Genomic DNA, 57,671 nt, shown 5'->3' on the forward strand with positions numbered 1-57,671 from the left:
GGTTTACCCGCGAATACGGTAGCGGCGGCAACGGTGAACGGCGGGGGTAATTGGCCAGCAGGGCCGGCCCTTTCGCGGGTAAACCCGCTCCTACGAAGACCGGCAGATACAAAAAAGCCCGCAGCGAATGCGGGCTTTGTCGTATCTGGCCGTTTGATCAGAACCGATAAACTTCCATATCGGTGCGAATCGGCGAGGCCATCGGGATTTTGGGCTTCTCCGGCCCCTTCTTCACCTGCGTCGGTGCAGCGGGCTTTTTCGGTGCCTCTTCGGCAATCGCCGGCTGGTTGGCCAGCGGCTTCACCGCCGTGCTCAGCTGTTCGGCCAGCTTCTGCAGCAGTTGGCCCTGAGCCTGCACCTGCGACGACTCACTGCCCTCGTGCTGCTGCTCGAGGTGGATGATACGGTTGTCACGCACATGGCCACGGCGGTCAAGCAGACGCCACTGGGCATCCAGGATGGCCGGCTGGTTCTTGCCAGAATCCAGGCGTGTGATCGACAACAGCACTTGTACGTCCGGGCTGAAGCCTGCGGTCGCCGGGGCCAGTACTACGCGTTGGCTGTCCAGGCGCCAGGCCAGTTGACGCACCAGCAGCTGGTCGATATCCGATGAAAGGCTGCCAGCCCAACGACCGTCGGTCGCCGCGCTCAGGCTGCCATCAGGTTGACGCTGCAGGAATGTCTCACGCTGAAGGTAATCGGCCACCGATACCGGGCCGAGTACCACGGCCATGCCCGCACTCTGCGACGGCTGGCCAGGATCACCACTGTCGAGCTGATACAGGGCAACCGGCTGATGCATGGTGCACCCGCCAAGGCCCAGCAGGCCAGTCATCAACAGCGCAAATGGAAGGCGCAGAAATTTCATCATCCCATCCAGGCGGCTGCCACAAGGCACACCGCAGTGATACATGTAGATTCAAACGGGCACACGGCCACGCCGGCACCGCAAGGGGCATATCATCCGCGAAATAACCGTCCGACTCCAGCATTTCTGCCCGAAACGGCGTTGAAATTGCCGTTCCAGACATTACAACCGGTTATGTCGGCACTTCCACCTGCAACCCATCGACACGCTGGAACCCGCGTGGCAGCTTGCTGCCGCGCCGACCGCGCTCGCCCTTGTAGTGCTCCAGGTCGTCCGCCTTCAAAGACAGGGTACGCTTGCCGGCCTGCAATACAAGGGTCGCGCCTTCGGGAATCACGGCCAGATCGGTAACAAATTCTTCACGGCTGGCCACCCGGTCACCCGGCACGCCAATGATCTTGTTGCCCTTGCCTTTACCCAGCTGTGGCAAGTCGCTGACCTTGAACACCAGCAGGCGGCCTTCGGTGGTCACTGCCGCCAACCAGTCCTGCTCGCGATCGGCCACCGGGCGCGGGGTCATGACCTTGGCCCCGTTGGGCAAGCTGAGCAGGCCTTTGCCGGCCTTGTTCTTGGCCTGCAGGTCTTCACCCTTGACCACGAAGCCGTAACCGGCATCCGAAGCCACCACGTACAGCGCATCGTCGTCAGGCAACAACACACATTCGAAAGTCGCCCCCGGTGGCGGCGTCAGACGGCCAGTCAGCGGCTCGCCCTGGCCACGCGCCGATGGCAGGCTGTGGGCGGCCAGCGAGTAGCTGCGACCGGTGGAATCGATAAGCACGGCAAACTGGTTGGAACGCCCGGCCGCAGCAGCCTTGAAGCCGTCGCCGGCCTTGTAGGAAAGGCCAGTGGCGTCGATATCGTGGCCCTTGGCGCAGCGCACCCAGCCCTTCTCCGACAGCACCACGGTGACGGGCTCGGTCGGCATCAGCTCGTTTTCCGACAGTGCCTTGGCTTCGGCACGCGCTACGATCGGCGAACGACGATCATCGCCATAGGTTTCGGCATCCTTGATCAGCTCGCTGCGCACCAGCTTGCGCAGTTTGGCCTCGCTCCCCAGCAAGGCCTGCAGCTTGGCTTGCTCCTTCAGCAACTCATCCTGCTCACCGCGGATCTTCATCTCTTCCAGGCGCGCCAACTGCCGCAGGCGGGTCTCGAGGATGTAGTCGGCCTGTATCTCGGTCAGCTCGAAACGTTCGATCAGGGCCTGCTTGGGGTATTCCTCGGTACGGATGATGTGGATCACTTCATCCAGGTTGAGGAATGCAGTGAGCAAACCGTCCAACAGGTGCAGACGCTTCTCGACCTTATCCAGACGATGCTGCAGGCGGCGACGAACGGTATTGGTGCGGAATTCCAGCCACTCCACCAATAGGGTTCGCAGGTTTTTCAACTGCGGCCGGCCGTCCAGGCCGATGATATTCACGTTGACCCGGTAGGTGCTTTCCAGGTCGGTGGTAGCGAACAGGTGCTGCATCAGCTCGTCGACATCGACGCGGTTGGAACGCGGGATGATGACGATACGGCACGGGTTCTCGTGGTCCGACTCGTCGCGCAGGTCGGCGACCATCGGCAGCTTCTTGGCCTGCATCTGCGCGGCAATCTGCTCCAGCACTTTGGCCCCGGAGACCTGGTGCGGCAGCGCAGTGACGACGATGTCGCCATCCTCGACGCGGTACACGGCGCGCATGCGGATCGAGCCGCGGCCGCTTTCGTACATCTTGAGAATTTCAGCCCGCGGCGTGACGATCTCTGCCTCGGTCGGGTAATCCGGCCCCTGGATGTGCTCGCACAACTGCTCGATGGTTGCCTTGGGCTCATCGAGCAGTCGCACACAGGCACTGGCCACCTCTCGCAGGTTGTGCGGCGGCACGTCGGTGGCCATGCCCACGGCGATACCGGTGGTACCGTTGAGCAGGATGTTGGGCAGGCGCGCAGGCAGCACGGCCGGTTCCTGCAACGTGCCATCGAAGTTCGGCACCCAGTCCACGGTGCCCTGGCCGACTTCGCTGAGCAGCACTTCAGCGTAGCGCGACAGCCGCGCCTCGGTGTAGCGCATGGCGGCGAACGACTTAGGATCATCCGGCGCACCCCAGTTGCCCTGGCCATCGACCAGGGTATAGCGGTAGCTGAACGGCTGCGCCATCAGCACCATGGCCTCGTAGCAGGCCGAATCGCCATGGGGATGGAACTTGCCGAGCACGTCACCGACGGTACGTGCCGACTTCTTGTGCTTGGCATCGGCATCGAGCCCCAACTCGCTCATGGCGTAGACGATGCGTCGCTGCACCGGCTTCAGGCCGTCGCCGATATGCGGCAAGGCACGGTCCATGATCACGTACATGGAGTAGTTGAGGTAGGCCTGTTCGGTGAAGTCAGCCAGCGAGCGGCGTTCGACGCCGTCCAGGCTGAGTTCCAGTGAGTCGCTCATGCGGGCCTCGTCATTATTTCAGGTTCTGGCGCAGCAGCATGGTGCCACCGCGCTGGGTAAATTCAAGTTGTTGCAGGGCACTCATGCCCAGCAGTACGGTGGACCCATCAAGGCCCGGCACCACGATGGCGCGTACGTTCTGCAGGCGGATATCGCCCAGTTGCAGGCTGGTCAGGCGCGTGCGGTAGCCTTCGGTGCGGCCGTTGGCGGTGCTCAGTAGCACCGGGCTACCGCGCTCCAGGCTCAGTTCATGAGCCAACGCCTCCGGGATCGCCACGTCGGTGGCGCCGGTGTCGAGCATGAAATGCACCACCTGGCCGTTGATGGCACCATCCACCACGAAGTGGCCCTGGCCATTACTCAGCAGGCGAACTTCGATAAAGCCTTGACCATGCTCGGATTGCACCTGGCGGTTGGGGTTACGCTGGCTGTCTTCCCACTGGCCGAAAAAGCGCGTGGCAAGAAACAGCGCCGCCGCCCAGGCGACGATCATCAGTAACTTGCCCGCGCGCTTGCCCGGCGCCTGGCTCATGGTTTGGCGCTCCAGCCGCCTTCCGGTGCGTCGAAGCGCCAGACGAGCGGCCGGGTTTCACCATCGGCACGGGCGCCGTTGTTGTTGTCCAGGCCAATCCAGGCGCCCTTGGCATCGATCACCAGTGCTTCGGCCAGACCAAACGGCTGCGCGTAGCGCCGTGACTCGACCAGCGCATCAGCAGCGAACGACCAGCAACGCTCGACCTTGCCACTGTCGACATCACGTCGGCACACCCGGTAAGCGTTACGTTCGAGGGTAAACAGCTTGCCCTCGAACCAGGCCAGGTCAGCGAAGTCGCGCGACAGGGCCCTGGCATTGGGCATCTGCGCGGGTTGCATTTCGACCCCCGCCTCGCTCAGCAGCACGCAACCACGCCCGCAGGTCCAGACCGACTGCTGGCGCTCGATAGCCAGCAGGCCACGGCGCTCACGCTCGGCAGCCAGCCACAGGCGGTCACCCGCCGGGTTGATCGCCAGGCCTTCGAACAGGGCATTGAAGTTCAGCAGCATGCCGCTTGCCCGGGCCTGGCGCACCATGGCCGAGTCGATCCTCAACCAGTCCGGCTCGCCTTCCAGCGGCAATTGCAGCACCGCGGCATGCGCCTCGCTGACCAGATAGAGGTTACCCGCCTGATCACAGGTGATACCTTCGAAATCCAGCTCGCCACCGCGAATGTACGATGCCGCCCAGTTGCGCGACTTCAACCCCCATGGCAGGCCGCTTTCCGGGACAGCCGGCGGGGTGAAGGTAAGCGGCTGCGCGCGCCAGGTCGGGTTCTGCTGATCGAAGCGGTAGATACGGTCGTCGTCACGATCGGACACGCCCCACAACCCACCCCGGCATTCCACCAGCCCCGACAGGTTGCCACCGCGCATACCGTCGATCGGGTGCTCGGCTGTCATCTTCAGCTCTGGCCAGTTGCCCGCCAGACAAGGCAGGGCAACCAGCGCCAGGCAAACGGCAAGTACTTGCCGAATCAAACCATGACCTCGGCCAGGTTGCCCTTGGTTTCCAGCCAACTCTTGCGGTCACCGGCGCGCTTTTTGGCCAGCAGCTTGTCCATCAGCTCGCAGGTTGCTTCTACGTCGTCCAGGGTCAGCTGCACCAGGCGCCGGGTGTTCGGGTCCATGGTGGTTTCGCGCAACTGCGGCGGGTTCATCTCGCCCAGGCCCTTGAAGCGTGTTACCTGCGGCTTGCCGCGCTTCTTCTCGGCCACCAGGCGGTCGAGGATGCCGTCACGCTCGGCTTCGTCGAGGGCGTAGTAGATTTCCTTGCCCAGGTCGATGCGGTACAGGGGCGGCATGGCCACGTAAACATGCCCAGCCTCGACCAGTGTCCGGAAGTGTTGAACGAACAGCGCACACAGCAATGTGGCGATGTGCAGACCATCGGAGTCAGCGTCGGCGAGGATGCAGATCTTGCCATAGCGCAGCTGCGCAAGGTCGGTTGCACCCGGATCGACGCCAATGGCCACGGCAATGTTGTGCACTTCCTGGCTGGCCAGGACTTCGCCCCCGTCCACTTCCCAGGTGTTGAGGATCTTGCCGCGCAGCGGCAGGATGGCCTGGAATTCCTTGTCCCGCGCCTGCTTGGCCGAACCACCGGCCGAGTCACCCTCGACGAGGAACAACTCGGCACGCATCGGGTCCTGGCCTGCACAATCGGCCAGCTTGCCGGGCAATGCCGGGCCCTGGGTGATGCGCTTGCGCTCGACCTTCTTGCTGGCCTTGAGGCGGCGCCCGGCGTTGCTGATGGCCAGTTCTGCCAGTTGCATGCCCAGCTCGGGGTGGGCGTTGAGCCACAGGCTGAAAGCATCCTTGACCACACCGGAGACGAACGCGGCCGCCTCGCGTGATGACAGGCGCTCTTTGGTCTGCCCGGAGAACTGCGGGTCCTGCATCTTCATCGACAGTACGAAGGTGATGCGCTCCCAAACGTCTTCCGGCGCCAGTTTTACCCCGCGTGGCAGCAAGTTGCGGAACTCGCAGAACTCACGCATGGCATCCAGCAGGCCCTGGCGCAGGCCGTTGACGTGGGTGCCGCCCTGGGCGGTGGGAATCAGGTTGACGTAGCTTTCCTGAATGCTGTCACCGCCTTCGGGCAGCCACAGCAAAGCCCAGTCAACCGCTTCCTTGTTACCCGCCAGGCTGCCACAGAACGGCTCGTCGGGCAGGCGCTGGAATTCGTTGACCGAGTCGACCAGGTAGGAGCGCAGGCCATCCTCGTAGTGCCATTCCACCTTTTCGCCGCTGGCCTTGTCCTCGAAGCTGACCAGCAGCCCCGGGCACAGTACCGCCTTGGCCTTGAGCACGTGCTTGAGGCGGCTGATGGAGAACTTGGGCGAGTCGAAGTACTTCGGGTCGGGGCTGAAGTACACACTGGTGCCGGTGTTGCGCTTGCCGACCGAGCCGACCACTTCCAGCTCGCTGGCCTTGAAGCCATCGGCAAAGGTCATCTGGTATTCGTTACCGTCACGTTTGACGCGCACGCGCACCTGCGTCGACAGGGCGTTGACCACCGAGATACCCACCCCGTGCAGGCCGCCGGAAAACTGATAGTTCTTGTTGGAGAACTTGCCGCCGGCGTGCAGCTTGGTGAGGATCAGCTCGACCCCGGACACGCCCTCTTCCGGATGGATGTCCACCGGCATGCCGCGGCCGTCGTCGCTGACTTCCAGCGAATGGTCGGCATGCAGGATGACCTGCACCGAACGCGCGTGGCCGGCCAGTGCTTCGTCGACACTGTTGTCGATGACTTCCTGGGCCAGGTGGTTGGGGCGGCTGGTATCGGTGTACATGCCCGGCCGCTTGCGGACCGGATCAAGGCCCGAGAGGACTTCGATGGCGTCTGCGTTATAGGCGCTAGCGCTGGGATTGGCCATAGGGTCTCGTCGTCAGTCTGGTGAATGCAAAAAAGTCAAAATACAGAAAAATCGAGCGCCGCATACTGCCCACGGGCAATGCCGGCGAACGCCAGCAGTGCCGGCAGGCGCTCGGCGAAGCCCTGGAAGCTGTGGTCGCCACCGGCCTGGATACGCAGGGCACAAGCACGGTAATAGCGCTCGGCGTGTCGATAGTCCAGGGTTTCATCGGCGGTCTGCAGCCACACTTGATAGCGGTCGGCATCGGCCGGGGCCGCGACTTCCAGCTCGGCCAGGGCCTGCACGTGATCGTGGGTCAGCTCCCAGGTTTCACCGCTGTAATGATTGCGCTGGGTGCCCAGGTAACCGTCGAAATGCTTGTGCGGGGTTACCGCCGGGTTGACCAGCAGGGCCTTGAGGCCATGGCGCTCGGCCAGGTGGGTGGCATAGTAGCCGCCGAGCGAACTGCCCACCAGCAGTGGCGCCCCCAGTTCGGCGATGGCCGCTTCGAGCTGGACCATGGCTTGCCGTGGGTGGTGGTGCAGGGCCGGCACTCGCAACTGGTCGGCCAGGCCGAGCTGCTGCATGACTGCCTCCAGCTGACGCGCCTTGGTCGAAAGCGGCGAGCTGTTGAAGCCATGGATATAGAGGATGGAACCCGACATGCTGCCCCCGGAATCTGTGGCTTCGCGCCTGATAATGCGGGCGCAGGGACGCGCAGTGTAGCGCGTTCGCCGGGTTTTGACGCAGTGCCACGGATTTCGCAATACATTTCCGGCAGGCTGACGTGGCCTGCTCAATACCCTGGGCTGTCGAAGTCGAGCTGCACCTCGAAATCCAGCGCCCGCTCCACCCCGGTCTCCAGCCGCCCGTCGGCATGCAGGCGCAACCAGCGGTACCCCGGATGCTCTTCGCTCACCTGGAAGTCTTCGCTGCGCGCCGCGAACTGAATGCAGGTCGACGGCGTGGCCAGCAGGCGCCGCCCCTCTCGGACCTCATCCCATTCCTGATGCACATGCCCCCATAACAAAGCCCGTACCTGTGGATATCCTTCAACGATATCGAACAGCGCCTGGGCATTGCGCAAGCCGATCGGCGCGATCCAGGCGCAGCCGATATCCACTGGCTGATGGTGGAAGCACACCAGGCAATGCCGCTCGCCGGCCTCTTTCAAGGCGGCTTCCAGTACGGCCAGCTGGTCATCTTGCAAAAACCCGTGGGTAGCACCCTGCACGGCGGTGTTGAGCATGACCACCCGCCACGCGCCGATATCGGTCACCGCCTGCACCAGTTCCGGCGCCACCTGCGCCATCACCTGAGCCTCGTCATGGTTGCCCGGCAGCCAGCGAGTGGGTACGGCAAACGGTGCGGTCAGCTCACGAAACGCTTCATAGGATGCCACGCTGGCATCCTGGGACAGGTCGCCCGTGCACAGCAGCAAGTCGACAAGCGGCTGCTCGCGCCGTACCTGGGCCACCACGTGGCGCAGGCTGTCTCGGGTCTTGAGGCCCAGCATGCTGCCAGCCGGGTCGGCGAACAGGTGGGCATCGGTCAGTTGCACCACATGCACGGGGCGGGATTGGTCTGGCGGCGACAACGGCCATCTCCTCGAATGGATTCAGCGGGAATTATGGCTGTGCGACGGTGACGAGCAAACACCCGCAACCGACTCACGTCACAATTCAGCGAACACTTGCCAGTTCGTGGCCGCAGGCCAGGCAGTGGCTGAGCCATTCACCCAGGAACAGGTTGAGCTGGGCCTTTTCGTCCGGCTGGTGCATGGCGTCGTTCGGATACGGGTAGATGCTGCGCAGGCGCCGGGTGTGTTCGGCGCTGACCACTTCGGCCATGCGCGCATCGTGATACACCTGCACTTCCAGGTGTGGCACTGGCAACCACGGCAGGCTGTGTTCCTGGCGCACATGCAGGGTGGTGGTATACGGGCAGGCCAGCACCACGTCGAGCACCAGCACGCCAAGCATCTGGTCACCCTGGGTCATGCCGATGCGGCGCGAGCTCTGGGTGGTGCGCATGTCGGGCAACAAGCGCATCAGCCGGGCATAGTTGGCCTCGCAGGCTGCCTGCAGCCCGACCAGGTCAACTCGATAGCGCTCGCGCAGCAGGTTCACTTCCACATACCTCTTACTTCGTCACGGTTCAGCGCCAGCCATTGCAGGCCAATGATGGTGGCCGCATTGCAGATGCGCCCGTCGCGCACCGCCCGCAGGGCATCCTCGAACGCCCACACGCGTACGCGAATGTCTTCGCCCTCTTCCTCCAGGCCATGCAGCCCTCCCGCGCCCTCGCTGCTGCAACGGCCGAGGAACAGATGAACGTATTCGTCACTGCCGCCAGGCGACGGGAAGTAGCGGGTCATCGGCCACAGGGCGCTAAAGGTCAGGCCGGCTTCTTCTTCAGCCTCGCGATGGGCGACTTCCTCGGGCTGCTCGTCTTTGTCGATCAACCCGGCAACCATCTCGATCAGCCAAGGGTTGGCGACCTTGTCCAGTGCGCCCACGCGAAACTGTTCGATCAGCACCACTTCATCGCGCGCAGGGTCGTACGGCAGCACGCATACCGCATCGTGGCGCACAAACAGTTCGCGACTGATCTCGCGCCCCATGCCCCCGGCAAATAGCTCGTGGCGCAGGCGTAACTTGTCGAGCTTGTAAAAGCCCTGGAAGCAATTGGCCCGCTCGATGATTTCGAAGCCCTTGGGCACAGCGTTCAACGCGTCTGACATGGAAATCCTCATTACCTCGAATACTGCTTCGCGCCATCCTACTCCGCACGCCTGTTGGTTTCACCCCTTTCCAGCAACCGCTGGCGCACTCGGGACAGCAGCCCTTCACTCTGTTAGCTTAGTGGCGAACTGAAGGCCGCGCAGACGGTCAAAGGCCGACTTTTCCCTGTTCTGCAAGGATCATCATGACACTTGTCAAACTGACTTCCGTGGCCGTGCTGGCACTCGCTCTGGGCGCCTGCCAGAGCCTGTTCACGCCCAACTACCGGGCCCCGCTCGAGGTCAAGCGCGACGCCTGGGAGCATGTCAAACCCGGCTGCAGCGAGAGCGACTGCCCGCTGGTGAACATCGACATGATCCACTTCCCGGCCCTGCCCAAGCTCGACGGCATCGTCGAAAAACGCCTGCTGCAACTGACCGAAGACAATCAGCATGGCACCGCACCAGCCACCCTGCAGGCCTACGAACAGCAATATCTGGCCAGTGCCGACAAACGTAACAGCAGCTACTTGCAAGCCAAGGTACGCGAGCAGCATGACGGGCTGGTGATCATCGAGTTGTCCAGCTACCTGGACAGCGGTGGCGCCCACGGCATGCCCGGGCGCGGCTTCATCAACTATTCACGCAAACTGGACAAGGTGCTGACCCTGCAGGACATGCTGGTGCCCGGCCAGGAAGACACCTTCTGGAAAACCGTCGAAGAATCGCACCGTGCCTGGCTGATGAGCGTGGGTATGGACAAGGATGCCGAGTTCGTCAAGACCTGGCCATTCAAGAAATCGCCGCACGTCGCCCTGACGTACGGCGCGGTAGTGGTCAAGTACGAGGTCTATGCCATCGCGCCCTATTCCATGGGCCACGTGGAACTGAAGATCCCCTACCCGCGCCTGAATGGCGTACTCAAGCCTGAACTGTTTCCCGGCCGCGGCTGAGGCTTAGCAGCCCATGCAGCACACCTGCCAGCAGCAATGCGGGCAGGGTAGCGCCCAGTTCGGGCGCCTTGGCGGCAATCAGGTGATAGGCCACCGCCCCGGCAAACCAGGCCACCAACGCCTGCCAGTGCAAGCCATTGACCTGTGCTGGCAGACGGCGTCGACGGACCACGTAGTGGTCCATCAGCACCACGCCGAACAGCGGTGCGAACACCGAACCGATCAGCAACAGGAAGTTTTCGTACTGTGCCAGTGGCGCCAACAGGGCGATCAGGGTGCACAACACGCCGATGGCCAACGCCAGGTGCTCGACCTTCAGCGGTAGCAGCACACCGGTGGAAACCGCCGCCGAGTGGATGTCGGCGAAGGCCTTTTCCGACTCGTCCAGCAGAATAAGCAGCAGCGGAATCCCCATGCCGGCGCCCGCCAGGGCCAGCAGCAAGGCATTGACTTCGCCACTGGCGGCGAACGCCAGCGTGTACGCCACGCCCAGGCTCATCAGCCAGGTGTTGCCGATGAAGTAGCCCACTACCGTACCGCCGAACACATGCCTGCCATTGCGGGCAAAGCGCGAGTAGTCCGCGATCAGCGGCAGCCAGGACAGCGGCATGGCGATGACGATATCGAAGCCAACCGCCAGCGACATCGAACCATCCCCGGCACGGTTCCACAGCTCCGCCAGGTCGGCCTTGGCGAACAGGTTCCAGGTCAGCCACAGACAGGCGCCCAGCAACAACCAGATGCCCCAGGCGCGCAGCACCTTGCGCACGAAGGCCAGTGGCCCGCTGACAGCCAGCAGGGTGGCCAGGGCACCGAAGCACAGCGTCCAGAGCATGGGGCTGTTCCAGGCACTTTCCTCACCGAACGCTCGCGCACCCAGCAAGCTGGCAGCATCGCGCATGACGATAATCTCGAAAGCGCCCCAACCCACCAGTTGCAGCAAGTTGAGCAGCGCCGGCAAGCGCGCGCCATGGCTGCCCAGGCTGAGTTTCAGGGTGCCCATGGCGGACAGCCCGGTGTCACTGCCAATAACCCCCGCCGCCCCCAGCAACAGCACACCGACACCGGTGCCCAGAGCGATGGCCAGCACCGCGCCAGCAAGGCCCAGGCCTGGCGCCAGCATAGCGCCGACCTGCAGCACCATCAGGCCGATGCCGAGGGAAAACCACAGTGAAAACAGGTCGCGAGCACCGAAGATGCGCTGCTGGATGGGGATTGGATGGTCGGGAGAGAACTGGCTGGGTGATGTCATGGTCATGTCCGCAGGAGTGATGTTAAGTGGCATACACCACCCTGTGGGAGCGGGCTTGCCCGCGAACACCGGCAAAGCCGGTGCCATGCACCGCAGTGCTTGCTTCGCGGGCAAGCCCGCTCCCACAGGGTAAGGTGCTGCGGTTTAGACTTTGTGGTACAGCTGGCTGCCTTCCTGGCGGAACCGCTCGGCCTGCTCACGCATGCCTTGCTCGACCGTCACATCCACGGCCTCGATCTTGGCAGCGTACTCACGCACTTCCTGGGTGATCTTCATCGAGCAGAACTTCGGCCCGCACATCGAGCAGAAGTGCGCGACCTTGGCCGATTCCTTCGGCAGGGTCTCGTCGTGGAAAGCACGGGCGGTGTCCGGGTCGAGGCCCAGGTTGAACTGGTCTTCCCAACGGAACTCGAAACGCGCCTTGGACAAGGCGTTGTCGCGAATCTGTGCACCCGGGTGGCCCTTGGCAAGGTCGGCGGCATGCGCGGCGATCTTGTAGGTGATGATGCCGGTCTTGACGTCGTCCTTGTTCGGCAGGCCCAGGTGCTCCTTCGGCGTGACGTAGCAGAGCATGGCGCAACCGAACCAGCCGATCATCGCCGCACCAATGCCCGAGGTGATGTGGTCGTAACCCGGCGCGATGTCGGTAGTCAGTGGGCCGAGGGTGTAGAACGGCGCCTCGTCGCAGCACTCCAGCTGCTTGTCCATGTTCTCTTTGATCAATTGCATCGGCACGTGGCCGGGGCCTTCGATCATGCATTGCACGTCGTGCTTCCAGGCAATCTTGGTCAGCTCGCCGAGGGTTTCCAGCTCACCGAATTGCGCGGCGTCGTTGGCGTCGGCAATCGAGCCAGGGCGCAGGCCGTCGCCCAGCGAGAAGCTGACGTCGTAGGCCTTCATGATTTCGCAGATTTCGTCGAAGTGGGTGTACAGGAAGTTTTCCTTGTGGTGCGCCAGGCACCACTTGGCCATGATCGAGCCACCGCGGCTGACGATGCCGGTGACCCGCTTGGCGGTCAGGGGCACATAGCGCAGCAGCACACCGGCGTGAATGGTGAAGTAGTCCACGCCCTGTTCGGCCTGCTCGATCAGGGTGTCGCGGAACAGTTCCCAGGTCAGGTCCTCTGCCACGCCGTTGACCTTTTCCAGGGCCTGGTAGATCGGCACGGTACCGATCGGCACCGGCGAGTTGCGAATGATCCACTCGCGGGTTTCGTGGATGTGCTTGCCGGTGGACAGGTCCATGACCGTGTCCGAGCCCCAGCGGATGCCCCAGGTCAGCTTGGCCACCTCTTCCTCGATCGAGGAACCCAGGGCGCTGTTGCCGATGTTACCGTTGATCTTCACCAGGAAGTTGCGACCGATGATCATCGGCTCTACTTCCGGGTGGTTGATGTTGGCCGGAATGATCGCGCGGCCACGGGCGATTTCCTGGCGAACGAATTCAGGGGTGATTTCTTTCGGGATGTTGGCACCGAAGCTGTGGCCGGCATGTTGCTCATTCAGCAGGCCGGCGGCGCGGGCCTCCTGCAGCTTCATGTTTTCGCGGATGGCCACGTATTCCATTTCGGCGGTGATGATGCCCTGACGGGCATAGTGCATCTGCGAGACGTTGGCGCCGGCCTTGGCACGACGCGGGTTGCGCACATGGGCGAAACGCAGCTTGGCCAGCTCTGCATCGTTCAGGCGCTGCTGGCCGAAGTCGGAGCTCAGGCCTTCCAGGCGCTCGGTGTCACCGCGGGCTTCGATCCACGCCGAACGCACATCGGCCAGGCCTTTGCGCACGTCGATGATCACGTCGGGGTCGGTGTACGGGCCAGACGTGTCATACACCAGCACCGGGGCGTTGGACTCGCCGCCGAAATCGGTCGGGGTGTCATCCAGGCTGATTTCACGCATGGGGACACGGATGTCCGGGCGCGAGCCTTCGACATACACCTTGCGCGAACGCGGGAAGGGTTGCACGGACTGCTGATCGACTTGTGCCGATTCGCTGAGGTTGATCGCTTTTTCTTGTTTGGTCATCACAGGCTCTCCTGACGGCTTCCTAGCAGTGGAATGTCGGGGTGAACCTGAAACGCGCGGACGCACCCTCTTTGGGTGCAGTGCCGGACATGGGGGTGCCTGAAGCTGTATGCAGCTGTGACAATCCCGGACCTGGCACAAGAGGCTCCCCGGGAAGGCGAGCAATCTTGTTCCCTACGCAGGCGCTAACCTGATCAGGTTCAACGGGATCCGCACCTCTGCGATCTCAGCCTTTGCTTCAAGGCACCCCGACAAGAACATGCGCAGTCTAGACTGGAGTGGTCAGCAAAGCCAAGCAGGTAAATGCGCGGATGATGAAAGGCACACCGAGCGATTGTTGCCGGGTGCGCATGGCACTACACTGGCCCATCGCTCGATACTCAACAGTTCAGTAATTAAATTTCGTACAAGGATTGCCTCTATGCTGCGCAAACTCTCACTGGCGATAGCCGTGTCTTGTGCGTCCAACGGAGTGGTCTGGGCAGCGGACGTGCCCTCGACAGTCAAAACCGATCTGGTCAGCGTCTACCAGGAAGCAGTGGACAACAACGCCGACCTGGCTGCAGCCCGCGCCGATTACGGGGCGCGCCGCGAAGTGGTGCCGCAGGCCCGCGCCGGGTTGCTGCCAAACCTGTCGGCCGGTGCCGAGATGATGAACACCCGCACCAAGCTGGACGAGCCATCCATCACGTCCAATCGCAGCGGCAACGCCTGGAGCGCGACCCTGGCTCAGCCGATCTTCCGCGCTGATCGCTGGTTCCAGTTGCAAGCCGCCGAAGCAGTCAACGAACAGGCAGCCCTGGAGCTGTCGGCGACCGAGCAAAACCTGATCCTGCAAACCGCGCAAAACTACTTCGCCGTCCTCCGCGCCCAGGACAACCTGGCCGCCACCAAGGCAGAAGAAGCCGCCTTCAAGCGCCAGTTGGACCAGTCCAACGAGCGTTTCGACGTGGGCCTTTCGGACAAGACCGACGTGCTGCAATCCCAAGCCAGTTATGACACTGCACGGGCCAACCGGATCATCGCCGAACGCCAGGTGCAGGATGCCTTCGAGGCCCTGGTAACCCTGACCAACCGTGAGTACACCTCTATCCAGGGCGTGGTGCATAGCCTGCCGGTACAAGTGCCAACGCCCAACGATGCCAAAGCCTGGGTCGAAACCGCCGGGCGCCAGAACCTCAACCTGCTGGCCACCAACTACGCGGTTTCTGCCGCAGAAGAGACCCTGCGTCAGCGCAAGGCCGGGCATGCACCGACACTGGACGCCGTGGCCAAGTACCAGAAGGGTGACAACGACAGCCTTGGCTTCACCAACCCGGCGCCGCAGCAAAACGTGCGCTACGGCGGCGACGTCGAGCAGACCAGCGTTGGCCTGCAACTGAACATACCGATCTACAGTGGCGGCCTGACCAGCTCGCAGGTACGCGAGGCTTACCAGCGCCTGAGCCAGAGCGAGCAACAGCGTGAAAGCCTGCGCCGCCAGGTCGTGGAAAACACCCGCAACCTGCACCGCGCAGTGAACACCGATGTGGAACAGGTACAGGCGCGCAAGCAGTCGATCATTTCCAACCAGAGCGCGCTGGAAGCCACCGAAATCGGCTACCAGGTCGGTACCCGCAACATCGTCGACGTGCTTGATGCCCAGCGCCAGCTGTACACCTCGGTGCGCGACTACAACAATAGCCGTTACGACTACATCCTCGACAACCTGAGCCTGAAGCAGGCAGCCGGCACCCTGAGCCCGCAAGACCTGCAGGACCTGAAGCGCTACCTGAAACCTGACTACAACCCGGACAAGGACTTCCTGCCGCCGGACCTGGCGGCAGCAGCGGCCAAGAACTTCGAGCGCAGGCCTTGAGATAGGTGCTGGACTCTTCGCGGGCTTGCCCGCTCCCACACGGTGCCAGGCCTGAAGGCATGATGCACCTGTGAGAGCTGGCTTGCTGGCGATAGGCCGCCAATATCACTCCAGACATGTACGACAACGCCTAGGCGGCTACGGCAATCGTCGAGTCGATGCGTTGCGCCGACATATCACCGATAAGCACAGGCCCCGCAGGTTCAGGGGCGAACGCAGCCATTGCATCAACAAGATTCCCCAGGCTCGGTAGCGAGTGCTCGACAGCAACCAGCGATGACCCTGCTGAAATGGCGGAAATCTCTGGCACGGCAACCGCTTCAGATGTGACCATTGCCGGCTGCGCAAAGATAAAGTCCTCCGCTGTCACCTGCGCAACTTCGAGCGCATCCAGGTACAGCATCTTCACAATACCTTCCTGCCCCGGCACTGCCTGGGTATCAACGGCTACACCGTGAATCTGCGCAAAGTCATTGAGTTTGAAGCGCTGGACTTTGCTGACGTGCAGATCCTCGAAGCGACTGATGCCTACCTGGGTCAGGTCAATCTTGTCGATACCGTGTCGGAACCCCCGAAGGGTGTTCTTGTAATCGCTCACACCTTCTTGTTTTGTCACCAGAAATACGCTGGGCGCAACCGTCGGCGGGGAATATATCGTGCCTGCCAACGAAGCCACCAACTGCCCGGATGCGTCACTGGCAAGCGACACGCCACCTGCACCACCGGTAAGCAGAACATTCGCGGTGACAGGCGGGGTCGTCTGCTCTTCAGGGCTGCCCTCGAAATAACCTGGCGCAGCGGTGAAAGCGTCAAGGAAACGGAAGTTCGCTGACCGCAGTTCAGCAATCGTAGTGTCCGCAATCGTCAGCTTCTGCCCACTGCCAAGGTCGAGCACAGTCGAATTGCCGTCCTGTTGCATCTGCAAGTCAGCAAACCCTGAACCACCAAAGCCGACCAGGTCGATCACCTCACGCGAAGTCTCGAACTGCTTGAGTACATCGTTACCGCCTGCACGCCTGTGGATGACAAAGCGGTCGGTACCCTCACCCCCCTTGAGGAGATTGTACCCACGGCCACCATCCAGTAATGCCCCGGCGGGCCCGGCGATCAAGGTATCGTCGCCATCACCACTGATAAGGTTTTGCACCGAACCAGGGGCTATGGTGAGCGCCGCACCGGCAATACTGGCGCTGCCGCTGGCCAGATCCACCGAGATACTGCGACTTACTGCAGCCGCATTCAACGTATTGCGCCCGCCAGCGGTGCCGCTGATGGCATCGTCAAGCTTCGCGCGCCCTGGGTTTTCTGCCACCAGGTTCGCGTAGTCGTCGGTAAAGTAATAGACATCATCGGTGGTGCCGGGGCTGCCGACGAGGCGCAGCGTCCAGCGATCAAGCGTTAGCGGTAAGCCAGCAACAGCATTACGCACCTCAAGCTTCCACTCCCCAGCCGAGCGCTCTGCGCGATGATGGGTCGACATAAACCCATATTTGAACGCCCCTGAACGCGAATCGCCCAGATCGTCATCACCAGAGCCCGGCGCCTTGCCTGTGCGATCGAGCAGTACGCTGCGCGTGCCGCCAGGCGACACCAGCGTGAGCGTCATGTCGCCAAGGCGGCCGAGCATCGAGTGGACATCGACCTCCACATGCTCCACCAGCAAATCAGCCGGCAGGGTCAAAGACAAAGTCACAACCTGCCCCGCCGCAACCTGTTGAGCCACTGGTTCACTGCTGGCTGTCAGCAGCCGTTCATTGGCCTTGGTCGCCCGGCTCCCCCAGGACTCGGCAAGGCGCACTGCGGCGCGGGCGTCGATCATGCCAAAGCCATAGTCGTGGCTGGCGTGCATGCCACCGCCATTCCAATTGCGACCTGCGTTGTAAGCCCATTGGGTTGATGCGTCGTCCACTTTGCGCGCAGACAGTGCGAGGATCTGCTGAACATCCCGGTAACCCAACCCCGGGTTGGCCTGCAACATCAACGCCACCACGCCTGAGACGATCGGCGCGGCGAAGCTGGTGCCCTGAGTCGTGCTGTAGGCGCTGCCGACCGACGCACCGCGCTCCGCTTCAAGGCTGACGCCACTGGATAAAACATGGCTCCCCGGTGCAGCGACCAGCAAGCTGGAGCCTGGATTGGAAAAGGGTGCCGTGGCAGCTTGCAGTACCGAGAGGTCTGCCTTTGCGTTGATGGCCGCCACTTCAATGGCGTGGCGGTTGTTGTTGGTCAGCGAGCCCTGTGCATTACCGCCTTTATGGCGCTGGTTGCCACCAGAGGCGACGACGATGGTGCCTAGCCCGCCACGGCCGTTGGTGGCGGCAAGCGTAGTGCTGAATGCCAGCGCCAGAGCAGTATCGACTTTTCCTTCTGGAACATTTGTGAGTCCGAAGTCCGTTTTGAAACCCCAACTGTTGTTGGCAATGTCGTAGTTGACCATTTGCCCCAAATTGGTCAGGTCATCGCCTTTGTTGGCCAGGTAGTGCCCGCCGATCTTCGCCTCATATGCGATGCCGATCCCTCCTTGATCATTGCGCGCGCCAACCATGACCCCAGCCACTTGAGTGGCATGATTGGACGCCAGAGCGGGCAGCGTGCCATTGGTGCGTTGGGTTTGCAGCCAGATGGGATCGATATTCGGCTTGAGATCGGGGTGCCCGATGTCGAAGATTTCCGGCGCCACGGCAAACTCCCCACCCGGCTCGAACTGCCCTATCCTCACCCCCTTGCCCGTGAAGTCACGCCATACCGGCGCGACATTGATCTCGTCCAGATACCACTGCCGCCCCGACAGCGGGTCAGCGGGGGATTGTTCATGGCGCAACGTTACCGTTGCCCGCAAGGGTGCTGATGCAGCACTGCCCACCTCGGTCACACTCATGGACGCGTTGCCGGCAGCATCGACCAAGTCGTAACGGAAACTGACATCACCGTCATGGCCTGGCAACGGCGTGACCTCCACATCACCCTGCTCATTCAGCCGCACTGTTGCACCCTTGCCAGCGCTGACTGAGGCGATGCGCAATGGCCCGCTGCTGCCAAGTGGCTGATCATTGCCCAGTAGCGCCGTTGCAGGGACTATCAGCGCCGTGTCAGTGGTGGCGAATGTAGCCAGTTGCTCAGGCGAGAGCCTGTCGCCGATTGGCATGGCGCCCCCGCCAAGAAGATCGATGGCAGCAATGTCGGCGAAGCTGAGTTTCTGGATGTTGCTCAAGCTCAGACGGCCATCTCGTCCCGCCACGGTGTCGGTGATCAGGTGGCCCGATTCGGTACGTGTGATCAGGTACTCGTCGTGAGCACCATGCAAACTGACCAGGTTGGTGCCCGCGCCTCCGTCGATCGTGGCATCGCCGCGTCCGGCCTCGATCACGTCATCGGCAGCACCGCCCGTAATCTGATCAGCGCCACCACCGGCGTAAATGATACTTCCGCCCGCCGAGGCCCGGATGCGATCCCCCTTGGGGCCCGCATAGATCACCGACTTGCCGGTACCACCAATGATGTCGTTACGGCCCGTACCGCCAACCAGCACATCGTTGCCGCCACCACCGATCAGCAAGCTGTCGCCCGAGCCGCCCTTGATGAAAACTCCGCGTTGACCGCCGCTGGCGATGATGTCCTTACCCCGCCCGCCTTGCGCAATGGTCAGCCCGGCCTTGGCCATGTTCAGCCCAACGCCATGCTCCCCCACGATCAGCGCCGTGTCGCGCCCACCATTGCCCTGCATGTTCGCCCAATCGTCGCTGGCACTGATCACGAATACATCGTCGCCCGCCCCGCCGTGATAGGTGTTGCTGCCACCGCCACCAACCAGCCAACTGCCCTCTGGGGCCGCGGTCAAGACATCATCGCCCGCGCTGCCGTACAGCGTCTGTACGCCGAGCGCTGCGGCGTCCAGCGTGCTGCCTTGAGCACTCTGGCTGATGTAGGCCCTTCGGGAAGTGGGCCCGCTTGACGAAGTCAGTAGAGTGCCACCCTCCTGGGCCTCGATCCGATTACCGACGGTATCGGCGAGAAACCTCACCGCCAGTACTTCCCGGTCCTCACCATTAACAGTGAAAGCGCCTCGGGAAATGACCTCGTTACCCTGACGCACCTCTCCTACCGGCTCGACCTGGCCGAGCTTGATCTGGCTAATGCCATGCTCCTGCAATGCCCTCAGCTCACCGGCATCGGCAAGCCCGTCATGGTTGCCATCGACCCACACCTTCAATTGCGCCCAGACGGCGTCTTCAGCGTTGATGACGCCATCGGCGTTGGCGTCAACACTTGCCAGGGCGGCGAAGCCATCCTTGAACGGTGTTTCACCAGAGCTGCCGTCGCTGCCTGCCTTGCCGCCGTAGTATTCGGAGAACAGCTGGCTGACGTTGCTCACCTGGCCGGTACCGTTGTCATGCACCAGCATGCCGGTCAGCCGGTCTGCCCAGCCGGTGCGGCGCAGTGAACCACTGTTATCGATATCGAACAGTACGCCTTCCTCGATACCCGTCAGACCAACGCCCTTGCCGCTGAGGTCGAGCAAGAGCGGGTCGACAAACGTGTTCACCGTGGTCATTGCTGCCAACCCGTTGAGTACCACGGCATTGCGCAGGCTGAAATCCGGTTGTTCATTGCCATCACGATAGAACTGAGCCAGATGCTGATTGGGTCGCACGTTGGGGTCGATCTGGAGCTCGCCGGGGCGAACACCACCGGTGGCCAAACTGCCCAACTGAGCGGAGGTGAAGTCGGTGTTGTCGAGGGTGCTGTCGGTGAATGCGATACTGTGGGTCAGGCGACGATCGACGTAGCCGTTGGAGACGTCATTGCGGATATCGTCCTGGCCTTGGAGGTCACGGCGGGATTCGGTTGTGGGGGTGATTTCGATGTTCAAGGATGGATCTATAGCCCCAGGGTTCTCGGAATCTACGAGCTCGGAGATCACACTGGCCAAGCCATTTCCCGCAACTTCTCCGATTGAATAAAGAAACGATGCAATGGCGGTCGGCGAATCAATACGAGATTTCCAGTACTTGGCCATGCCACGCATATCATCCGGTGCCACTACAGTGCTATAAGCCATTCTACTATCAGTCTGAATGGACAACCAAAACTCACTACCCGGGCTTCCCGCCGCATCCAGTACCTTTTCCCAATATGACTCACGATGCTCCGGATGGGTTAACTCAAACACAGAATTCAAAGTCCAGGCATCTTTCGACCTACCCAAGTTTTTAAATACTTTACTATGGAACGCCCAAACTTCCTTATGATTTGGATCACCATCCACCTTACCACCCATCACCCTGCGTTCTTGAAGTTCCAAATAAGCTTTGCCCATTTCCAATCTTACTTCTTCAACATCTGCCTCACTCATGGGGCGCCCGGCATCTGCCTCAGTTCGTTTCATGAAATTTATAGCAGCCAACCCTGCTATGGAGTTGCCTTTAGCAACGCCATTGGCAAGCACGGCATATCGGTCCCCCTTCATAGCCATATAGTCATACATATCGCCAACACCTTTGGACTCAAAAATTTTACGCGCAACCGCTATATCTTCTTTTGTCAACCCCGACATTTGCCACCTCATCTTCTGCTATTAATTAAAAAATCGACCACTGAGCGCCTCACTTCCAACCACCGCATTAACTTATCAGGGCGCATTATCACCTCGACTAGTACGTCTCCAAACACCACAAAGGTCATTTCACACGAATAGTAATTCGGCACTTTCGGGCGCCAACTGCAATACCCCACAGCAGCCAAGTCATCGAGCTCACCCTGCCAATAGATAAGCTTCTTGTGATTTTCCAAAGTCGTGTCACGCGCCTCTACACGATAGAGGCTGCTTGACTCATCGTACTCAGCAAGCGTTATTGTTTCTGCTGGGCTTTTCCGCAAAAGAAACTCGAGTTGACGCCGTAAATCCCCCTCTCTTGCAGTTATCGGGGCCACTGCGACCAACAGCCCCTCATGCTCCAAGCCCTGCCGGAACACTAAACTGTCATCCGCCGGCTCGAGCTCTGGCCAGGTCATTGACAAAAATACAGATACCAGGTTTGCGTCACAGCCTTTTTTGTTATAAATAAAGCCAGGATCAAAAGAGCTTTTTCCCTCATATTCTGGCCAAAATGGAAAGTACAACCTAGAGAACTTGTACACTTCCCCTGAAATTCTGCCGCACACGAAAGGATCAAACGTTACCTCCCCTGGCTTCCAAGGTTCGCTTTTCCAAGCCACAACTATTATCACCAGCACGGGAGTCAACAAGAGTACAGCGGAGCAAAGCCTCAAAAAATTCCAAGCCCATGGGAAAAACAAACATGGTATTTTTCTCATGATGACTTAGCGCTCCGTCAAGCTTTCTCGGACATACAACCAAAAGGGGCAGAATCTAACTTTGATCATTTTCCTTCTCCTTGCCTTACACCTCGCCTTGCAACTCTTCAACTCCACTAACCACACACCTCAATTCACCTCGCAAAAAATCAACACTCACGAGAGCCAGCCCTCTTATCACGCTAAGCCTGACGCGCTTCTTCCACATCGGACATTTCCATCCTGATCATTTATCGACCCGGTACCTCGCAGCATTCAAGAAAAACTCACCCACTGCCAAAGCAATGTTATGCCACTCCCCAAGCCTCTCCCATAAAAACTCCACATTAACAATTGCATCTCCTCCGGGTCTCAAAAACTTCAAATAGCAACGCGAGTAATTGGCCTTGGGTTCCACCCAGTTACAATAACCGATGTATTGCATGCGTCCCTTGGCCTCCAGCCAGAAAAAGCCCTTGCGCCGATTAGGAAATTCACTATCAACACCCTCGATAAAATTCAGGCCGAGATCTTCGTTCAGCTTGCTAGCCTTAACTAGAGCCGCGGGTGTTTCACGAAGATAATGCTGGAGCTGTTTTCTCAACCCTGCTTCCCCATGCAGCCAAGGCCCAATTGCGACCGATATCCCATCAAAGCGAAAAGACGTCGCCTCACCGTAAGAGACGGGCTGCATCTCCGGCCAACTCATTGCCATATAGAGTGACGCCAAGTTTGCACCACAGCCTTTTTTGATATTTATAAATACCGGCTCCCAAGAACTCTTGCCCTCATCCTCAGGCCAATAGATCACATACTTCCTAGGGAGCTCATAAACAACACCCGAGACCTTTCCACACACCATTGAATTAGGGGTCGTCAGCTTCTTCGGCGCCCAAGTCGGGGCAACAACAATGGCGACCAACAACCACGCCACACTTAGCAACAACAACAATTTGCTAAAACCCCACAGCACCAAACCAAATCTTCTACACAGCGCAATTAGCTTTCCGAACAGCACCTTCACAAAGAGAAAGATATACCTGAAACTAATCATCACCCCTCCCTAGACCCAGTCTGCCCATATCAGCCACTAAGCAAACTTAGCTTCAGACAACGCATAAACTTTTCCAAAATTTCTTTTGCACAACACGGAAATGTTGCTCCCAGCCCCAAACGCATCTGAACCTCCGTGCCGCTGCAGGGGGTTCAAGAAGAAACTGATAACCCTGCGCCTATCCACAATCACTTCTGCACGCGCAGTCATGCTTATCGTCAGCGGTACGTCTTTATCCCCTACGCTAAAAATTTTCTTGGCCAGTTCTATTCGAGCGCTATACATCAGGCCGCGCCGCTCATCTTCAATATCGTCATCAGAAATACTCTCCACACCCCTTGGACACCCCCGTACCTGGTAAACGTTAACATCTCAACTTTAATTTCCACTTACTGCCCCTGATCAGAAGAGGTTAACTTCATCATTAAAAAACCACCCTTACATCCCATTAGATTCCAAGAAGTTCTTGACACGCGACATCATCTCACCCCACTCGCTTAATTCGCCCCATCCAAAATCAATCTTTACAACAGCTTTACTGCCCTCCAGCAAATATCTAAAATGACACCGATGGTATTTAGACCTATACTTACTCCAACTACACCTTCCAACTTGCTCCATGTACCCATTTCTTTCAGACCAGAAAATCATCCGTGGTGAATTGGGAAAAACGCTATCAACACCCTCCACTCGATTCAAACCTAATTGTCTATCAAACACCTTGGCCTCTCGTTGCTTATAAGTTGCCTCGGAAATGAAAAAATCAAAGGTTTCGCGCAGTCCCCTCTCACCAGCAGGCCATGGTTCAAGCGTCACTACGATTCCACTAAACGTCTCTGAGAAATAGTTTCCCGGCGTTAACTCAGGCCAGTTCATGGCCAGACTTAAAGAATATAAATTTGATTCACACCCTCTACCAACGCCGCCAGAACCTCTCTTATAATTTCCTTCATCCTCATATTCCGGCCAGAAAGGAACATATTCGCTTGAAAACTCATACATAACACCAGACACCACACCACATACTTTTGGCGCAGGGGGTGCGACCGGCTTCGATTTCTCGCTTAAAGCAACAGTCGCCACTGCTAAAGCAACACAGCTCGCGGGAAGACACAACGCGACCGCTGCGCTAACCCTCAGTGCATTCCATATAATTTCGTACAGCATTCTCCAGCCGCTTTTTTCTCGTAGCCGATTCGCGTCCATCTGTTATCACCCTCACAAGTAATCACTTAGCGCTCCGTTAAACTTTCCTGCACATGTCGCCGCAAAGGCCTTAGAAAATAACTTATAACCTTGCGCTTATCCGTAATAACCTCCGCACGCACTGACATACCCGCCGTCAACGGAACATCCTGTTTTCCTACACGCATTATTTCCTTACCCAGGCGGACTCGAGCGCTATAAACCAACCCTCGCTTCTCATCTTCAATGGCATCGTCAGAAATACTCTCCACCACCCCCGGGACAACCCCGTACTGGGTAAACGTGAACGTCTCAACTTTCACTTCCACTGGCTGCCCCGGATATACAAAGCCGATATCTTTGTTCTCGACTTTCACTTCCACTTCCACCGGCTCGCCCGTCGGCACAATGACCATCAGTGTCTGCGCGGGTGTAACCACCCCGCCCTGTGTATGGATCGCCAACTGCTGGACGGTGCCGTCAACGGGGGATGTCAGTACCTTGAGGCGATGCCGCTGCTCGGCCTTGTTCAACTCCTGCTCAAGGGTTGCAATGCGCCGTTGCGCCTCACCGTGAAGGTCGAGCATGGCTCTGCGCAGTTGGGCAATGGCACCGCTACGGCGGTGCTGAGCAGCAAGCCGTGCAGCGTTCAGTTCGTCTATGCGCGAGCGCTGGAGTGCCAGTTCGCGTTCCTGCTCCAGGCGGGCCTGCTCCTTTTCCAGGTAGGTGTGCTTGGCCACGGCCGATTCGCTGAACAACAGCTTGTAATCCGCCGTCAGTTGGCGGGTGATCACCAACAGTTGCCGGAGCGCGTCAGCCCGGCCCTGGGCGGAACGGATTTCGGCAGCGCGTTGACCGATTTCGGCATCGGCCTGTTCCAGCGTGGCCTGTAACTCCAGGTATTGCCCCTCCAGCCAGCGCTGCGCGCCTGCCTGCTGCGCGGCCGTGGCCTGCGGTATCAGTGGTGCCAGGGAGGCAGGTGCCACATCGCCGTCCAGCGCACTCAGCAGTGTGCTGGCGCGGGCCTGGTCGATCTGCGCAGCCAGCAGTTCGCTGCCCAGGCGCTTGATGTCAGCCTCGGTCAACTGCCCTTCCAGCTCGACCAGCACATCGCCTTTGCGCACCGGCTGGCCATCGACGACGTGGATCGACTGCACCACCGCGACCTCGCTGGCCTGTATCAACTTGCTCCTGCCACTGGGCACGATCTTGCCTTCGGCACTGGCGATGACATCGATCTCACCGATGCAAGCCCAGGCAAGCGCCAGCCCGATGAACATCAGCAGGCTCCACTGCAGGTAGCGCGGCAAGGGATGCACTGGCGTTTCCTGCAAGGACAGTGCCGCAGGTAAAAAGGCCAGTTCGTCGGGCTCACGTACGGGGCCGTCCATGCTCCGGCGCTTTCGCCATGCCGTCCTCCACGCATCCCGGTAGCGCTCGGCAAGGTCTTTGAACGCCACACTCATACGGCGGCCCCGAGCTGCAGTTGATGCAGGTAGGCATAGGTGCCCTGTGGATAACCCAGCAGCTCATCATGAGTCCCTTGCTCGATGATCTGCCCACGCTCCATAACCACGATGCGGTCGGCATGGCGTACTGCCGAAAGCCGATGGGCAATGATGATGACCGTGCGCTGCGCGCAAATCCGCGCCATGTTCTGCTGGATGATCCGTTCGGACTCATAGTCCAGCGCACTGGTGGCTTCGTCGAAAATGAGGATGCGTGGGTTGCCGAACAGCGCTCGGGCGATGGCTATGCGCTGTCGCTGCCCACCCGACAGGCTGGCGCCGTGCTCACCAATCAGGGTTTCGTAGCCATCCGGTAATTCGAGGATGAACTCGTGAGCACCCGCCAGCGTCGCTGCGGCGATTACTTCTTCAAGCGGTGCTGCTGGGTTGCCGAGGGCAATGTTCTCGCGCACGGTGCGCCGAAAAAGCACGTTGTCCTGCAACACCACACCGATCTGCCGACGCAGTGACGCCACATCGGCTACCGCCAGGTCAGCACCGTCGAGCAATACCCGCCCCCGCTCGGGTGAGTACAGCCGCTGAATCAAGCGTGTCAGCGTGCTCTTGCCTGACCCCGAGCGACCTACAACGCCTATCACTTCTCCGGCGGCGATCTTCAGGCTGACATCGCGCACCACTTCGCCCCCGTCCGGCCGATAGCGAAAACACACACGATCGAGCTCAATCTGCCCGACAAGTGTGGGCAGTACCGTGCCCTTGCCTTGGTTGACCTCGGTACGGGTGTTGAGAATGTCACCCAGGCGTTGAATCGATACCCCTGTCTGCTGGAAGCTGGTCCAGAGTTGGGCCAGGCGGATGATGGGCTGCGACACGCGCCCTGCGAGCATGTTGAAGGCGATCAGCTCGCCCACCGTGAGTGCGCCTTCGATGACCAGCCGGGCCCCCAGCCACAAGGTGGCTACCGTGACCAGCTTGCCGATCAGGCCGACGCTTTCATTGGCCAGACTGGAAAGGTTCTGGGTCTTGAAACTGGCAGATACATAAGCGGCCAACTGATCATTCCAGCGCCGGGTCACCTGAGGTTCCACGGCCATCGACTTCAGTGTGTCGATGCCGTTGACCGCCTCGACCAAAAAAGCCTGGTTCTCGGCGCCGCGTTGGAAGCTTTGATCAATCAACGCCCGCAGTAGCGGAGTAACGACCAGGGATACGAGAAAATAGAAAGGCAGCGAGCCAACGACGACCAGCGTCAACCATCCGCTATAGAGGAACATGACAGCGATGAAGACCACCGAGAACAGCACATCCAGCACTAGCGTGATGCTGTTGTTGGTCAGGAAACTTCTGATGTTCTCCAGTTCTCGCACTCGGGCAACCGAGTCACCGACTCGCCTGGCGTGAAAATAGGCGGTGGGAAGATCGATCAAATGCCTGAACAGTTTTGCGCCCAGTTCGACATCGATTCTTGACGCTGTATGAGCTGCCACATAGGTACGCAACCCACTCAGCAATGTTTCAAATAGAACGACGACCAATAAACCCAAGGCGATAACATCCAGCGTGGTCAAACCGCGATGCACCAGGACTTTGTCCATTACCACCTGAAAGAACAAAGGCGTCAGCAAAGCCAGTATCTGAATGACCAGGGAAACCACGAGCACTTCGCCAAATAGCCGCCTGTACTTCACCAGGGCAGGTATGAACCAGGTAAAGTCGAAGCGTGACAGCCCAAGGGGCAACTGGGCATCGGAGCGAACCAGAATGAGTTCTCCCGACCAGCGCACCACCAGTTCCGCGAGGGTCAGCGCTTGCGGCGCGCGGGAATGCGGGTCCTGCACCAGAACCTGCTCGCCCTCCACGCGCGCGATGATGAAGTATTCACCACGGGTATCCACTGCAATAGCGGGCAAGGGCGTCTGCTGCAGCCGGGCCGGATCGACGCTGCGGTGTTTGGCCTTGAGGCCAAGTTGCTGAAATGCCCGAAGTAGTGTGCAGGTAGAGAAACGCTCACCCGCTGCTGCATGATCGTGCTGCAACTGCTCGGCAGAGACGGCAACACCATGGTAACGCGCCAGCGTGATAAGACACACCAGCCCACTTTCAATAGTGTTGGCAATGCCATCAGATAAATCAGCCATCACGCCACCTCTTATGAAAACCGGACATGAGGCGATACTAGCCCGAAGCAATAGGACAAACGTCCTACAAGCTTCCGACACAAGCGTGTGACACTTCTGACTTTTAAAGTCTATTCGTAGGAAGTTTCCTAACGGCGAGAAATCCAGTGTAGGAAGTTATAACTTACGCCGTAGGAATAAATAACCAGAATCAGACATATCCACTCTAGACCGGGTCTTTGAGTGGATATGTCGGTTATCAGCGGATCAAGGCCCCCAGACCCTCGAGCAATCGCTGCAGCGCCCCCTGATTGGCCCGCATCACCGCCCTGCCCGCCTCGCCCATGCGCTGGGCGTCCTGCGGCAGTTCCACCAGACGGCGCACCGCACCGGCCAGCCCGTCAGCATCATCCACCTGCTGCAACGCACCCGCCTCGCGCAGCATCGCGCTGATTTCGAGGAAGTTGAACACATGCGGCCCCATGAGCACCGGCAAGGCCAGCGCCGCAGGCTCCAACGGATTGTGCCCACCGGTCGGCACCAGGCTGCCACCGACGAAGGCAATGTCGGCCAGGGCATACAGGAACAGCAGTTCGCCCATGGTGTCGCCCAGCAATACCCGCGTTTGCGCATCGACCAGCGTACCGGCAGAGCGGCGCACGGTGGTGAACTGCTCGCTGCACAGCGCATGCACTGCATTGAAGCGCTCGGGGTGGCGCGGCACCAGGATCAGCAAGGCATCGCCATGCACCTGCAACAACTGCCGATGCGCCTGCAGGATCAAGGCATCTTCCCCTTCATGGGTGCTGGCGGCGATCCACACAGGGCGCTGGCCGCCCCCCCACTGTTCACGCAATGCCCTGGCGCGCGGCAGCAGCTGTTCGTCGATCGTCAGGTCGAACTTGATCGAACCGGTGACTTGCACGCGCTCAGGGCGTGCACCCAGGTCACGGAAGCGCTGGGCCTCGGTTTCGGTCTGCACGGCAATCAGGCTCATCTCGGCCAGCATCGGCCGGGTCAGCCTGGCAAAGCGCCCATAACCACGGGCCGAACGCTCGGACAAGCGCGCATTGGCCAGCGCCACCGGAATGCCGCGCCTGGCACACTGGTGAATGTGGTTGGGCCAAAGCTCGGTTTCCATGATGATGCCCAGCTTAGGCTGCACATGATCGAGAAAACGCCCCGCCGCCCAAGGCAGGTCGTAGGGCAGGTAGCAATGCTGCACGCATGGTTCGTTGGCGAACAGGGCGCGAATGCGTTCAGAGCCGGTAGGGGTCATGCAGGTCAGTGTGATCGGCAGCTCCGGGTAAGCCTTGAGCAAGGCACGCACCATGGGTGCGGCAGCAATGCTCTCGCCCACCGATACCGCATGCACCCAGATACCACCCTGGCGCATGGCCGGCAGCTTGAAAGCAAAGCGCTCGCCGATGCGCTGGCCATAGGCCGGTGCCTTGCGCGCGCGCAGATACAGGCGCAGCGCAACCAGCGGCAGGCCCAGGTGAAACAGCAAGGTATAGAGAGTTCTGTTCATGGCGGCTAAGTCTACCCGATCGCGCGAAGGTGCACTGCAAAGCGCTCGGCCAGCCACTGCGCGGCCGGGCCCAGAGGTTCATCGCGGCGCCAGGCCAGCTCTGCCACCAAGGCCGGGGGCCGCCAGTCGCTGTCCAGTTCGACCATGTGCGCCTGGTAGGTCGGGTACTGCACCACATGCCGGGGTAACCAGGCCCAGCCCAGGCCGCGCATCAGCAGTTCGGCCATGGCGTAGAAGCTGTCGGCACGCCATACCTGCGGGCTGATCGCCTCGCCGCCGGGGTAACCGCTTTGTTGTGGCGTGATCAGCAACTGCCGGTGGCGGGCCAATTGTTGGCGAGTGACCCGGCCTTCGCCCGCCAGCGGGTGGCCGACCGCGCACACCGTGACCATCTCCACGCTGCCCAAGGCACGGCGTTCCAAGGAAGCCGGGATGCTTTCGTGGAGGAAGAACAGGCCCAGATCGGCGCGCCGCTCCACCAGCTTGCGCGCCACATCGCCCTGGGCTCCGCTGGCCAGTTGCACCTCCAGGAACGGGTAGCGACTAGCCAGTTCGTCGAGGCTGTCGATCACCGGCTGATACGGCATGGCTTCGTCCTGCGCGACCCGCAGCAAGGCCTCCTGCCCGCGCATCAGGGCCAGGGCGCGGCCATCCAGGCGTTCGCACTGGCGTAACAATTCGCGGGCGTCTTCCAGCAAGGCGCTGCCGTTTTCAGTCAATTTCGGTTGCCGGCCGCTGCTGCGCTCGAACAGGGTGACCCCTAGGTCGGTTTCGAGCAGCGCGATGGCACTGCTGATCGCCGACTGGGCTTTGTGCTGCTCACGTGCCACCGCGGAGAACGAGCGCAGTTCTGCAACGCGCAAAAAGGTACGCAATTGTTCAAGGTTCCACTGCTCGGCCATCAACCTATCTCCCACATTGATAGGTAATGACTTTACCCCATCCAGGCAACGTCTAGAATGCCCGCTCAGTAACGGAGGATCCCGCCATGAATGCCTACACCTACCTCGCCATTGCCATCTGCGCCGAAGTCATCGCCACCGCCTCGATGAAAGCGGTGAAAGGCCTGAGCACGCCCTTGCCACTGCTGCTGATGGTGGTTGGCTATGGCATTGCGTTCTGGATGCTGACGCTGGTAGTCCGCAGCATTCCGGTGGGGATTGCCTACGCCATCTGGTCGGGGCTGGGGATTGTGCTGATCAGTGTGGCGGCGCTAGTGATCTATGGGCAGAAGCTGGATATGCCGGCGATGCTTGGCATGGCCATGATCGTGGGTGGCGTGGTGGTGATTCAGCTGTTCTCGAAGACCGCTGGGCATTGAGAGCCCGTGTGCGGGGCTCGCCGACGATAGGGCCATCTCAGGTATAGCCTGTATACTTGCCAGCTGTCCCAGTCTTCGAGGTACCGCCATGCCATCTGCCATTTCCACTGACGTGCTGATCGTCGGCGCCGGGGTCGCAGGCCTCTGGCTCAATGCCCGACTGCGCCGCCTGGGCTACTCGACAGTGCTGGTGGAGCGCGCCAGCCTTGGCGGCGAGCAGACCATCAAGTCGCAGGGCATCATCCACGGCGGCACCAAATACGCCCTGCACGGCGCCCTGACCGGCGCCTCGGAAGCCATCGCCGACATGCCGCGCCGCTGGCGCGAGGCCTTGGCCGGCAACGGCGAACTCGACCTCGGGCGTACCCGCCTGCTCTCCGATGCCCACTACCTGTGGTCGCCGGGCACCTTGGCCGGCAACCTCACAAGCTTCTTCGCCAGTAAGGCCGTGCGCGGTCGGGTCGACCAGGTCAAGGGTGACCAGTTGCCACCGGCACTGCAGGACCGCGCGTTCAAGGGCAAGGTGTACCGCCTGGCGGAACTGGTGGTCGATGTCCCGAGCCTGCTGGCCAACCTGGCCGAGCTGGCCGGCGAATCCTTGCTGGCAGGTGAACGCATCGAACCCTTGCGTGAAGGTAATGCGTTGGTCGGCCTGCGCGTGGACGACCGGGAAATCCGTGCCCAACGCATCGTATTGAGCGCCGGAGCCGGCACCGAAGGCTTGCTGCAGGCGCTGGGCCTGGATCAGCCGGCCATGCAAACCCGCCCGCTGCACATGGTCATGGCCAAGGGCCCGAACCTCAAACCTTTGTACGCCCACTGCCTCGGCGGCGGGCCCAAGCCGCGGGTAACGGTAACCACCCATCCGGCAGCCGATGGCCAGTGGGTCTGGTACCTCGGTGGGGACCTGGCCGAAGCCGATGGCGTGGCGCGCGAGCCTGCAGCGCAGATTGCCGCAGCGCAGAAGGAAATCGCCAACCTGCTGCCCTGGGTCGATCAGAGCCTGGTGCGCTGGGCCACACTGCGCGTCGACCGCGCAGAGCCTGCGCAATCCGGCCTGGCACGCCCGGACAACGCCTTCCTTGCCGACCAGCAGCGCCTGCTGGTGGGCTGGCCGACCAAACTGGCACTGGCACCGGACTTCAGCGACCGGGTGATCAGCCACCTGGAGCGCGACGGCATTCGTCCACAAGCACAGGCCGACCTGGCCGACCTCCCACGCCCTCCACTGAGCGTACCGGCCTGGGAGCAGTTGCTGCCATGAGCCTGCCAACCCTGCACGCATTCCATCGCCCGCTGGGCAGCACCGGCCTCACGGTCTCCCCACTGGGCCTCGGCACGGTCAAGCTGGGCCGCGATCAGGGCGTGAAGTACCCCAGTGGCTTCACGATCCCCGGCGATGAGGAAGCCCGCCTGTTACTGGCCCAGGCCCGCGAGCTTGGCATCAACCTGATCGACACCGCCCCGGCCTACGGCCGTAGCGAAGAACGCCTGGGCCCGCTGCTGCGCGGCCAACGTGATGAATGGGTAATCGTCAGCAAGGTCGGTGAAGAGTTCGAGGAAGGCCTGTCGCATTTCGACTTCAGCGCTGCCCACACCCGCCGCTCGGTGGAGCGCAGCCTGCGCCGGCTCGAAACCGACCGCATCGAACTGGTGCTGGTGCATTCCGACGGCAATGACCTGGCCATCCTCGAACAGCAGGAGGTCTACCAGACCCTGGCCGAACTCAAGCAGGAGGGCAAGATCCTCGGTTTCGGGCTGTCCGGCAAGACCGTCGCCGGCGGCCTGAAGGCACTGGAGCAAGGCGACTGCGCCATGGTCACCTACAACCTCAACGAACAGGCAGAACGCCCGGTGCTGGACTACGCTGCCGAACACGGCAAGGCCATCCTGGTAAAGAAGGCCTTGGCGAGCGGGCATATCTGCCTGGCCCCGGGCGTCGACCCGGTGCAGGCCAGCTTCGAGCTGCTGTTCGCCCACCCGGGCGTCAGCAGTGCTATTGTCGGCACCATCAACCCGTTGCACCTGGCCCACAACGTGGCCACCGTCGCCCGTATCCTGGGCCAGCATTGAGTTACCTCAGGCTCCCGATTCAGGGACTGGAGACTGACCCGACGCAAGGAGGAGCCTCGTGGCGCGAACGCTGATCCGCAAGAACCCGAGCAACTTCAAGACACTGCCACTGCATGTCGAGGCCACGCCCGAAGGCTTGATCTACCAAAGCATCGGCATGCCGCTGAACTTTGCCCAGACCCAGCAACGGCGCAAGGCCATCCAGTTACCCGATACACAACACTTCGTGGTCGAACTGGCCAACCTGGGCGTGTCAGTGCGCCTCACGCTGCATTGGCAGAACCGCGATTACTGGGTACTGGTGCGTCAGCGCCGACAAGACCGTGGCGATGTGGTACTGAAACTGATTTCCGGTTATGTACCGGCGCAGGAGCTGAACCTGCCGCTGCACACGGCCGTACAGGAAGTGGCCGAGGAGTGCCTGCTGGAAACCCCGGAAGGTTGGCTGGGCGGGCGCTTCAACGACACCTGGCTGCCCATCCCCTACGCCGCCGCCCTGCACTACCGCGAAACACCCCACTTCGTGCTGGCTCCGGAGTCCGGTGCCGCACGCCCGGTGCATTGCGGCAAGCTGATGCTCCTGGAGCGCCCACGGGCCTATGTGCACTTGCCCACCGCTTCGCTACAGCTGATCTATGACATGCGCCTGCAAGTGCCCCGGGACGCCAAGAAACTCAGCTTGTTCCACGTTGACGAGCGGCTGGAGGGCGACCAGCTGGTGGCGCGGCTCAACCGCAAACGCCCCGACCTGTACCTGATGCCATTGAAGGACGGCCAGCCACTGGCAGAGCTGTACACGCTGAAAAAGGATGAGCTGGTGCCGGCGAGTACGCGTGGGCTGTACCTGGCAGAAAGTTTTGCCCGGCAGGAAGGCTGGGTGGTGGCAGATGAACGGGTACGCTGGAAGGATTGGGTGAAGCAGCAGGGGTTGGTGGAAAGCAAGCCCGCAAGGGCGTCGCACTTGCAAAGGTTTGGCGACAAGGCGCGAGCGCTGCTGGAGCGGGCGCGGACCTCGCTGAACAAGTGACATCCCGGGAGCTTTCGCCTGCTTGCTGGGGCGGGTAAACCCGCCCCAGCCGAGGGCCGCCACAACGGCCCCAAGGTCAGATCAGTTCTTGCGAATTTTCTCGACAATCGCCGTGGTCGAGCTGTTCTCGACCAGCCCCAGCACCTTCACGGTGCCGCCATAGCCCTTGACGATATCAGCGCCAACCACCTGGTCGATGCCATAGTCTCCACCCTTGACCAACACATCCGGCTTGACCTGGCTCAGCAGGTTTTCCGGGGTGCCTTCCGGGAAACTGATCACCCAGTCCACCGCGCCCAAACCGGCCAGCACGGCCATACGCCGGTCAACGCTGTTGATCGGCCGGCCCGGCCCCTTCAGGCGGCTTACCGAGGCATCGTCGTTTACCGCAACGATCAGGCGATCACCCTGGGCCCGCGCCTGCTCCAGGTAAGTGACATGCCCGGCATGCAGGATGTCGAAGCAGCCATTGGTAAAGACGATCTTCTCGTTGTGTGCCCGCGCGTCATCAATGGCCAGCAGCAGTTGCTCAAGGCCCAGCACGCCGCGTTCGGAGCCTTCCTCACGCTGGATGGCCCGGCGCAGCTCAGGGGCGCTGATGGCAGCCGTACCCAGCTTGCCGACCACAATGCCCGCCGCCAGGTTGGCCAGGGCCACCGCATGGGGCAGGTCCTCACCCGCAGCAATGGCCGCGGCAAGGGTGGAAATGACAGTATCGCCGGCACCGGTCACATCGAACACTTCGCGTGCCCGCGCTGGCAGGTGCAACGCCGGCTGACCAACGCGCAGCAGGGTCATACCATGCTCACCGCGGGTGACCAGCAGGGCGCCCAGGTCCAGGTCCTGCAGCAACTGCAAGCCCTTGGCGACCAGTTCGGCCTCATCGACGCAACGGCCGACGATGGTCTCGAACTCGCTGAGGTTCGGGGTAATCAGGCTGGCGCCACGGTAGATGGAAAAGTCCTTGCCCTTGGGGTCGGCCAGCACCGGAATGCCCTTGGCCCGCGCCGCCTGGATCAGGTTTTGGTGATTTTTCAGTGCGCCTTTGCCGTAGTCGGACAGGACCAGCACCTTGACGCCTTCGAGCAGGCTGTCGACCTCCGCTCCCAACGACAGTGGGTCGGTGGCGAACGGCTCTTCGAAATCGATACGCAGCAGCTGCTGGTGACGGCTCATGACCCGCAGCTTGACGATAGTCGGCTGGTGCGCGATGCGCTGGAACACCGAACGGACACCGGCAGCCTGCAGGCTGTTGGCCAGGCTGTCGGCAGCCTCATCCTGGCCGGTGACGCCGATCAGCGAAGCCGGCGCGCCCAGCGCAGCAATGTTCAAGGCAACGTTGGCCGCGCCGCCGGGGCGATCCTCGATCTGATCGACCTTGACCACCGGGACTGGCGCTTCAGGCGAAATACGCGAAGTACCGCCATGCCAGTAGCGGTCGAGCATGACATCGCCGACCACCAGTACCGGGGCTTGATCGAAACGCGGCATGGACAACTTCATGGGCAACCCATATGGAAATAATGAACAGGGGCAGGATATTAGCACAGGGTAGTCAATGGCTTTGTGGCCAGATCATCCCTGGAAAATTCCCGTGACAATCGGGGCCATGACGGCCCCGATCAAGGAGGGTTCAGGTGATATCGGCCTTGGCCGGCTCATCCAGCCCCATGGCATGCAGACGGGCATAATGGCCATTAGCCGCAAGCAGTTCGGTGTGAGTACCGCGCTCGACCAGGCGGCCCTGGTCCATGACCAGGATCTGGTCAGCCTTCTCGATGGTCGACAGGCGATGGGCAATCACCAGCGTGGTACGGCCTTGCATCACGTGGTCCAGGGCGGCCTGGATATGCCGCTCGGACTCGGTATCCAACGCCGAAGTCGCTTCGTCGAGGATCAGCAACGGCGCGTTTTTAAGCAGCGCACGGGCAATTGCCAGGCGCTGGCGCTGGCCACCGGAAAGCAGTACACCGTTCTCACCCACTTCGGTATCGAAGCCCTTTGGCAGCCGGTCGACGAACTCCTTGGCATAGGCATCGGCCGCGGCGGCTTCGATGTCTGCGCGCGGCGCGCCGGCCAGATCGCCATAAGCGATGTTGTTGGCCACGGTGTCGTTGAACAGGGTGACATGCTGGGTGACTTGCGAAACATGGCGACGCAGGTTACGTAGGCGATAGTGCTCGATCTCCACGCCATCGAGCAGGATCTGCCCCTTGTCGTGGTGATAGAAGCGCGGGATCAGCGCCGCCAGGGTGGACTTGCCACTGCCGGAGCGGCCGACCAGGGCGATCATCTGCCCGGGCTCGGCGACAAAACTGATATCGCTCAGCACTTCACGCTCGGTACCCGGGTAGGTAAAGCTCAGGTTACGCACTTCCAGGCGCCCTTCCACGCGTTCCTTCTCGACCGTACCAGTGTCCACTTCAGGCGCTTCGTCCAGTTGCTCGAAGATGCTCTCGGCACCTGCCAGGCCCTTCTGGATGGTCGAGCTGACTTCCGACAACTGGCGAATCGGCTTGGGCAGCAGGCCGGCAGCGGTGATATACGCCACCAGGTCACCAGCAGTAGAGTCCCCGCGCAGGAACAACACCAGGAACATCAGCGCAGCCATGGCGCTGTAGATCACCAGCTGAAGCATCGGCGTGTACAGCGAGCCGGTCTTGGTCATGCGCAGTTGCTTGTCGGTGTTGCTCTGGCTGGCCTGGCCGAATCGCTGCTGTTCGTAGGCCTCGCCACCGAAGCTACGGACCACGCGGTAACCCTGGATGGTTTCCGAGGCAACGTGGGTGACGTCGCCCATGGCTACCTGGATCTTTTTGCTCTGCTTGCGGAATTTCTTGCTGGCGATGCTGACCATAACCGCGATCACCGGCAAGATGGCGACCATCACCAGGGTCAGGTGCCAGTTCATCCAAAGCAGGTAGGCAAACAGGAACACCACGGTCAGGCCTTCGCGGATCACCACCTTGATGGCGTCGGTAGCGGCGCCGGTGACCATGGTCACATTGAAGGTAATGCGCGAAATCAGGTGCCCGGAGTTGTGGTTGTCGAAGTAGCGGTTGGGCAACACCAGCAGCTTGTTGAACAATGCCACCCGCAGGTCATGCACCAGGCTCAGAGAGACCTTGGCCAGGAAGTAGTTGCCGAGGAACGAGCCCAGGCCCTGCCACGCAGCGATCAGGATGATCAGCAGCGGCACCGCCTGCAGCAGTTGCAGGTCACGCAGGTAGGGGACGTTGGGGAACAATACCGCTTCGGGGTTGCTCAGCCCATCGACGAAGTACTTGAGGATGCCGGCCAGCATTGGCTGGGTCGAGGCAAAGATCACGAAACCGACAATGCTCAGCAGGAAAATGCCGACATAGGGTTTCACATAGCTCAACAGCCGGAAGTAGATCTTCAGGCTGGAGGTGTGCTCCGCTGGTCGCGGTGTTTCGGCCATTATCGAGCTCGCTGTTCAGGTTGAACCGGCAATTTTACCACAGGCGTCATTTTCGGCACGCCCCCATGGCAGCAACATGGCAAGGCCCACCGGCAGCCAGCTGATGAACCATTCGGCACGTGGCGTACCGGTGAGGCTGGCGGCATCGAACTGCATGGCCAGGGTCGAGTAGACCCAGAAGCCCAGCAGGACCTTGCCGAACAGGGTGCCACGGGCGCGAACGATTTCGCCCAGCGTGAACAGCCACACCATTACCCACAGCAACATGCCGGGCAAGCCCATTTCAACGGCAACATGGGTGAACATGTTGTGGGTGTGATCGAAGTGCATGCCGACGGCGCTCACCTCGTAATCAGCCCCCAGGCCAAGACCAGTCCAAGGGTGCGCGGCAATCATCTGGAGAACGGCATGGAAAATTTCCGGCCGGTAGGACGAGCCCCGTTGGGCGATAACGTCGTACACGGCCAAAAAGGCCAGGCCGGTGGCAAGCAGTGCCAGAACAGAGAACACCCGGCTGTGGCGGTCACGGAACCACAACGGCGCCATCACCACGGTAATCACCAGTGCCAGAACCGCACCACGGCTCTGGCTGAGCATGGCGAAGGCCCCCAGGCAAGCCAGTACCGCCAGCCACAACAACTGCAAGCCACGTCGCCGAGGTGGCTCGTAGAGCATCAAGAGCAAGGCCGAACCAATGACATAAGCCCCCAGGATGGGGTGGGATATCTCGCCGATACCCGCCAGCCTGAACAACAAAGGCGCACGCTGCACCCCATAGAACTTGATGATGGAGACCAACGCAGCGATGGCCAGCAGCGCGCTGCCAAGCAGCAATAACTGACGAATGCGGGCTTGGCCAAGCTGGGCCAACAGCGGAAACGCCAGCAGGAACACCAGAATGTAGAGCAAGCGCTTGAGCTCGCGCATGGGCTCCTCGGCGGGCGACCATGCCAGGCTCAGGCCGCTCCAGGCCAACAGCAGCAGCACACTCCCCCACAGCGCCGGTTGCCGCCTCCAGGCTTGCACCAGCACACCTCGAGCCGACCAGGCCAATACCAGCGTTGGCAGCCACAAGAACAACACCAGACCTTGCTGATAAACCTTGTTGCTGGGTGCCAGGGCAATCGCCGCCATGAACCAGACCAGGCCCAAACCTAACCACGCTTGTGCCCAGTTTTTTTGATACAACATCCTTTCCCCCGATGAATCAGAAACACCATCCATGGTGCTACAGCATTATTTTCGGCATTATTGCCGGTCATTTTGCTCGCCAGACGACAAGGCTCTATTCATGCAATGCTCCCGGCTCACCCAGGTCGACTTCGATCAGCTGACACTCGGCGCACAGGTGCTTGAGGCAGACAGCCATGGCGCCAAAGTCTACCTGCTCACAGATGGAAATTTCCTCAAGGTTTTTCGTAGGAAGCGTCTGATTTCATCTGCACTGCTACGTCCTTACTCGCAGCGCTTCGTCGATAACGCCGCGCGCCTGGCGCAACTGGGCATCCCTACCCTCGAAGTGATCAGCCAGCACAAGCTCGACCTGCCGGGCCGCACTGCGGTGCTGTATCGCCCGCTACCCGGGCGAACGCTGCTGCAGATGTCGCGCGATGACGGCTTCAGCTGGGACACTTACCTGCCACGCCTGATCGAACTGATCCGTCAGCTGCACCGCAGCGGCATTTATTTCCGCTCGCTGCACCTGGGCAACGTGGTGGTCACCCCCGACCAGCGTCTGGGTTTGATCGACGTGGCCGACATGCGCTTTTTGCGCCCGCCACTGTCGGCCCGCATGATTCGACGCAATGTGCAGCACATGGTGCGCTATATCGAGCGGGAGAACCTGGGCGACCGGTTCCCCCTTGCCGCCTTCGAGGCAGCCTTGCTGACACGCTGAAGGTCAGCTGCGCAACAGGCTCTGCGAGCCGCTGCAGAACGCCTGCCAGGCCTGCTCCGGTGCCAGTGCCTGGCGCTGCTTAGCGGCGATCGTCGATGCACTGAGCGCCGTACAGCGCTCGATCGCCTCAGCCCAGGCGCTTTCGTCGGCAACCGGCAGGTAGCCACCCGTGTCGCGCAACTGCTCGCGAAACACTTCCAGGTCGCTGCACACCACCGGTACATCGGCCATCACCGCCTCTTGCACCACCAGCCCCAGGCCTTCGGAACGCGAAGGTACCAATAGCCAGTCGAATGCCCGATACAGCTGCTGCAGGTCTTCGCGATGACCGCGCAGATGAACGCGCTCGGCCAGGCCCAACGCGTCGATACGCTGCTGCAGCACGGCATGCTGCGGCCCCTCGCCAATGATCGCCAGCTGCAAGCCCGGTTGCCGTGCACTGGCCCTGGCGAATGCCTCGATCAGCATTTCGAAGCCTTTGCTCTCTACCAATCGCCCTACCGCACCCAGCATCACCTCGGCGTCCTGAGGCAACTTCAGCGCCTGCCTGGCCTGGTCCCGGCTCAGCAAAGGCTCGACGAATGCAAGCGGGTCGAGCGCCATGCGCAGCGTCTGCACCGGCCTGCCCAGGTCACGCTCCAACGACTCGGCCAACGTCTGTGATACCGCCGCGATACTCAGACGCTCGGACGGAAAACTCTGCAACAAGCGGATATCGCTGGCATGCAGACGCGTCTTGCCATGGAACAGGACCTTGGCACGTACGTGCCCGATGCGTTGCAACAACGGCAGCACCAACCGGGCGACGCCAATACCATCGAGCAGCACCACTTCTGCCCCGGCCTCGGCCAATGCCTTGCGCAAGCGCATGCGCAGCCACGGGCGCAGCAAGCGCCACAAGTGCCGCCCTTTGAGCGCACGTGAGGGCATATGCCATTCCCGGGTCGAACCGAGCCCACAGCAGAGCCCGCTCCCCAGCAGCAGCCAGTTACTGATCCGGGCATCGGCACCCGCGTTCGACAAGACCTGCCGGTGCACCTTGTGGATGGACATGTACGGCGTTCCACCCGCCCACATCATATTGACGATGTTCATGGGCCCTCTCCCGCTCAAGTCAGGTGGGACAGCGACTTCATTGAACAAAAATGGTGATTCCCATGCCGATCAAGGCCCCCGCAACCAGCGTCAATGCCAGCTTCAACCGATCACGCTGACGACGCTTGGCCTTACGCTCCACTTCAATGGGCAAGGTCACGTGATTGCCGAATCCAGTGTGCAATACTGCGTCACCCTCCAAGGTGACCGCTGTCAGATTTAACTCAGCGTAGCGGCGGGAAAGCGCCTTTTCTCCAGCATAGGCGGCAAATGGCGCACAGCGCTGGTAATCGCTCAATCGGCGCAGCCCAGGGTTGAGCGAGAACGCCTGCCACTCGGCCTTGTCGGACAGCAGCGGATAGCACGGCACCCCAGCGATCACCTGGCGATCGCCCAAGTGGATGTACGGGCTGTGGATGGCCAGGTCGTGGGCATGGCTGCGCAACCAGACCTGCAAGATGTTGGGACTGACATCCAGGATGGCCTGCGAGTCTTCGACAAAGCCTTGGCGATAGAATTGCCAGTCGTCTTCGCAGTGAAAAATGTACGGCGTCTTGACCTGGCTGTAGGCCAAGTCGATAGACGGCAACTGGCCAAGTTTGGGCCGGTTGACGAACACCTTGCAGTGCGGCTTCCAGTGCGCCGGCACAGCGGCATGCACAGCATCATCGCCAGAGTCTTCGGTGATGAATACCTCGCGAATGGGCGCGGTGTTGTAGCGATCGAAACTCTCAAGGGTGTCTTTGAGCAGATCGAACCGCCCACAACTGGTCACGACGAGCGTGACGTCACTCTCATTTGAAAAGCGCACCGGATTCCCTCCGCATTACGACTATCGGCCTTCAACAACCCGCTCCTGGGCGTGAAAGCTCTTGTTTAGATGCCCAGCTTCAGACGCAGCCGCTGCCATGCAGACAATGGCGGGTGGGGCCTGAGCGCCGGGCGCATGTGGTCGACGATGCTACGTCCAACTGCGCCGAAACTAAAACGGGAAACCGCCAGATGGCGGCCATTTTCTGCAATCTGCCGGGCTAGCTCGGGGTTCGCGCGCAAACGACGGAGCTTTTCCTGAAGGGTCGGGATGTTGTCATAGAACACCACGTTGTGCATGTCTTGCAGGCCCAGTGCACGGTTCTCTTCCTCGCCCTGGTCGTATGCCAGCAGCACACAGCCACAGGCCATGGCTTCGAAGTTCTTGATCATGTATTCGCCCATGCCGACATCGGCACTGACGAAGAAACGAATACGGTTGAGCGTGTTGCAGTAGTCCTCGCCCGACTTGGTACGGGTTACCAACAGGTTCTCGACCTGCCCCAACTCGTCCAGCAGTGCCTTGCGGCCGCTGTAGGCCACGCTGTTGACGCTGCCGACAAAGGCCAGTTCGATATCACGCTCACGCCCTTGGTCAGCCAGCAACTGCTCGTCATAGCCCTTGGGCACGAACACCGCGTCGAAACCTTCCTGGCGCAAGCGCTCGCTGACCATGTAGCCGGAGCTGATCACCCGCGCCCATGGCAACTGGCGGTAATGAGCGCTGAACTTGCCGGTGTACTTGCACGGGATGTAGTTCTGGTAGGCGTCGTGCTCGAGAATCACCAGGTTCGGCACAGTGCGGATGAAGGCCACCTGACGGATCTCCTGCTTGAAACGCAGGAAGAACACGATGCGGTCATAGCGCTCGACTTGCACCTCACGCTTGAAGTAACGGCGCAGGTTGCGCTGATCCTGGCTGGTCAACCAGCGCAGGTCGCACTCGCAGTTGGCCGCGACGCCATCGTACAGGCGGTCAAGAATCGCCCGCTGTTCCTTCTGCACCAGAAATAGGACTTTCATTGCTTTCCTTGGGCGCTCTGCGCCTTCGCGGTCAACCATGGGGCGTGCTTACAGCTCACGCCGCCAGAACAGTTCGTGTCGGCGCACGGCCTTGCGGAAGAATTCGTTCTCCCCATAAGGCGATGGCTGTCGCCCGGCAAGCCAGCGTTGCAGCAGGCGGCGCAGGCGGCGCTTGAACGGTGCCGGCGGCTGCAGGTCATGCATCATGCCCAGGGCCATCGCCTTGTCGCGCTGGGTCGCGCAGTCCAGCACCAGACTGCAGGGTGCCCAGGCCTGGGCAGCGCTCAATTGCGGCGGTAAAGCCACGCCATCGCCACTGTCGCCCATCGGCCAGCGGTCGTTATCGTGCAGGTGGTTGGCGTAGCACAGCAAGGTTTGCGGCTGCCAGGCCATGCCTTGCAAGGCTTCCAATACCGCCGCCTGAGCGCAGATATGGTCCGGATGGGGGTCTAGCTGCGGGTGCGGCATCACCAGCACCTCTGGTTTGGCCAGCTCCAGCAAGGCTCGCAGGTCGGCCAGCAGGTTGTGCCAGGTGGGTGCGCCATCACGGTCGCCCGGTAACGGGAACGGGTTGAACTGGCGGAACACGCGGATATCGGCCAGGTCGGCTTCACGTGAGGCGGCCGGCTGGTCGGGTGCTGCCTGCATGGCAGGCAGCTGCAGGCAAAAGTAGCCCAGCTGTATGCAACGCGACTCCGGCACGCCGGCCCAACGCGGCACGACGATGCTGTCCCAGGCACGCAGGCGCCCCTTCAGGCGCGCGGCCTCGGCCTTTGCCAGGCCCATCTGCTGGTAGTGCTCGGCCTCTATCTCACCGGCGGTCAGGGTCACCACCCAGCTTTCGTCGGCCTGGCTGTACAAACCATACGCGGCCAACTCGGCGTCGTCGGCATGTGGCGCGATCACCATCACCCGGCGCCGCTGCAGCTCGACCGAGGGGGTTATCCACAGGCGCAACTGACCCTGCAGCCGGCAATGCCGGCCGCGCAGTCGCAACGTACCGGCCTGCAGTGGCGCAGCAAGACCCGTCAGGTTAAGGAAGCGCACGCCATCGACGCCACGCTCGAACGCTTGCCGATCGGCCTGTTCGCCATCCAGCAGCTCGACCCGAGGGTCGAGAAAGCGCCCCAACCACCTGCTTTTTAGCCGCAGTTCAAGCACCAGGGTTTCGTCGCCCTGCAACGTGCAATCAGCCTTGAGCCAGCCATCGTGCAGGCTGGCAGGAACCTGCTGCACCTGATCGCCGAAGTCGTAGGCATAGTCCTCACCCGGTGCATAGAACAGGTGGTCGGCAAACCAGGCCTCATGGGCAGCCCAGAGCAGCGGCAACAACAGCAGTGGCAGCCACCACCAGCTGAAAACACCGAGGGCGACCAGCGCAACCAGGCCCGCCAGCAGCCCCAGGCGTTTGTTGTGCCGGTGGCGCTTGAGCAACTGCTGCTTGCGGCTCACGCTTGATACACCGGCACAGGGTTGCACCAGCGGTCCTTGTACTCACGGTCAGCACGACCGAAAGAGAACCGCAGCGGCTTGTTGCGCGACCGGGCGTCTTCCCAGGCGGCCTGGGTATTGAGGAAGCTCAGCACGCTACCTGGGCTGAAGGCCTTGGTTTCAGGGTCGACGCCGCCATTGATGTACTCGACGCTGATCCACTCCGGCGCTTCGACGCGGTACACCAGCTGGATGGCAATCGGCTTACCGTCCAGCAGCAACACCGAGCCGATCAGCAGCTCACGCAGGCGCTCCAGCACATCGGCCATACGCTCGGCACCGGTAGCCGGGAACCCCCAGCGGCGCAGGAACAGGTCGCAGTACATGCTGGCGATTTCCTGGGCACTGAAGTCGCTGATCGGGCGTACCACGCCACCCGCCTCTTCCAGCAGGCGCAGTTCACGGCGCTGGTTGTAGCGGAACTTCTTCGACAGGTCTTCAGGCGCCCGGGCCATGGCCAACTGCTCCTTCTGCGCCTTGAGGCCGCTGAAGCGGCCCTGGTTCAGTTCGGACAGGTAACGCATTGTATGGCGCAACGGCGCAGCGGCATCAGACGCCGCCGGCAGAATGATCTCGGCATTACCGAGGTCGAACAGGGCCTTCTTGCCAGCACGCTTCAGCACGTCCTTGGACAGCGCCAGGTGACGCCCCCAGGCCGGGATGGCGGCTTGCAGCTCGCCAGCCTGGTACCAGCCCAGGTAACGCACCGGGATCTGTGCCAGGTCCGCCAGTTGCTCGACCACCAGCGGATGGGTGGCGACACTGCCGCCAAAGCGCGCCCATACCTGGGCATAAGCATTGGCATCGATAGCTTGCCAACCGCGTTCGCGGAAGGCCTGGATACGATTGAGCATCAGGCCTGCCCCACCAACGCGCGCACCTGTGGGAGTTGCCAGAAGGCCTCGCGCACCGCCTGGTCAGAGAAACGCTCACCCAGGCGCTGCAGCATGTGCCTGGCACAGGCCTGGCGCTGCCCAGCGTCCAGTATGGCCATGTGCTGCAGGCCCTGGGCCAGCTGCGCGGCGTCGCCCAGCGGGAACAGCACGCCAACGCCCTCGACCACTTCGCGAGCACCGCCACAGGCCGTGGCCAACACCGGCACACCGGCAACCATCGCTTCGAGCAGGACCATGCCGAACGGCTCGTGATCGGAACTCAGCGCGAACACGTCGAAAGCCTGGAAATAACGGCGCGCATCCGGTACCTGGCCAAGAAAGTCGACTTGCCCGGCAATACCAAGCTCGGCGGCCAACGCCTTGAGCTTGGCCTCCAGACGCCCCTTGCCGAGGATTGCCAGGCGGGCGCCAGCCGGCAGCCCCGGCAATGCCTGGGCAAAACCGCGCAACAGGGTGGCCTGGTCCTTGTCCGGGTGCAGGCGCCCGACATTGCCGACGATCCATGCCTGAGGATCCAGGCCCAAGGCCTGGCGTGCGTCAGCGCGCGGCACCAGGGCTGCTTGCAGGGCGTCAATGTCGATGCGGTTGTACAGGGTCTGGATGCGTTCGGCCGGCCACTGCGGCAAGCAACGGCGCATATCGTCACGTACCGCATCCGAAACGCCCAGCAGGCTCAGACGCTTGCTGAACAGGTTCGCGAACAGGCGGCGGCCTTTGCGCTGGTAGTCGCCAAAGGCATGGTGCACACCAATCACCGGCAGGCCGGTCCCCAGCAGGGCAACGTAGATCGGCTTGAAGCGGTGGGCGATGCAGAAAGCGAAATTGCGCTCGGCCGCAATGCGCCGCAATGCGCGGATGGCGCCGAGTTTCAGGCCACGCACGGCCTTGGAACTGAACTCAAGGAAGAGCACCTCGTCCGACGCACAGCCAGCCGCCACCTGCGCATCGGCGGCGCCGGTGAGGAATACCGTGGTCACCTGGTACCCACGCCCCTGAAACAGGCTGGCGTACTGACGGGCGCAGTCCAGGAACGGCCCGTCATAGCCATGGCAGAACTGCAGGATGCGCGGTTCAGAGCGGCTGGTCATACGGGGCCGCGCCGTCCTTCACAACCAGGATGTCTTCCATGATCAGGTACTGCAGGTCCGAGCCGAAGAACATATTCAGGGCATCGGTCGGCGAGCAGATCATCGGTTCACCACGACGGTTCAGCGAGGTGTTCAGCGACACGCCGTTGCCAGTCAGGTCTTCCAGTGCCTTCATCATGTCGTAGTAGCGCGGGTTGTACTCGCGCTTGAGCACCTGGGCACGCGAAGTGCCGTCCTCATGCACCACTTCCGGCACGCGGGTCTTCCACTCTTCAGCGACTTCGAAGGTGAAGGTCATGAACGGCGCGGGATGGTCGACCTTGATCATCTGCGGGGCGACAGTGTCGAGCATCGACGGGCAGAAAGGTCTCCAGCGTTCACGGAACTTGATCTGGTGGTTGATGCGGTCAGCCACGCCTTCCACGCTTGGGCAGCCGATGATCGATCGGCCACCCAGGGCACGCGGCCCGAACTCCATGCGGCCCTGGAACCAGGCTACCGGGTTGCCATCGACCATGATCTGGGCGATCTGCTGCGGCATGTTCTCGAGTTTGCGCCACTTCGGCTGGTTCGGGTGACGGGCGCAGGCGGCGATCACGTCTTCGTTGGAGTACGACGGGCCGAGGTAGACGTGCTCCATCTTCTCGACCGGAACGCCACGGGCGTGGGAAACATAGGCAGCGGCGCCAACGGCAGTCCCGGCGTCGCCGGAGGCCGGCTGGACGAACAGCTCTTTCACGTCCGGACGGGCGATGATCTTCTGGTTGAGCTTGACGTTCAGCGCACAGCCGCCGGCGAAGGCCAGCTTGCCGGTTTCGCGCAGGGTGTCGCCCAGGTAATGGTCGATCATCTGCAGCGCCAGTTTCTCGAACAGCGCCTGCATGCTGGCGGCGTAATGGATGTACGGCTCGTCGGCGATGTCGCCTTCGCGCTTGGGGCCCAGCCATTCGATCAGCTTTGGCGAGAAGTAGAAGCCCTTGCCCTTCTCTTTATAGCGGCGCAGGCCGATAACGTTGGCGTACTCGGTGTTGATGACCAACTCGCCGTTTTCGAAGCTGGCCAGACGCGAGAAATCATACTTGCTGGCGTCGCCATACGGCGCCATGCCCATGACCTTGAACTCGCCATCGAGCATTTCGAAGCCCAGGAACTCGGTAATGGCACCGTAAAGGCCACCCAGCGAGTCCGGGTCGAAGAATTCCTTGATCTTGTGGATCTTGCCGTTTTCGCCGTAACCAAAGAAGGTGGTGGCGTACTCGCCCTTGCCGTCAATGCCGAGGATTGCGGTTTTTTCCTTGAAACCCGAGCAATGATAAGCGCTGGAAGCGTGGGCCAGGTGGTGCTCGACCGGCTCGATCTTGACCTTTTTCGGGTCGAAGCCCAGTTGCTCCAGGCACCAGACGATCTTCTTGCGATAGCGCTTGTAGCGACGGTTGCCCATCAGGATGGCATCGAGTGCACGATCCGGGGCGTACCAATAGCGCTTGGCATAGTGCCACCGCGCCTTGCCGAACAGGCTGATCGGGGCGAACGGGATGGCTACCACGTCGACGTCGGACGGCTTGATGCCTGCCTGTTCCAGGCAGAACTTCGCCGACTCGTAGGGCATGCGGTTCTTCGCATGCTTGTCACGCACGAAGCGCTCTTCTTCGGCGGCGGCAATCAGCTTGCCGTCAATGTACAGGGCCGCGGAAGGGTCATGGCTAAGGGCGCCGGACAGGCCAAGAATCGTCAATGCCAAGGGATTAGCCTCTTCATTCGGTAAAAATGCGCCAGCGGCCTCTTGGGCGGATGGCGGCTAAAGGGCGGGATTATAACGCAAACATTGGAGGCACACCGCCCCCTTGTAGGAGCGGGTTCACCCGCGAAGCAGGCAACGCGGTGGATGGCACCGGCGTCGCCGGTGTTCGCGGGCAAACCCGCGCCTACAGGCTTACTCGGCGATCAGCCAGTCCATGCGGTAACTACCGGCGGTCTGTGCCAGCTCTTTGGCCAGCCATGGCAGCAGCTCCTTGAGTTCATCCTCCAGCCCCCATGGTGGGTTGGCGATGGCCAGGCCCGAACCATTCAGGCCCTGCGGGCTGTCCTGGTGATGCACATACAGCTCGACCCGCAGCAGCTTTGGCGCGCCGGTGCTTGTCAGGTCCTGGTAGTAGCGGGTCAGCGAGCGCTGGTCCTTGATCGGATACCAGATGGCCGCAACGGTCTGGCGCATGCGGCCGATCGCTTCTTTCATGGCCGTGGTGCAGCGCTTGAGCTCATCGGCCTGCTCGAACGGCGGGTCGATCAGCATGATCGCGCGCTTTTCCTGCACCGGCAGCAAGGCCCGCGGCACATGCCAGCCTTCACCCAGGTGCACGGTCACGCGCGGGTCTTTTTTCATGTTTTCCTTGAGGAGCGGCCCGTCTTCGGGGTGCTTCTCGTTGAGCAGGGCGCGGTCCTGCTGGCGCATCAGGCGACGGGCCAGTTCGGGCGACCCCGGGTAGTAGCGCAGCTCGCCATCGGCATTCAGGCGCTTGATGATGCGCAGGTAGTCGTCGGCCATGGCCGGCAGGTCATCGCGATTCCACAGGCGGGCTACGCCTTCCAGGTACTCGCCGGTACGGCTTGCCTGGTCGCCTTGCAGGTCGTACAGGCCGAGCCCTGCGTGGGTATCGATATAGGCGAACGGCTGCTCCTTGCGCGACATCAGGGCGATGAGGCGGGTCAGCACGATGTGTTTGAGGACGTCGGCGTGGTTGCCGGCGTGGAAGGCGTGACGATAGTTCATGGCAACTCCTGCGAAGGCGGCAAGTTTACCTTGCCTTGCAGGCGGAGTCAGGCCTGGCTGCTGATTGGCGGCACCCGCAAAGCAGGCGCCGCCAATTCAACGGGTGTTACTTGTCGGCGTGATACGCCGCATCAGCAGCTTCGAAGCGCTTGACCATCGTCTGCGAAGGGCTGCCCAGCTTGCTCACCAGAACAATGGCGATGCTGGCGAACAGGAAGCCCGGGATGATTTCGTACAACCCGAGGGTGTCGAAGTTCTTCCACAGGATCACCGTCAGCGCACCCACCACGATACCGGCCAGCGCACCGTTACGGGTCATGCCTTTCCACAGCACCGAAATCAGCACCACCGGGCCGAAGGCGGCACCGAAGCCAGCCCAGGCATAGGCCACCAGGCCCAGCACGCGGTTTTCCGGGTTGGCGGCCATGGCGATGGCGATCAGGGCCACGGCCAGCACCATCAGACGGCCGACCCACACCAGTTCGACCTGCGAAGCATTCTTGCGCAGGAAGGCTTTGTAGAAGTCTTCGGTCAGGGCACTGGAGCACACCAGCAGCTGGCAGCTCAGGGTACTCATGACTGCGGCCAGGATGGCCGACAGCAGGACACCCGCAATCCATGGGTTGAACAGGATCTTGGCCAGCTCGATGAACACACGTTCGTGGTTCTCGCTAACCGGGCCTGCCAGCTCAGGATGGGCCGAGAAGTAGGCAATGCCGAAGAAGCCAACGGCACAGGTACCCGCCAGGCACAGGATCATCCAGGTCATGGAAATGCGGCGCGCCTTGGCGATCGACTTCACCGAATCAGCGGCCATGAAGCGCGCCAGGATATGCGGCTGGCCGAAGTAACCCAGACCCCAGCCCATCAGCGAGATGATGCCGATGAAGGTGGCACCCTTGAGCATGTCGAAGTTCGCCGGGTTCACCGCCTCGATAGCGGCGAAGGTCTGGTCGAAGCCACCGGTGGAGATCAGCACGATTACCGGGGTCAGGATCAGCGCGAAGATCATCAGCGAAGCCTGTACGGTATCGGTCCAGCTCACCGCCAGGAAGCCACCAACGAAGGTGTAGGCGATGGTCGCCGCCGCACCAGCCCACAAAGCGGTTTCGTACGACATGCCGAAGGTGCTCTCGAACAGACGGGCACCGGCCACGATGCCGGAGGCACAGTAGATGGTGAAGAACACCAGGATGACGATGGCGGAAATGATACGCAGCAGCCCGCTATTGTCTTCGAAACGGCTGGAGAAGTAGTCCGGCAGGGTCAGCGCGTCACCGTTGTGTTCGGTCTGCACGCGCAGCCGGCCTGCCACGAACAGCCAGTTCAGGTAGGCACCCACTGTCAGGCCGATGGCGATCCAGGCCTCGGACAGGCCCGCGAAGTAGATGGCACCGGGCAGGCCCATCAGCAGCCAGCCACTCATGTCGGAGGCACCGGCAGACAGCGCGGTAACCACGCTACCCAGGCTGCGACCACCCAGAATGTAATCGGAAAGGTTGTTGGTAGCGCGATAGGCGGCGAAGCCGATCAGCACCATTGCTGCGATGTAGATCACGAAGGTGATCGTTAGTGGATTGCCCATGCGTGTGCCCTGGCGTTTGTTTTTATCATGCGCAACCACAGCGTTGGTGGTTGCACCCAGGCGGCGAATGCTATGCAACAACGCAAAGAAGGTGCAACCATTTTTCTTTTGCAAGTTGCACCTGCCCGTGCATTTTCCGACAAAGCCCACTTCTTGCTCCTTTCGGGAGCAAAAAACCGCTTTTTCAGAATAAATCGCACCGAAAGCGCCCCTTTTCAGGGTATGGGAATAGCTGTCGGACGAGTTGCACCTTTCACACGAAAAAATCGGGTTGCACCTGGTTGCACCCGAATTGTCCTACAGATACTCTTGACGCCAGCTTAGGCCACAACCGTGGCAATAACGAGGATAAGAAATGGCGACTACCACCCTTGGGGTCAAACTCGACGACCCGACCCGTGAGCGACTCAAAGCAGCTGCGCAGTCCATTGACCGCACGCCGCACTGGTTGATCAAGCAAGCGATCTTCAACTACCTGGAGAAGCTCGAGGGTGGCGCCACCCTGACCGAACTCAACGGTCATGTCAGCAACCTGGCCGACGATGCCGGTGAAGTCCAGGCTGACCACAGCCACCAGTGCTTCCTCGAATTTGCCGAAAGCATCTTGCCGCAGTCGGTACTGCGCTCGGCGATCACCGCTGCCTACCGCCGACCGGAGCAGGAAGTGGTGCCGATGCTGCTGGAGCAGGCGCGCCTGAGCGCGCCACTGGCCGAAGCCACCAACAAGCTGGCCGCGGGCATTGCCGAAAAACTGCGCAACCAGAAAAGCGCCGGCGGCCGTGCCGGTATCGTCCAGGGCCTTCTGCAGGAATTCTCGCTGTCGTCTCAGGAAGGCGTGGCGCTGATGTGCCTGGCCGAAGCCCTGCTGCGTATCCCCGACAAAGGCACCCGTGATGCGCTGATCCGCGACAAGATCAGTACCGGCAACTGGCAGCCGCACCTGGGCAACAGCCCGTCACTGTTCGTCAACGCCGCCACCTGGGGGCTGCTGCTGACCGGCAAGCTGGTCAGCACCCATAACGAAACCGGCCTCACCTCCTCGCTCACCCGCATCATCGGCAAGAGCGGCGAACCGATGATCCGCAAGGGCGTCGACATGGCCATGCGCCTGATGGGTGAGCAGTTCGTCACCGGCGAGACCATTGCCGAAGCCCTGGCAAACGCCAGCCGTTTCGAGGCCAAAGGCTTCCGTTACTCCTACGACATGCTCGGCGAAGCCGCACTGACCGAACACGACGCGCAGAAGTACCTGGCGTCCTACGAGCAGGCCATCCACTCGATCGGCAAGGCCTCGCATGGCCGTGGCATCTATGAAGGCCCAGGCATCTCGATCAAGCTGTCGGCACTGCACCCGCGCTACAGCCGGGCCCAGTACGAGCGCGTGATGGAAGAGCTGTACCCGCGCCTGCTGTCGCTGACACTGCTGGCCAAGCAGTACGACATCGGCCTTAACATCGACGCCGAAGAAGCCGACCGCCTGGAGCTTTCGCTGGACCTGCTCGAACGCCTGTGCTTCGAGCCATCCCTGGCTGGCTGGAACGGCATCGGCTTCGTTATCCAGGCCTACCAGAAGCGCTGCCCGTACGTGATCGACTACGTCATCGATCTGGCCAAGCGCAGCCGCCACCGCCTGATGATCCGCCTGGTAAAAGGCGCCTACTGGGACAGCGAGATCAAGCGTGCCCAGGTCGAAGGCCTGGAAGGCTACCCGGTCTATACCCGCAAGGTGTACACCGACGTGTCCTACGTCGCCTGCGCCCGCAAGCTGCTGGCCGTGCCAGAAGCCATCTACCCGCAGTTCGCCACCCACAACGCCCACACCCTGTCGGCCATCTACCACATTGCCGGGCAGAACTATTACCCGGGCCAGTACGAGTTCCAGTGCCTGCACGGCATGGGCGAGCCGCTGTACGAGCAAGTGGTCGGCAAGATTGCCGATGGCAAGCTGAACCGCCCGTGCCGCGTGTATGCACCGGTCGGCACCCATGAAACGCTGCTGGCCTACCTGGTGCGCCGTCTGCTGGAAAACGGCGCCAACACCTCGTTCGTCAACCGCATCGCCGACCACTCGATTTCCATCCAGGAACTGGTCGCCGACCCGGTGGCCAGCATCGAGCGCATGGGTACCCAGGAAGGCAGTATCGGCCTGCCGCACCCACGCATTCCCCTGCCGCGCGATCTGTATGGCACTGAACGGGCCAACTCGGCCGGCATCGACATGGCCAACGAACACCGCCTGGCATCACTGTCCTGCGCCATGCTGGCCACCGCTCACAATGACTGGAAGGCTGCCCCGCTGCTGGCCTGCGCCGCCAGCGAGAGCGCTGCCGCACCGGTGCTGAACCCGGCAGACCACCGCGACGTCGTCGGCCATGTGCAGGAGGCCACCGTTGCCGACGTGGACAACGCCATCCAGTGCGCACTGAACGCCGCGCCGATCTGGCAGGCCACCCCGCCAGCCGAACGTGCTGCCATTCTGGAGCGCACCGCCGACCTGATGGAGGCCGAGATCCAGCCGCTGATGGGCCTGCTCATCCGCGAGGCCGGCAAGACCTTCGCCAACGCCATCGCCGAAGTGCGTGAAGCCGTGGACTTCCTGCGCTACTACGCGGTGCAGGCACGTAACGACTTCAGCAACGACGCCCACCGCCCGCTGGGCCCTGTGGTGTGCATCAGCCCGTGGAACTTCCCGCTGGCGATCTTCACCGGCCAGGTGGCCGCAGCCCTGGCTGCCGGCAACCCGGTACTGGCCAAGCCTGCCGAGCAAACCCCGCTGATCGCCGCCCAGGCCGTGCGCCTGCTGCTGGAAGCGGGCATCCCAGAAGGCGTGCTGCAGCTGCTGCCGGGCCGCGGTGAAACCGTCGGTGCCGGCCTGGTCGGAGACGAGCGCGTCAAAGGCGTGATGTTCACCGGCTCCACTGAAGTGGCCCGCCTGCTGCAGCGCAACGTCGCTGGCCGCCTGGACAACCAGGGCCGCCCGATCCCGCTGATCGCCGAAACCGGCGGCCAGAACGCGATGATCGTCGACTCCTCGGCACTGACCGAACAGGTCGTGATCGACGTGGTGTCCTCGGCCTTCGACAGTGCCGGCCAGCGTTGCTCGGCCCTGCGCGTGCTGTGCCTGCAGGAAGACTCTGCCGACCGCGTGATCGAAATGCTCAAGGGCGCCATGGCTGAAAGCCGCCTGGGCTGCCCGGACCGCCTGGCCGTGGACATCGGCCCGGTGATCGATGCCGAAGCCAAGGCCGGCATCGAGAAGCACATCCAGGGCATGCGCGAGAAAGGCCGCCCGGTCTACCAAGTCGCCATTGCTGATGCTGCCGAGATCAAGCGCGGCACCTTCGTCATGCCAACCCTGATCGAGCTGGACAGCTTCGACGAGCTGAAGCGCGAAATCTTCGGCCCCGTACTGCACGTGGTGCGCTACAACCGCCGCAATCTGGACCAGCTGATCGAGCAGATCAACAACTCCGGCTACGGCCTGACCCTCGGCGTGCACACCCGTATCGACGAGACCATCGCCAAAGTGGTGGAAACCGCCAACGCCGGCAACATGTACGTCAACCGCAACATTGTGGGTGCAGTGGTGGGCGTGCAGCCGTTCGGTGGTGAAGGCCTGTCTGGCACCGGCCCGAAAGCCGGCGGCCCGCTGTACCTCTACCGCCTGCTGTCGACCCGCCCGGCCGATGCCATTGGCCGCCACTTCCAGCAGCAGGACGGCGAAGGCAAGCCGGACCGCACTCTGCACGAACAGCTGGTCAAGCCACTGCACGGCCTGAAGGCCTGGGCCGAGAGCAACCAGCTGGCTGATCTGGCCGCGCTGTGCAGCCAGTTCGCCAGCCAGTCGCAGAGCGGCATCGCTCGCCTGCTGCCAGGCCCGACCGGCGAGCGCAACAGCTACACCATTCTGCCGCGTGAGCACGTGCTGTGCCTGGCCGACAACGAAACCGACCTGCTGGCGCAGTTCGCCGCGGTACTGGCCGTTGGCAGCTCGGCGGTGTGGGTTGACGGTGAACCGGGCAAGGCCCTGCGCGCCCGCCTGCCGCGTGAGCTGCAGGCCAAGGTGAAGCTGGTCGCGGACTGGAACAAGGATGAAGTGGCGTTCGACGCCGTGATCCACCATGGCGACTCGGACCAGCTGCGCGGCGTATGCCAGCAGGTGGCCAAGCGTGCCGGGGCGATCGTTGGGGTGCACGGGCTGTCCAGCGGGGATCACCAGATTGCGCTGGAGCGCCTGGTCATCGAGCGCGCGGTGAGCGTGAACACTGCAGCGGCGGGTGGTAACGCCAGCCTGATGACCATTGGCTAATGGCTGAGGGTTGTTGAAGAAGAAGGAGAGCCTCGGCTCTCCTTTTTTATGCGTGCATGTCCTGAAGCAGGGGCTGGACTAACAGGTGCTCACCAGAACGTGAGCCATGCCAACGGTGACTTGGGTGTCTTCTGTTGTTACCGTTTATCCCCTGGAAATTCTCGGCTGCCTGGGCCGGTCCTTTCGCGGGTAAACCCGCCCCTATACACATGCACAGGCCGTCGTGTAGGAGCGGGTTCACCCGCGAAGAGGCCGGACCTGCCGGCCAATTTCTACCCGCCGTTCACCGTTGCCGCCGCCACCGTATTCGCGGGTAAACCCGCTCCTACCGGGGGTTTGCGCTATTGGCTGGATCTTGATGTCGCGTCTACCTGTCAGGCGCGGTGCTCATGCATGCGGGCCAGTTGCCGTTCCAGCATTGACGGGTAGGGCTCCATCAGTCGCTCCACACAGCAGGCGCCTTCGGGGCTGGCGATCGGGCGAATACGTGCACGCTGGCGGATCAGGGCGTCATCGTTGATCTGCCGCTCCACCAGCAACAGGTTGCGGCTGTGCTGCGACAACGCCAGGGCATCCTGGACCTTCTCGGCCATCAGCAGGTCAACCAGTTCCAGCCCATGCAGGTCGTTGCCCAAGACCAGGCCTAGCTGCAGTTGCAGGGTAATGCCGCTGTCAGCTACCTCGATCTGCAGGGCGTGGCCCAGGGCGCGCAACAGTTCGCCACAGCAAATGGCGTTGGTCAGGTAATCCTCGCCACACTCGCGGCTGTGGAACAGCACCAGGGTGCTGCCGTCGTTCAGCGTGTGCGTTTCGCCGTCGTAGAGCGAGGCCGCGTGCTCCAGGCAATCACGGTAGCGCTCGGTCAGCTCGGCCAGGCGTGTGCGTGGCAGGCGACGCAGTTGCTCCTGCGAGCCCAGTTGCACGGCAAGCACGGCGCTGTACTGCGGCTCGTCGGACTCGACCTCTGCGGCGGCTTTGGGGGCAGTGTCGTCGTCCAGCAGGCCGGCGAAGGCTTCGTCGTCATCCTCGTCTTCCAGGGCAACCTTGGCGCGCGGTGCGGCCTTGGGTGCCGGGGCAACTGCGGGCAGGTCGTCGAACTGCTCGTCGTCTTCTTCCTCGGGCTCCGGCTCCGGGGGCGGAGGCGGGGCCAGGCGTGCATGCAGCTGGCGGGCGATGTCGCCAATCTCGTCCTGGCGGTCGGTGGCCGGGGTATAGGGCTGCGGGTCGCGCAGCCATACCCGCAGTTGCAGCAGTGGCAGGGTGATGAAGCGACCCTGACGCAAGCTGAGGGCCAAGGCCAGGGTAAGCAGGATGGCGGCCAGAATGCCCATGCTCTGCAGGCTGATCAGCATCGGCTGCTGGAACTGGCTCATGTCCAGACTTATGCGCAGCTGTCCGGCCGTCACGTCCTGGAACGTGATTTTGGTCTGGTACAGGCCTTCGGCCTCGCCCAGCAGGCTGTTGCGCGGGCGCTGGCCTGCTTCGGCGAGGATGCGGTTATCCACGCTGTAGATTGCCGCATGGGCCACCAGCGGGTTTTTAACCAGGTTGCCCAGTAGCACGTTGAGGCTGAGGATGTCGTTGGACACCAGCAGCTCGGTGGCCGATGTTGCAGTCTGGGTGGTCAGGCTCTGGCCCAAGGCATCGGCCTGCTCATGCATGGCCTGCTTGAACTGCAGGCCCATCACGCAGGCGTAGATCACCAGCGCCAGCGCCACCAGGAAAATGTTGGTGCAGGCGATGCGCAGTGCCAGCGGCACGCGACGTTGACTCAGGGCGCGATAGATCATCAGGAAGAAATTGTCTGGTTTGACTGGCGTGGGCCGGTTCACAGAGCTCGGCTCTTAATGGCATGAAAGTGGGGGGAGTATAGCGAGCCGGGTTTTGTCGGCAAAGTATCGTTGGCGCCCGATGGTCATGGAAAATCGGTAGAATGCGCATTTTTCATCGAAGTCGGAGCCAGGTTGTGCGCGAAATCGTCCTGATCAACATCACCGGTGAGGACCGTCCCGGTCTCACTGCGGCTATCACCGGCGTCCTGCTGCAGGGCGGTGTGAGTATCCTCGACATCGGCCTGGCGGTCATGCACGGCACCTTGTCGTTTGGCATCCTGGTCGACATACCGGACAACGAAGTGGCTACCGCGCTGTTGCAAAGCGTGCAGGCCAAAGCCCACGAACTGAACCTGCAGGCCCGTTACACGCCGATTTCCGAGGCGGACTACCAGCATTGGGCCGATGGGCATGGCGAAGCGCGACACATCGTTACCCTGCTCAGCCGCAAGATCACACCCGAGCAGCTGCAGCGGGTGAGTGCGGTGATCAGCCAGTACGGCCTGACCATCGAGCGTATCGAGCGCCTGTCGGCCCGGGTGGCACTGGATGCCGAAATCGACAAGGGCAAGGCAGCCGTCGAGATCTCCGTGCGCGGCGTGCCGAGCGATGCCCAGGCCCTGCGTGCCGACTTCTTTGCCCTGGCTGAAGAGCTGAGCGTCGACATCGCCTTCCAGAAGGACGATCTGTTCCGCCGCAACCGCCGCCTGGCGGTGTTCGACATGGACTCCACGCTGATCGAGGCCGAAGTCATCGACGAACTGGCCAAGGCGGCGGGTGTGGGGGAGCAGGTGGCGGCGATCACCGAGCGCGCCATGCGCGGTGAACTGGACTTCCGCGCCAGCTTCAAAGAGCGCATGGCACTGCTCAAGGGCCTGGATGTGGGGGTGCTGGACGAGATCGGGGCATCGCTGCGCCTGACCGAGGGTGCCGAGAACCTGTTTGCCGAGCTCAAGCGCCTGGGATACAAGACCGCGATTCTGTCCGGTGGCTTTACCTACTTCGCCCGTCAGGTGCAGGCGCGCCTGGGTATCGACTATGTGTTCGCCAACGAACTTGAAGTGGTCGATGGCAAGGTGACGGGCGTGGCTGTTGAGCCGATTGTCGATGCCCAGCGCAAGGCCGATTTGTTGAAGAAGCTGGCCAGTGACGAAGGCTTGCAACTGGAGCAGACCATCGCCGTGGGCGATGGCGCCAATGACCTGCCGATGCTGTCGCTGGCCGGGTTGGGCGTGGCGTTTCGTGCCAAGCCGCTGGTGCGCCAGTCGGCCAAGCAGGCGATTTCCACCTTGGGGCTGGACGGGGTGCTGTACCTGCTGGGCCTGCGTGACCGCGACGCCCGCGGCTGATCCGTGAATCCGGGGCCGCAAGGCGGCCCAACGAAAAAGGCCCTGCATATGCAGGGCCTTTTCATATGGCTCGAATCAAGCCTGCGCAGGCGCCGCCAGCTGCTGCCCCATGCGAACTGCAGAGCCCGCACCCAGGCTCTCAGCCCACTTCACCTGCTCCGGCCCGAACAGCACGATGGCGGTCGAACCCAGCTTGAAGCGGCCTAGTTCGGCACCTTTCTCCAGGTGGATCGGCGTGCGGCTGGCTTCGTCGTAACGGAAAGTCTTCAGCTCACGTTTGGGCGGTGTGACCAGCCCGGCCCATACCGTTTCGATCGAGGCGACGATCATCGCGCCGACCAGTACCACAGCCATTGGCCCACGTTCTGTATCGAACAGGCAGACCACGCGCTCGTTGCGAGCGAACAGCTCGGGAACATTCTCTGCGGTGGTCTGGTTGACCGAGAACAGGCGGCCCGGCACATAGACCATTTCGCGCAGGGTGCCGGCCAGCGGCATGTGCACGCGGT

The 57,671-nt window shown here is 61.6% G+C and carries 43 protein-coding genes and 1 riboswitch (1 of these 44 running past the window's edge); of the genes, 9 read left to right on the forward strand and 34 right to left on the reverse strand.

The window, feature by feature from the left end; translation table 11 throughout:
• Nucleotides 1-157 precede the first annotated feature (157 nt).
• The 9 genes from V7787_RS29395 to V7787_RS29435 form a co-directional block, all read right to left on the reverse strand.
• Nucleotides 158-868, reverse strand: a complete 711-nt coding sequence (locus tag V7787_RS29395) for a PqiC family protein (RefSeq protein ID WP_019437569.1) — start codon at nucleotides 866-868, stop codon at nucleotides 158-160.
• A 172-nt stretch (nucleotides 869-1,040) separates the two neighbouring features.
• Entirely contained in the window at nucleotides 1,041-3,299 is a 2,259-nt protein-coding gene (parC, locus tag V7787_RS29400; RefSeq protein ID WP_010955494.1) for a DNA topoisomerase IV subunit A, read from the reverse strand.
• A 13-nt stretch (nucleotides 3,300-3,312) separates the two neighbouring features.
• On the reverse strand, nucleotides 3,313-3,831 hold the full coding sequence (locus V7787_RS29405; RefSeq protein ID WP_010955495.1) for a retropepsin-like aspartic protease family protein: 519 nt from the start codon (nucleotides 3,829-3,831) through the stop codon (nucleotides 3,313-3,315).
• On the reverse strand, nucleotides 3,828-4,814 hold the full coding sequence (locus tag V7787_RS29410) for an esterase-like activity of phytase family protein (RefSeq protein WP_064492576.1): 987 nt from the start codon (nucleotides 4,812-4,814) through the stop codon (nucleotides 3,828-3,830). The genes V7787_RS29405 and V7787_RS29410 overlap by 4 nt, the downstream gene beginning before the upstream one ends.
• The gene (gene parE / locus V7787_RS29415) at nucleotides 4,811-6,715 is read right to left on the reverse strand and encodes a DNA topoisomerase IV subunit B (protein WP_010955497.1); all 1,905 of its coding nucleotides are present in this window, start codon (nucleotides 6,713-6,715) and stop codon (nucleotides 4,811-4,813) included. Before parE ends, V7787_RS29410 begins: the two co-directional genes overlap by 4 nt.
• Nucleotides 6,716-6,750: 35 nt before the next feature.
• Complete coding sequence (locus V7787_RS29420; RefSeq protein ID WP_003249484.1) at nucleotides 6,751-7,359, reverse strand: YqiA/YcfP family alpha/beta fold hydrolase; 609 nt, start codon at nucleotides 7,357-7,359, stop codon at nucleotides 6,751-6,753.
• Between the two features lie 131 nt (nucleotides 7,360-7,490).
• Nucleotides 7,491-8,291: a 3',5'-cyclic-AMP phosphodiesterase gene (cpdA, locus tag V7787_RS29425; protein ID WP_014859643.1), complete on the reverse strand. Its 801-nt coding sequence runs from the start codon at nucleotides 8,289-8,291 to the stop codon at nucleotides 7,491-7,493.
• Between the two features lie 85 nt (nucleotides 8,292-8,376).
• Nucleotides 8,377-8,829 (reverse strand): DUF1249 domain-containing protein, encoded by a 453-nt coding sequence (locus V7787_RS29430; protein ID WP_003249480.1) that lies wholly within the window; start codon nucleotides 8,827-8,829, stop codon nucleotides 8,377-8,379.
• Nucleotides 8,820-9,437, reverse strand: a complete 618-nt coding sequence (locus V7787_RS29435) for an NUDIX domain-containing protein (RefSeq protein WP_336090870.1) — start codon at nucleotides 9,435-9,437, stop codon at nucleotides 8,820-8,822. The genes V7787_RS29430 and V7787_RS29435 overlap by 10 nt, the downstream gene beginning before the upstream one ends.
• Nucleotides 9,438-9,622: 185 nt before the next feature.
• Between V7787_RS29435 and V7787_RS29440 the strand changes: the two genes are divergently transcribed.
• Nucleotides 9,623-10,369: an RsiV family protein gene (locus V7787_RS29440; RefSeq protein ID WP_003249476.1), complete on the forward strand. Its 747-nt coding sequence runs from the start codon at nucleotides 9,623-9,625 to the stop codon at nucleotides 10,367-10,369.
• Here the strand turns inward: V7787_RS29440 and cytX are convergent.
• Nucleotides 10,338-11,621, reverse strand: a complete 1,284-nt coding sequence (cytX, locus tag V7787_RS29445; RefSeq protein ID WP_020190063.1) for a putative hydroxymethylpyrimidine transporter CytX — start codon at nucleotides 11,619-11,621, stop codon at nucleotides 10,338-10,340. The genes V7787_RS29440 and cytX overlap by 32 nt on opposite strands.
• A gap of 144 nt (nucleotides 11,622-11,765) precedes the next feature.
• Nucleotides 11,766-13,646, reverse strand: a complete 1,881-nt coding sequence (thiC, locus tag V7787_RS29450) for a phosphomethylpyrimidine synthase ThiC (protein WP_003249473.1) — start codon at nucleotides 13,644-13,646, stop codon at nucleotides 11,766-11,768.
• Between the two features lie 154 nt (nucleotides 13,647-13,800).
• Nucleotides 13,801-13,907, reverse strand: a riboswitch (TPP riboswitch).
• Between the two features lie 160 nt (nucleotides 13,908-14,067).
• Here thiC and V7787_RS29455 point away from each other — a divergent pair.
• Nucleotides 14,068-15,504 carry a TolC family outer membrane protein gene (locus tag V7787_RS29455; protein ID WP_064492577.1) on the forward strand — a complete coding sequence of 479 codons (1,437 nt, stop codon included), beginning with the start codon at nucleotides 14,068-14,070 and terminating at the stop codon, nucleotides 15,502-15,504.
• Between the two features lie 130 nt (nucleotides 15,505-15,634).
• Here V7787_RS29455 and V7787_RS29460 read toward each other — a convergent pair whose 3' ends face one another.
• From V7787_RS29460 to V7787_RS29500, 9 genes are all read right to left on the reverse strand, one after another.
• Nucleotides 15,635-20,530: a S8 family serine peptidase gene (locus tag V7787_RS29460; RefSeq protein ID WP_336090888.1), complete on the reverse strand. Its 4,896-nt coding sequence runs from the start codon at nucleotides 20,528-20,530 to the stop codon at nucleotides 15,635-15,637.
• Between the two features lie 536 nt (nucleotides 20,531-21,066).
• The gene (locus V7787_RS29465; protein WP_157814217.1) at nucleotides 21,067-21,642 is read right to left on the reverse strand and encodes a hypothetical protein; all 576 of its coding nucleotides are present in this window, start codon (nucleotides 21,640-21,642) and stop codon (nucleotides 21,067-21,069) included.
• 403 nt (nucleotides 21,643-22,045) lie between these two features.
• On the reverse strand, nucleotides 22,046-22,852 hold the full coding sequence (locus V7787_RS29470; RefSeq protein ID WP_336090873.1) for a hypothetical protein: 807 nt from the start codon (nucleotides 22,850-22,852) through the stop codon (nucleotides 22,046-22,048).
• Nucleotides 22,853-22,888: 36 nt separating this feature from the next.
• The gene (locus V7787_RS29475) at nucleotides 22,889-23,185 is read right to left on the reverse strand and encodes a hypothetical protein (RefSeq protein WP_196766217.1); all 297 of its coding nucleotides are present in this window, start codon (nucleotides 23,183-23,185) and stop codon (nucleotides 22,889-22,891) included.
• 105 nt (nucleotides 23,186-23,290) lie between these two features.
• Nucleotides 23,291-24,058 carry a hypothetical protein gene (locus V7787_RS29480; RefSeq protein ID WP_336090875.1) on the reverse strand — a complete coding sequence of 256 codons (768 nt, stop codon included), beginning with the start codon at nucleotides 24,056-24,058 and terminating at the stop codon, nucleotides 23,291-23,293.
• 26 nt (nucleotides 24,059-24,084) lie between these two features.
• Nucleotides 24,085-25,503 (reverse strand): HlyD family type I secretion periplasmic adaptor subunit, encoded by a 1,419-nt coding sequence (locus V7787_RS29485; RefSeq protein ID WP_336090877.1) that lies wholly within the window; start codon nucleotides 25,501-25,503, stop codon nucleotides 24,085-24,087.
• Nucleotides 25,500-27,644: a type I secretion system permease/ATPase gene (locus V7787_RS29490; RefSeq protein ID WP_104962659.1), complete on the reverse strand. Its 2,145-nt coding sequence runs from the start codon at nucleotides 27,642-27,644 to the stop codon at nucleotides 25,500-25,502. The genes V7787_RS29485 and V7787_RS29490 overlap by 4 nt, the downstream gene beginning before the upstream one ends.
• 238 nt (nucleotides 27,645-27,882) lie before the next feature.
• Entirely contained in the window at nucleotides 27,883-29,154 is a 1,272-nt protein-coding gene (gene waaA, locus V7787_RS29495; protein ID WP_336090880.1) for a lipid IV(A) 3-deoxy-D-manno-octulosonic acid transferase, read from the reverse strand.
• A gap of 11 nt (nucleotides 29,155-29,165) precedes the next feature.
• Nucleotides 29,166-30,056, reverse strand: a complete 891-nt coding sequence (locus V7787_RS29500; RefSeq protein WP_003249460.1) for a LysR family transcriptional regulator — start codon at nucleotides 30,054-30,056, stop codon at nucleotides 29,166-29,168.
• An 86-nt stretch (nucleotides 30,057-30,142) separates the two neighbouring features.
• Between V7787_RS29500 and V7787_RS29505 the strand changes: the two genes are divergently transcribed.
• From V7787_RS29505 to V7787_RS29520, 4 genes are all read left to right on the forward strand, one after another.
• Nucleotides 30,143-30,475: a DMT family transporter gene (locus tag V7787_RS29505; protein WP_004577390.1), complete on the forward strand. Its 333-nt coding sequence runs from the start codon at nucleotides 30,143-30,145 to the stop codon at nucleotides 30,473-30,475.
• An 88-nt stretch (nucleotides 30,476-30,563) separates the two neighbouring features.
• Nucleotides 30,564-31,739, forward strand: coding sequence for an NAD(P)/FAD-dependent oxidoreductase (locus V7787_RS29510; protein WP_014859637.1), 1,176 nt, complete (start codon nucleotides 30,564-30,566; stop codon nucleotides 31,737-31,739).
• The gene (locus tag V7787_RS29515) at nucleotides 31,736-32,548 is read left to right on the forward strand and encodes an aldo/keto reductase (RefSeq protein WP_064492584.1); all 813 of its coding nucleotides are present in this window, start codon (nucleotides 31,736-31,738) and stop codon (nucleotides 32,546-32,548) included. The genes V7787_RS29510 and V7787_RS29515 overlap by 4 nt, the downstream gene beginning before the upstream one ends.
• 58 nt (nucleotides 32,549-32,606) lie before the next feature.
• A complete protein-coding gene (locus V7787_RS29520) occupies nucleotides 32,607-33,575 on the forward strand; it encodes a hypothetical protein (RefSeq protein ID WP_003249451.1) in 969 nt (322 codons plus the stop codon).
• 81 nt (nucleotides 33,576-33,656) lie between these two features.
• Here V7787_RS29520 and hldE read toward each other — a convergent pair whose 3' ends face one another.
• The 3 genes from hldE to V7787_RS29535 form a co-directional block, all read right to left on the reverse strand.
• Nucleotides 33,657-35,078, reverse strand: a complete 1,422-nt coding sequence (gene hldE, locus V7787_RS29525; RefSeq protein WP_003249449.1) for a bifunctional D-glycero-beta-D-manno-heptose-7-phosphate kinase/D-glycero-beta-D-manno-heptose 1-phosphate adenylyltransferase HldE — start codon at nucleotides 35,076-35,078, stop codon at nucleotides 33,657-33,659.
• A 130-nt stretch (nucleotides 35,079-35,208) separates the two neighbouring features.
• Nucleotides 35,209-37,017, reverse strand: coding sequence for a lipid A export permease/ATP-binding protein MsbA (gene msbA / locus V7787_RS29530; RefSeq protein ID WP_010955513.1), 1,809 nt, complete (start codon nucleotides 37,015-37,017; stop codon nucleotides 35,209-35,211).
• A gap of 15 nt (nucleotides 37,018-37,032) precedes the next feature.
• Nucleotides 37,033-38,208 carry an O-antigen ligase family protein gene (locus V7787_RS29535; protein ID WP_104886979.1) on the reverse strand — a complete coding sequence of 392 codons (1,176 nt, stop codon included), beginning with the start codon at nucleotides 38,206-38,208 and terminating at the stop codon, nucleotides 37,033-37,035.
• A gap of 100 nt (nucleotides 38,209-38,308) precedes the next feature.
• On the opposite strand from V7787_RS29535, the gene V7787_RS29540 reads away from it, so the two are divergent.
• Entirely contained in the window at nucleotides 38,309-38,914 is a 606-nt protein-coding gene (locus V7787_RS29540) for a hypothetical protein (RefSeq protein WP_020191475.1), read from the forward strand.
• Between the two features lie 3 nt (nucleotides 38,915-38,917).
• Here V7787_RS29540 and V7787_RS29545 read toward each other — a convergent pair whose 3' ends face one another.
• The 9 genes from V7787_RS29545 to putP form a co-directional block, all read right to left on the reverse strand.
• Nucleotides 38,918-40,009: a glycosyltransferase gene (locus V7787_RS29545; RefSeq protein WP_104886978.1), complete on the reverse strand. Its 1,092-nt coding sequence runs from the start codon at nucleotides 40,007-40,009 to the stop codon at nucleotides 38,918-38,920.
• A 37-nt stretch (nucleotides 40,010-40,046) separates the two neighbouring features.
• Nucleotides 40,047-40,820, reverse strand: coding sequence for a glycosyltransferase family 2 protein (locus V7787_RS29550; protein WP_010955517.1), 774 nt, complete (start codon nucleotides 40,818-40,820; stop codon nucleotides 40,047-40,049).
• 65 nt (nucleotides 40,821-40,885) lie between these two features.
• Nucleotides 40,886-41,842, reverse strand: coding sequence for a glycosyltransferase family protein (locus tag V7787_RS29555; RefSeq protein ID WP_003249439.1), 957 nt, complete (start codon nucleotides 41,840-41,842; stop codon nucleotides 40,886-40,888).
• Nucleotides 41,843-41,890: 48 nt separating this feature from the next.
• Nucleotides 41,891-43,294, reverse strand: a complete 1,404-nt coding sequence (locus V7787_RS29560) for a PIG-L deacetylase family protein (RefSeq protein WP_064492587.1) — start codon at nucleotides 43,292-43,294, stop codon at nucleotides 41,891-41,893.
• Nucleotides 43,291-44,187: an antimicrobial resistance protein Mig-14 gene (locus V7787_RS29565; protein ID WP_064492588.1), complete on the reverse strand. Its 897-nt coding sequence runs from the start codon at nucleotides 44,185-44,187 to the stop codon at nucleotides 43,291-43,293. The genes V7787_RS29560 and V7787_RS29565 overlap by 4 nt, the downstream gene beginning before the upstream one ends.
• Nucleotides 44,187-45,317: a glycosyltransferase gene (locus V7787_RS29570; RefSeq protein ID WP_104886977.1), complete on the reverse strand. Its 1,131-nt coding sequence runs from the start codon at nucleotides 45,315-45,317 to the stop codon at nucleotides 44,187-44,189. The genes V7787_RS29565 and V7787_RS29570 overlap by 1 nt, the downstream gene beginning before the upstream one ends.
• Complete coding sequence (locus V7787_RS29575; RefSeq protein ID WP_003249431.1) at nucleotides 45,301-47,058, reverse strand: carbamoyltransferase family protein; 1,758 nt, start codon at nucleotides 47,056-47,058, stop codon at nucleotides 45,301-45,303. The genes V7787_RS29570 and V7787_RS29575 overlap by 17 nt, the downstream gene beginning before the upstream one ends.
• 192 nt (nucleotides 47,059-47,250) lie before the next feature.
• Nucleotides 47,251-48,087: a 23S rRNA (adenine(2030)-N(6))-methyltransferase RlmJ gene (locus V7787_RS29580; protein WP_010955521.1), complete on the reverse strand. Its 837-nt coding sequence runs from the start codon at nucleotides 48,085-48,087 to the stop codon at nucleotides 47,251-47,253.
• Nucleotides 48,088-48,193: 106 nt separating this feature from the next.
• Nucleotides 48,194-49,672: a sodium/proline symporter PutP gene (putP, locus tag V7787_RS29585; RefSeq protein WP_041167205.1), complete on the reverse strand. Its 1,479-nt coding sequence runs from the start codon at nucleotides 49,670-49,672 to the stop codon at nucleotides 48,194-48,196.
• Between the two features lie 355 nt (nucleotides 49,673-50,027).
• On the opposite strand from putP, the gene putA reads away from it, so the two are divergent.
• Complete coding sequence (gene putA / locus V7787_RS29590; protein WP_012053883.1) at nucleotides 50,028-53,981, forward strand: trifunctional transcriptional regulator/proline dehydrogenase/L-glutamate gamma-semialdehyde dehydrogenase; 3,954 nt, start codon at nucleotides 50,028-50,030, stop codon at nucleotides 53,979-53,981.
• Nucleotides 53,982-54,355: 374 nt separating this feature from the next.
• On the opposite strand, the gene V7787_RS29595 is transcribed toward putA, so the two are convergent.
• Nucleotides 54,356-55,813: an AhpA/YtjB family protein gene (locus tag V7787_RS29595; RefSeq protein ID WP_064491489.1), complete on the reverse strand. Its 1,458-nt coding sequence runs from the start codon at nucleotides 55,811-55,813 to the stop codon at nucleotides 54,356-54,358.
• 134 nt (nucleotides 55,814-55,947) lie between these two features.
• Between V7787_RS29595 and serB the strand changes: the two genes are divergently transcribed.
• Nucleotides 55,948-57,162 carry a phosphoserine phosphatase SerB gene (gene serB / locus V7787_RS29600; protein WP_019437570.1) on the forward strand — a complete coding sequence of 405 codons (1,215 nt, stop codon included), beginning with the start codon at nucleotides 55,948-55,950 and terminating at the stop codon, nucleotides 57,160-57,162.
• A gap of 75 nt (nucleotides 57,163-57,237) precedes the next feature.
• On the opposite strand, the gene asd is transcribed toward serB, so the two are convergent.
• Nucleotides 57,238-57,671, reverse strand: partial view of an archaetidylserine decarboxylase gene (gene asd / locus V7787_RS29605; protein WP_010955490.1) — the 3' portion only. The gene runs 430 nt beyond the window's last position; the window shows 434 of its 864 coding nt (coding positions 431-864); the start codon falls outside the window, past its right edge; it ends in the stop codon at nucleotides 57,238-57,240.

The sequence above is a fragment of the Pseudomonas sp. CGJS7 genome (genome assembly GCF_036961695.1).

What these genes read in the sequence shown, in the direction of transcription:
- V7787_RS29420 (WP_003249484.1), bottom strand. Translation starts at nt 7,359, where the DNA reads ATGTCGGGTTCCATCCTCTATATCCATGGCTTCAACAGCTCGCCGCTT.
- msbA (WP_010955513.1), bottom strand. Translation starts at nt 37,017, where the DNA reads ATGGCCGAAACACCGCGACCAGCGGAGCACACCTCCAGCCTGAAGATC.
- V7787_RS29545 (WP_104886978.1), bottom strand. Translation starts at nt 40,009, where the DNA reads ATGAACATCGTCAATATGATGTGGGCGGGTGGAACGCCGTACATGTCC.
- V7787_RS29570 (WP_104886977.1), bottom strand. Translation starts at nt 45,317, where the DNA reads ATGACCAGCCGCTCTGAACCGCGCATCCTGCAGTTCTGCCATGGCTAT.
- thiC (WP_003249473.1), bottom strand. Translation starts at nt 13,646, where the DNA reads ATGACCAAACAAGAAAAAGCGATCAACCTCAGCGAATCGGCACAAGTC.
- V7787_RS29555 (WP_003249439.1), bottom strand. Translation starts at nt 41,842, where the DNA reads ATGAAAGTCCTATTTCTGGTGCAGAAGGAACAGCGGGCGATTCTTGAC.
- V7787_RS29490 (WP_104962659.1), bottom strand. Translation starts at nt 27,644, where the DNA reads ATGGCTGATTTATCTGATGGCATTGCCAACACTATTGAAAGTGGGCTG.
- V7787_RS29505 (WP_004577390.1), top strand. Translation starts at nt 30,143, where the DNA reads ATGAATGCCTACACCTACCTCGCCATTGCCATCTGCGCCGAAGTCATC.
- V7787_RS29440 (WP_003249476.1), top strand. Translation starts at nt 9,623, where the DNA reads ATGACACTTGTCAAACTGACTTCCGTGGCCGTGCTGGCACTCGCTCTG.
- V7787_RS29565 (WP_064492588.1), bottom strand. Translation starts at nt 44,187, where the DNA reads ATGCTCAATCGTATCCAGGCCTTCCGCGAACGCGGTTGGCAAGCTATC.
- V7787_RS29405 (WP_010955495.1), bottom strand. Translation starts at nt 3,831, where the DNA reads ATGAGCCAGGCGCCGGGCAAGCGCGCGGGCAAGTTACTGATGATCGTC.
- putP (WP_041167205.1), bottom strand. Translation starts at nt 49,672, where the DNA reads ATGGGCAATCCACTAACGATCACCTTCGTGATCTACATCGCAGCAATG.
- V7787_RS29460 (WP_336090888.1), bottom strand. Translation starts at nt 20,530, where the DNA reads ATGCGTGGCATGGCCAAGTACTGGAAATCTCGTATTGATTCGCCGACC.
- V7787_RS29470 (WP_336090873.1), bottom strand. Translation starts at nt 22,852, where the DNA reads ATGATTAGTTTCAGGTATATCTTTCTCTTTGTGAAGGTGCTGTTCGGA.
- hldE (WP_003249449.1), bottom strand. Translation starts at nt 35,078, where the DNA reads ATGAAGTTGTCCATGCCGCGTTTCGATCAAGCCCCGGTACTGGTGGTC.
- putA (WP_012053883.1), top strand. Translation starts at nt 50,028, where the DNA reads ATGGCGACTACCACCCTTGGGGTCAAACTCGACGACCCGACCCGTGAG.
- V7787_RS29485 (WP_336090877.1), bottom strand. Translation starts at nt 25,503, where the DNA reads ATGAGTGTGGCGTTCAAAGACCTTGCCGAGCGCTACCGGGATGCGTGG.
- V7787_RS29540 (WP_020191475.1), top strand. Translation starts at nt 38,309, where the DNA reads ATGCAATGCTCCCGGCTCACCCAGGTCGACTTCGATCAGCTGACACTC.
- V7787_RS29395 (WP_019437569.1), bottom strand. Translation starts at nt 868, where the DNA reads ATGAAATTTCTGCGCCTTCCATTTGCGCTGTTGATGACTGGCCTGCTG.
- V7787_RS29435 (WP_336090870.1), bottom strand. Translation starts at nt 9,437, where the DNA reads ATGTCAGACGCGTTGAACGCTGTGCCCAAGGGCTTCGAAATCATCGAG.
- waaA (WP_336090880.1), bottom strand. Translation starts at nt 29,154, where the DNA reads ATGAACAGAACTCTCTATACCTTGCTGTTTCACCTGGGCCTGCCGCTG.
- parC (WP_010955494.1), bottom strand. Translation starts at nt 3,299, where the DNA reads ATGAGCGACTCACTGGAACTCAGCCTGGACGGCGTCGAACGCCGCTCG.
- V7787_RS29515 (WP_064492584.1), top strand. Translation starts at nt 31,736, where the DNA reads ATGAGCCTGCCAACCCTGCACGCATTCCATCGCCCGCTGGGCAGCACC.
- V7787_RS29455 (WP_064492577.1), top strand. Translation starts at nt 14,068, where the DNA reads ATGCTGCGCAAACTCTCACTGGCGATAGCCGTGTCTTGTGCGTCCAAC.
- V7787_RS29510 (WP_014859637.1), top strand. Translation starts at nt 30,564, where the DNA reads ATGCCATCTGCCATTTCCACTGACGTGCTGATCGTCGGCGCCGGGGTC.
- cytX (WP_020190063.1), bottom strand. Translation starts at nt 11,621, where the DNA reads ATGACATCACCCAGCCAGTTCTCTCCCGACCATCCAATCCCCATCCAG.
- V7787_RS29480 (WP_336090875.1), bottom strand. Translation starts at nt 24,058, where the DNA reads ATGGACGCGAATCGGCTACGAGAAAAAAGCGGCTGGAGAATGCTGTAC.
- V7787_RS29500 (WP_003249460.1), bottom strand. Translation starts at nt 30,056, where the DNA reads ATGGCCGAGCAGTGGAACCTTGAACAATTGCGTACCTTTTTGCGCGTT.
- parE (WP_010955497.1), bottom strand. Translation starts at nt 6,715, where the DNA reads ATGGCCAATCCCAGCGCTAGCGCCTATAACGCAGACGCCATCGAAGTC.
- V7787_RS29580 (WP_010955521.1), bottom strand. Translation starts at nt 48,087, where the DNA reads ATGAACTATCGTCACGCCTTCCACGCCGGCAACCACGCCGACGTCCTC.
- V7787_RS29535 (WP_104886979.1), bottom strand. Translation starts at nt 38,208, where the DNA reads ATGTTGTATCAAAAAAACTGGGCACAAGCGTGGTTAGGTTTGGGCCTG.